The following is a 57671-nucleotide window of genomic DNA, read 5'->3' as shown; positions in this document are numbered from 1 at the left end:
GAGGACCGCGCCGATTCGCCCGGACTTGCGGTGCCCCGGCTTGTGCTGGTCTGGCGACGTTACCGGCTCGCTTCCTGCCACTGTCGGTCCTTCCCTCGCGATCGGATCTCCGGTTAGTCTGGCACGCCCCGTGCCAGGCTCGGCGCTGGGTCCGGTCGGATGGGGCGGACCGCACGATCCGCGCCGACGGCCGGGCGCCGGCCCGAACGGCCCTCGCGTACGGCCGGGTGGGTCCAAGGTCCCGGCGGTGTCGGGCGTAACGGCACTACCGGCGTCGCGGGTCGCTCGCCAGACTGCCTCCGGTAGCGTTTCGGACGTACACCTTTTGTTTGTCTTCGAGGGGGAACTGCGGTGCGAGTGACCGGTACGGGACACGCCAGCATGCGGATCGACACGGCCGCGGGCAGCATCCTGTGCGACCCGTGGGTCAACCCGGCCTATTTCGCGTCGTGGTTCCCGTTTCCGGACAACTCCCAGCTCGACTGGGAGACCCTCGGCGACGTCGACTACCTCTACGTCTCCCACCTGCACCGGGACCACTTCGACGCGGCGCACCTGAAGAACTTCGTGTCGAAGTCGGCCACCGTGCTGCTGCCCGCGTTCCCCACCTCCGAGATGGAGGACGAGCTGCGGGAGTTGGGCTTCACGAAGTTCCTGAAGGCGCCGAACGAGCAGGTCGTCGAGCTGGACGGCGGCCTGAAGGTCATGATCCAGGCGCTGACCAGCCCGACCGACGGCCCGATCGGCGACTCGTCGCTGTGGGTGGAGTACGACGGGGTCCGGCTGCTCAACCAGAATGACGCCCGCCCCACCGATCTGAGCGTCTTCGCCGAGCTGGGCCACGTGCACGCGCACATGCTCCAGTTCTCCGGCGCGATCTGGTACCCGATGGTCTACGAGCTGCCGCAGGCGGCGAAGACAGCGTTCGGCAAGCAGAAGCGGGACCGGCAGTTCGACCGTACCTGGCGCTACATCGACGACCTGAAGGCCGACCACGTCTTCCCGATCGCCGGCCCGCCCTGCTTCCTCGACGACGAGCTGTGGCAGTTCAACGACATCCACGGCGACGAGGGCAACATCTTCCCCGACCAGTCGGTCTTCCTCAGCGAGTACGCGAAGGTCGGCGGCACCAACGGCATCGTGCTGCTCCCGGGCAGCGTCGCCGAGATCACCACCGAGAGCTGCGAGACGGTCCACCCGGTGCCGGTGGAGGACTTCTTCGCGAACAAGGTCGCGCACCTGGAGGAGATGCGGGAACGCAAGCGGCCGGTCATCGAGGCGGAGAAGGCGTCCTGGCGGCACCCCGAGGTGGACGTGCTCGGCGAGATGAAGCGCCGGATCGAGCCGCTGCTGGACGAGTCGATCTACCTGGCCAAGGGGGTCGGCGGGCCGGTCCGCTTCGACCTGGTCGGCACCGACAGCTCAGGCGGGGAGACGATCGAGTCGATCGTGGTGGACTTCCCGGGCAAGGAGGTCCGGCCGTACGCGGACGAGAAGGTCCGCTACCGGTTCCGCACCGAGCGGGCGCTGGTCGAGCACCTGCTGCACATCGGCGAGGTGGACTGGGTCAACTCGCTCTTCCTCTCCTGCCGCTTCTCCGCCGCCCGGATCGGGCAGTACAACGAGTTCGTCTACGCGTTCTTCAAGTGCCTCTCCGAGGAGCGCCTCCAGTACGCCGAGGGCTGGTACGACGAGCACGAGCGGGCCGTCGACGCCGAGGACATCACCCTCGACGGCTGGGTGGTGCAGCGCCGCTGCCCGCACCTCAAGGCGGACCTGAGCCGCTTCGGGATCGTGGACGGCGACCAGCTCACCTGCCAGCTGCACGGGTGGAAGTTCGACCTGTCCAGCGGCCGCTGCCTGACCAGCGTCGGCCACAAGATCCGCGCGCACCGGGCCGACGCGGAGACCCCCGCTCCCGCCGGCGAGGCGATCAGCTGAGTTTTCCTCCGCCCGCCGCCCCCGCCGGGCGACCATCAGGTCGGGAAGGGGGGCGGCGTGGCGGACGGCGCGGGCAGGGACGGCTACCGGTACGCGCGCGACCGGGAGATGACCCGGGACGCCTCCCGGGTGGAGACGTTCAGCGACGGCGTCTTCGCGGTCGTGTTGACGGTGATGGCCGTCGAACTGCTCCAGAACGGGCCGGCCCGGGACCCCGGGCGGCAGCTCCCCGACGCCCTCGTCCAGGCCTGGCCGACCTACCTGGCGTACGTGATCACCTTCGGGATCGCCGGCCAGATCTGGCTCGGCCACCACAACATGTGGCGGTACGTGGTCCGCGTCGACCAGGCGCTGCTCATGTTCAACCTGCTCGTGCTGCTCTTCGTGGCGGCGATCCCGTTCACCGCCGACCTGCTGGCGGACAACCTGCGCGGCAGCGGAACCGAGCAGCGGCTGACGGCCGCCCTGTACCTCGGCACCGTGCTGGGCGAGTCGCTCTTCTTCAACCTGAGCTGGTGGTGGGCCCGCCGGCGCCGGCTGCTCCACCCCGACCTGGACCCGGCGCTGGCCCGGGCGGTCTCGCGGCGGCTGGTGGTGCGCCCGCTGCTCTACACGGTCGCCTTCGCCTTCGTCTTCGTCGATCCGATCCTCAGCCTGCTGCTCTACCTGCTGCTGCTCGTCGGCCTGTCCCTCGTCCGCCGCCCCGGCGACCTGCCCCGCTCCGCCGGGGCCGGCGGCGAGGTCAGCGGCCGAGATCGGTGAGGATGCGGCGGGCGGCGTTGTGGCCGGCGGCGCCGATGACGCTGCCGGCGGGGTGGCAGCCGGCGCTGCCGGCGTAGACGCCGTCGACGCCGGTGGCGTACGGCATCCGGTCGGTGAACGAGACGGTGTTGTCGACGTGGTGGATGTGCCCGCCGGTGATGCCGAAGTGCGCCTCGATGCCGGGCGGGGGCAGCGGCACCGCGTCCGCGATCAGGTCGGCCGTGCCGGGGGCGTACCGCTCGCAGATCCCGACCAGCCGCTCCACGTACCCGGGCAGCGCCTCGTCCCAGGTCGTGCCGGCCAGCTCGTAGGGCACCGACTGGACGAAGAGCGCCGAGGAGTGGTGCCCCCGCCCGTCCGACAGCGACGGGTCGACGGTGGTGTGCAGGTACCACTCGATCGTCGGCTCCTCGGGCAGCCGGCCCGCCTGGACGTCCGCCCACATCGCGCGCAGCGCCGCCATCGGCGACTCGCCGCCGCCGCCGATCAGCGACGTCGAGCCGGGCAGCAGGTGGATGGTCGACCCGAACGGGCTCGGCGCGTCCGCCGGCAGGCAGGAGAAGCGGGGCAGGCCGGTCAGCGCCAGGTTGAGCTTGAGGGTGGTGCCGGGGCGGCGGACCGCCGCCATCCGGTCGGCCAGCGGCGCCGGGAGCGCGCCGTCGGGCAGCAGGTCCATCAGCCGGTACGGGTCACACGCCCCGAGCACCACCCGGGCGCCCACCTCCCGCCCGTCGGCCAGGGCCACGCCGCTGGCCGCGCCGCCGGCCAGGGTGATCGCGCTGACCGGCGTGCCGGTCAGGATCGTCGCGCCGGCGGCCCGGGCGGCGTCGGCGAAGGTGCGGGACACCGTGCCCATGCCGCCCTCGGCGATCATCCACGTGCCGTCGGAGCCGGGCAGGCGGCACATGTTGTGCACGAGGAAGTTGTGGCCGGTGCCGGGGTCGTCGGGGCCGGCGTTCAGCCCGGACAGGCCGTCGGTCACCGCGTACATGCTGAGCAGCAGCTCGGAGCGGAAGTCGAAGCGGGCGAGGTGGTCGGCGACCGAGCCGCGGACCAGGTCGACGAAGACCTGCCGCAGCGCCGGGCGGACGTACCGTTCGGCGGTCTCCTCGACCGGCAGCGGGTCGGCCAGCCAGACCGGCGCGAGGTCGGCGCGCAGCGCGGCCAGCTCGGCCTGGAGGGCGTCGTCGGCGGCCATGTCGGCGGGGGAGAAGAACTCCGCGAGCTGCGCCCGGGTGGCCGCGGTGTCGCTGCCGAACAGCAGGTACGGGGATCCCTTCGGGCCCGGGGTGGGCAGGAAGTAGTGCGGGTCGCGGCGCAGCACCGGGATGCGCACGTCCAGCGTGGCGAGCAGCTCCGGCGGCATCAACCCGAGCAGGTAGGAGCCGGTGGAGTGGCGCAGCCCGGGCACCTTCGGGAACGGGGTCTCCGTCCGGGTGGCCCCGCCGATCACGTCGGCGGCCTCCAGCACCAGCACGTCGAGCCCGGCGCGGGCGAGCAGGATCGCGGACACCAGACCGTTGTGCCCGGACCCGACGATCACCACGTCGGCCCGGGTCGGCAGCTCGTCGCTCATGCCGGGGGAGCCTAGTGCCCGCCGGCCCCGCCGGTCAGCCCTTCGCCGCCGGTCGCCGGTGTCAGTCAGCCGCCGGCGGATCGGCGCGCAGTTGGGCGGTGAACGCGGCCAGCTCCAGCTCGAACAGTGCCTCGGCCTCGGTGACCGCCCAGGCGAGCTGGCCGAAGACCTCCATGGCGACCAGCCCGTAGAGCCGGGTCCAGCCGGAGAGCAGGGCGTACGCGACCTCGATCGGCACCTCGCCGTGGCTGAGCCGTAGCGGCTCCAGCCGCCCGCCCAGGCGCTCCTGGAGCAGCTCGGCGGGCGGGGTGGGGAAGGGTGCGCGGTGCCAGAGCTCGAAGATCGGCTGCACGAAGACCGCGCCGAACCGGGCGCCCGGGTGGTCTGGGTCGGCGCAGTCGTCGACGAAGGCGTCCAGCCCGGGGGCCCGGGCGCCGAACATCAGCCCGAACTCGGTGGGGTGGGCCACCGACCAGGAGCGGAACGCGCGGCCCATGGCCAGCAACTGGTCGACCGGCTCGGCCCCGGCGTCGTCCCGGGCCGCCTCCAGCCGCAGCCGCAGCTCGTCGTAGAGGTCGCCGGCGAGCGCCGCGACCAGCGCCTCCAGGCTGGGGAAGTAGCGGTAGATGGCCGGCGCCGTCATGCCCATGTCCCGGGCGATGGCCCGCAACGAGACCGCCTCCACCCCGCCGGTCACCAACAGGCGCCGTGCCCCGTCCTTGATCTCGGCGACGGTCGCGGTGCGCAGGCGTTCGCGTCGGGACGGTGCGGGCATACAGCTAACCCCCTTGACCAAAGCGAACCCCGTTGTCATAGTTAACGGCGTTCACTTGAATGAGCGATGGTTACAGCTTAGCCGTCGACGGAGGGGGAGGCGAATGTTCGCCTGGTGGGGAAGAGCGGTGGTGCGGCTGCGTTGGGCGGTGCTGGCCGCCGCCCTGGTGGTGGTCGTGCTGGGCTCGACCTGGGGGGCCGGGGTCTTCGGGCAGTTGACCGGGGGTGGATACGACGACCCGGCGAGCGAGTCCAGCCGCGCCGCCGAGCGGATCACCGCCGAGCTGGGACCACAGGGCGCGGACCTGGTCGTGCTCTGGACCAGCGACGGGGCGACCGTCGACCAGCCGGCCTTCCGTGACCCGGTCACGGCCACCGTCACCGGCCTGCGGCAGCGCCCCGAGGTCACCAGTGTCGTCACCTGGTACGACACCCAGGCCCCCGCGCTGCTGTCGACCGACCGGCGCGCCACCTACGCGCTGGTCCAGCTCCGGGCCGCCGACGAGGACGCCAAGACCGCCGCGTACGAGGACCTGCGGCCGGCCCTGGCGACGCCCGGCGTACGGACCGAGGTCGGCGGCACGGTGGCGTTCCTGCACGAGTCGAACCGCCAGACCACCGAGGACATCACCCGGGCGGAGATCCTCTCCATGCCGGTGCTGCTGGTGCTGCTCGTGCTGATCTTCGGCGGGCTGGTGGCCGCGTCCACCCCGCTGCTGATCGGCGGGCTGGCCATCCTCGGCGCGTTCGTCGCCGTCCGGCTGGTCAACCTGGTCACCGACGTGTCGATCTTCGCCATCAACGTCATCACCCTGATCGGCCTGGGCATGGCGGTCGACTACGCCCTCTTCGTGGTCAGCCGGTTCCGCGAGGAGTTGGCCGCCGGCCATGACACGCCCGCCGCGATCCGCCGCACCATGACCACCGCCGGTCGTACGGTGCTGGTCTCCGGCCTCACCGTCGCGCTCGCTATGGCCAGCCTGCTGATCTTCCCGCAGGCGTTCCTGCGCTCGATGGGGCTCGGCGGGATGGCCGCCGTGCTGGTCGCCATGCTGGCGGCGCTGACCGTGCTGCCGGCCCTGCTCGCGGTGCTCGGCCACCGGATCAACGCGCTGCGCGTACCGCTGCCGTGGCGGCGCCGGGCGCGGGTCGGGCGGCCGGCGGCGGGGGAGACGGGCGGCGCCTGGGCCCGGATCGCGCGCAGCGTGATGCGCCGCCCGGTGCGCTACCTGGTCGGCGTGATCCTGCTGCTCCTGCTGCTCGCCGCGCCGTTCCTGCGGATCACCTTCGGCGGCTTCGACGAGCGGGTGCTGCCGGCGGACGCCACGCCCCGGGTCGTCTCCGAGCGGATCGCCGCGGAGTTCCCCGGCGGCACGGTCGCGCCGATCGACGTGCTGGTGTCCGGGGCGTCCCCGGCGCAGGCGCGGCCCTTCGCCGACCGGGTGGCCGCCGTGCCGGGCGTGACCGGGGTGCAGGTGGCGGCCAGCCGGGGCACGTCGACGCTGCTGACGGTGACCTACCCCGGCGAGCCGACCGGCGACGTCGCCCAGGACGTGGTCCGGGCGCTGCGCGACCTGCCCGCCCCGGCCGGCGCGGAGGTGCTCGTCGGCGGCCGGCCCGGCGCCGACCGGGACCTGCTGGACAGCCTCGGCGACCGGCTGCCCTGGATGGCCCTGCTGATGGCCGCCGCGACCCTGGTCCTGCTCTTCCTCGCCTTCGGCTCGGTGGTGCTGCCGGTGAAGGCGGTGCTGATGAACCTGGTGTCGATCGGCGCCTCGTTCGGCGTGGTGGTCTGGATCTTCCAGGACGGGCACTTCGCCGACCAGCTCGGCTTCACCCCGACCGGGTTCATCGAGCCCAGCAACCCGATCCTCATGCTCGCCGTGCTCTTCGGGCTGGCGACCGACTACGAGGTGTTCCTGCTCTCCCGGGTGCGCGAGGAGTGGGACCGCAGCGGGGACAACGCCGCCTCGGTGGCCGCCGGGCTCCAGCACACCGGCCGGATCATCACCGCCGCCGCGCTGCTGCTGATCATCGTGGTGGCCGGCTTCGCCAGCGGCGCGATGGCGTACATCAAGCTCATCGGGATCGGCATGATCGTGGCGATCGTGGTGGACGCGACGCTGGTCCGGGCCCTGCTGGTGCCGGCCACCATGCGGCTGCTGGGCCGCTGGAACTGGTGGGCCCCCGGCCCGCTCGGCCGGGTCTACCGCCGCTACGGCATCCGCGAGGCGGCAGACCCGGAGCCGGCGCCCCGGGAGCCCGCCCTCACCCGCTGACCGGCCGTCGCCGGCATCCACCAGGGGGTCCGCGTCGGACGTGGACCCCCTGGTCGCTCATCCGGCGGTCGGGCGAACAGCTCCTGATCGCTCATTCGGCGGTTGGGTCAAACCTCCCGGTCGCTCATCCGGCGGGTCGGGCGCGGGCCGCCCGCCAGCGGGAGAGGGCGAGCGTGGCGGAGTAGCCCGCGAGCACGATCACGTGGAAGACATAGAGCCAGAGCAGGACGGCCACCCCCGCCCCGATCTCGTCGAAGCCCCCGAACGGCACGCCCAGGTCGATCGGGAGCGAGGCGAAGAGCACGAAGCCGTGCAGGAACCCGGACAGGTTCGCCGCGGTGAACGAGCCGACGCCCAGCGCGGAGAGCCAGTCCGGCGACGCCGGGCCGACCACCCGGAACACCCAGAGCAGCACCGGGGTGAGCACCAGCCAGACCGCCAGGAACGACAGCACCACGCCCAGCGCGCCGGCCAACCCGCCCTGGCGGACCAGCCGGGTCGTCGTCGGCAGCGCGACCAGGATCGACAGCAGCAGGGCCGGGGCCGGGGCGAGCAGGGGAAGCAGCAGCAGCCGCCCGCGCCAGCCCACCAGGGACTCGTCGCCGCGCCCGCCGGCCACCGAGACGAAGGCCCGGCGCAGCCCCTCGCCGTACAGGGACGCCGGCAGCAGCGACGCCAACGCCGGCAGCGTGGTCAACCCCACCCCGGCCTCGACCAGCGCGGCCACCGCGTGGGGCGCGCCGATCGCGTCCGGCAGCGTCGCCACGGCGTGCGACGTGAGCCGGCGGACCCGGTCGGCCCCCGCCACCAGCGAGGTCAGCCAGATCGCCAGCAGCGCCACCGGCACCACGGCGATCGCCCCGTAGAAGGTGATGGCAGCGGCGTGCAGCGACAGGTCCCGGCCGCGCAGCGGGCGGAACGCGGCACGGGTGGTCCGCCTCGCCCGCTGCCAGCCCCCACCCATCGCGCTCTCGTTCCCCGCCGCGCCCCGCGCCACTCAATAGGATTACCCGCCATGACCGTGCTCACCACCGAGCGCCTGTTCGTGCGGGAGTGGACCGCCGACCCGGCCGACCTGGCCCGGATCTTCGACCTCTACTCCCGGGCGGAGGTGACCCGCTGGCTGAACGCCCCCGGCCTGCCGCTGACCGACCCGGCGCAGGCCGCCGACCGGCTCGCGCTGTGGCGGAAGCGGCACGCGGGGCACGGCGGCCGGTACGGCACCTGGGCGATCGAGGTCCGCGACACCGGCGTGGTGGCCGGCACCGTGCTGCTCAAGCCGCTGCCCGGGCGGGACGAGAACGTGCCGACCGAGGACATCGAGGTGGGCTGGCACCTGCACCCCGACTCCCAGGGCCACGGCTACGCGACCGAGGCGGCCCGGGCGGCGGTGGCGCGGGAACTCGCCGCCGGCACCCGGGAGGTCTACGCGGTCGTGGCGCCCGGCAACGAGGCGTCGATGGCGGTGGCCCGCCGGCTCGGCATGACCCACGTCGGCCGCCGCACCGACTGGTACGGCGGCGAGGAGGTGGAGACCTTCGTGCGCCGCGCCGACGACGCCTGACGGCCCGCCGTATCCTCTCTCGGCGTGATGATCACTTTCGAGACGCAGCCGGACCGCCGCCGTCTCGTCGCCGGCCTGCGCCGGGCCTACCGCCGGACGCTGCTGCTGTTCCGGGTCTGCCCGTTCGTGACCCTGCTGCCGGCGCTGGCGGGGCTGGTCTTCGGGGACCTGCTCATGGCGGGCGGCTGGGCGCTGGTCGCGGCCGTGCTGGCGCTCGCCGGACCGCTGACGCTGCGGTCCCTGGTCCGCGCCAACTGGAAGATGTACGGCATCCCGATCACCTGGACCTTCACCGACGAGGGCGCCCGCAGCGTCAACGCCGTCAGCGACGGCACGCTGAGTTGGGCGGCGATCGAGCGGGTCGAGGCCATCCCCGGTCAGTTGCTGTTCTGGATCGGCCGGAGCCAGGTGTTCCCGGTGCCGGTCGACGGGCTGGCCGCGGCGGACCGGGAGCGGCTGCTCGCCTTCCTGCGCGGGCGAGGGCTGCTCACCGGCAACCCGGCGGCGCTGACCGGGCCCGTCGGTCAGAGGTGAGCGAGGCGACCGGCGAGATGCGGCGGGCTGGGAACGAACGGCCGCGTGCCCCAGCCCCGGAACTGTCATGTCGCCTCTTCCCGCCCGGCGTCGGACCGGGTGTGCGATGGCGTGCGGCGGGGGCTGCGGCGGCTAGGGTGGTCTGAGCAGAATGTCCCGCTGAGGGGGTGAGCCCGGATGGCCCAGGCAGCCTTCGCGCCCGAGCCGGCGCCGCAGTCCACCGAGCCGTCGTTCGACGTGTTGCGGTGGCGTGACGAGCCGTGGACCGCCCAGCTCGCCCTCGACCTGTTGCCGGAGACCAACGGCCCCAAGGTTGAGGTCCTGAGCGGAAGCGTGATCGTGACCCCGCACGCCGGAATCGACCACCAGTCGGTCGAACGTGAGCTGCCCTACCGTCTGCACCGTGCCGCCCGCAGGGCGGGCCTGTGGGTCTATCCCGAGATCAACGTGGTCTCGGGCGAGGACCTCTTCATCCCCGACATCGCCGTACTCCGGTCCTCTGGCGGCGGCCGGCCGGCCGTCGACATCGGTCAGGCCGTCCTGCTTGGCGAGATCGTGTCACCTGGCAACCGGCGCAAGGACGTAATCGACCGGCCGCGCGAGTACGCCGCCGTCGGTGTTCCCTTCTTCCTCCGGGTCGACCTGCGCAACCGGGTGCCGACCATCGCCCTGTTCGAGTTGGTCGAGGGGGAGTACCAGCCGGTGAGCGCGGCGGCGGCCGGCAGCACCTTCACCATGACCGAGCCCTTCGTGTTCGCCGTCGATCCGGCCGATCTCCTCGACGAGGAGGCACCCGAGGAAGGCGAAACGCCGCCGGAGGAGCAGGCCGACGCGGAGGGCTGAGGCTCCCAGCGGAGGCACAGGGATGGTGGGGAAGAATGGCCCGGTGACCTCCCCACGCGATCTTGTTCTGCTCGGCTCCACCGGCTCGATCGGCACACAGGCCGTCGACATCGTGCGGCGCAACCCGGACCGGTTCCGGGTGGTCGCGCTCGGCGCCGGCGGCGGCAACGTCGAGCTGCTCGCCGCCCAGGCCCTCGAACTCGGCGTCGAGGCGGTGGGTGTGGCGAAGGCGTCCGCCGCGCAGGACCTCCAGCTCGCCTTCTACGCCGAGGCGAGCCGGCGCGGCTGGGCCACCGGCGACTTCAGGCTGCCCAAGATCGTGGCCGGCCCGGACGCGATGACCGAGCTGGCGCAGTGGCCCTGCGACGTCGTGCTCAACGGCGTCGTCGGCTCGCTCGGGCTCGCGCCGACCCTGGCCGCGCTGCGCGCCGGGCGTACGCTCGCGCTGGCCAACAAGGAGTCCCTCGTCGCCGGCGGTTCCCTCGTCAAGGCCGCGGTGACCCGGCCGGAGCAGATCGTCCCCGTCGACTCGGAGCACTCGGCCCTCGCCCAGTGCCTGCGCGGCGGCGCCCGGGGCGAGGTGCGCCGGCTGGTCGTCACCGCCAGCGGCGGCCCGTTCCGGGGCCGGCGGCGCGACGAGCTGACCGCGGTCACGCCCGAGCAGGCGCTGGCGCACCCGACGTGGAACATGGGGCCGGTCGTCACGATCAACTCCGCCACGATGGTCAACAAGGCGCTGGAGGTGATCGAGGCGCACGAGCTGTTCGACGTGCCGTACGCCGACATCACCGTGATGGTGCACCCGCAGTCGGTGATCCACTCGATGGTCGAGTTCGTGGACGGGTCCACCCTCGCCCAGGCCAGCCCGCCAGACATGCGGCTGCCGATCGCGCTCGGCATCGGCTGGCCGGACCGGGTGGCCGACGCCGCCGCCGCGGTCGACTGGACGACGGCGCACACCTGGGAGTTCGCGCCGCTGGACGACGAGGCGTTCCCGGCGGTCGCGCTGGCCAAGGCCGCCGGCGAGGCCGGGCGCTGCCGGCCGGCGATCTACAACGCGGCCAACGAGGAGTGCGTGGCCGCCTTCGTGGCCGGCCGGCTGCCCTTCCTCGGCATCGTCGACACCCTCCAGCGGGTGTTGGAGGACGCTCCCGACTTCGACGAACCAGGTACCGTCGAGGACGTGCTCGCGGCGGAGTCGTGGGCCCGCGCGCACGCGCAGGAGATCATCATCGCGGGTTCGGTGGAAGGAGCTTGATGGCGTACCTGCTCGGGGTGGTGCTCTTCGCCCTCGCGATCCTCATCTCGGTGAGCCTGCACGAGGCGGGGCACATGCTCACCGCCAAGGCCTTCGGCATGAAGGTCACCCGCTACTTCGTCGGCTTCGGCCCCACGCTCTGGTCGTTCAAGCGGGGCGAGACGGAGTACGGCATCAAGGGCATCCCGCTCGGCGGCTTCTGCAAGATCGTCGGCATGACCCCGCAGGACGACGACGTCGACCCGGCGGACGAGCCGCGCGCGATGTGGCGCTATCCGGTCTGGAAGCGGACGATCGTCATGTCCGCGGGCTCCATCACCCACTTCGCCCTCGCCCTGGTCACCCTCTGGGTGATCGCGGTCACCGCCGGCCTGCCCAACCCGGACTTCCCGAGCACCGAGGCCGAGATCCGCAAGGAGCCGGCGGTCATCCAGCTGTCGGACTGCGTGGTGCCGGAGAACACCCTGCGGGCGTGCACGACCGCCGACCCCGCCAGCCCCGCCGCCCAGGCGCAGCTGCGCGACGGCGACCGGATCACCGCGATCAACGGCGCGCCGATCAACGACTACGGCCAACTGCTGACCACCCTGCGGGCCCTCAAGCCGGGCGACACGGCGCAGATCGCGTACGTCCGGGACGGCCAGCCGGGCACGGCCAGCGCGGTGCTCGCGCAGACGCAGCGCCCCCCGCTGGACGACCCGAAGGGTCAGGTCGCCGCGGTCGCCGCGCTCGGCGTCGGCCTCGTCCCCAGCACCCCGACCCGGGTGACGTACGGGCCGGTCGGCGCGTTCGGCGCGACCGCCGACTTCACCGGCGACATGGCGGTCAACACCTTCGAGGCGATGAAGCGCATCCCGCAGAAGGTCCCGGCCCTGTGGACGGCGATCACCGGCGGCGAGCGGGACATGGACACCCCGATCAGCGTGGTCGGCGCGAGCCGGCTCGGCGGCGAGGCGGTGGAGAACAACGCCTGGCTGCTGTTCTTCATGCTGTTCGTCTCGCTGAACTTCTTCATCGGCGTGTTCAACCTGCTGCCCCTGCTGCCGCTGGACGGCGGGCACATCGCCATCGCCTGGTTCGAGCGGGCCCGTTCCTGGGTCTACGCGCGGTTCGGCCGCCCCGACCCCGGCCGCGTCGACTACCTCAAGCTCATGCCCCTCACGTACGCGATGATCCTGATCGGTGGCGCGTTCACGCTGCTGACCATCACCGCGGACGTCGTCAACCCGATCACGCTCTTCTCAAGGTGAGTGCCTGAAGTGACCGCTGTCAGTCTCGGCATCCCGGCCGTACCGCCTCCGCCGCTCGCCCCGCGCCGGGCCAGCCGCCAGATCATGGTCGGCTCCGTGCCGGTCGGTGGGGGCGCGCCGGTCTCCGTGCAGTCGATGACCACCACCCTCACGTCCGACGTCAACGCCACCCTCCAGCAGATCGCCGAGCTGACCGCGTCCGGCTGCCAGATCGTCCGGGTCGCGGTGCCCAGCCAGGACGACGTGGAGGCGCTGCCGGCGATCGCGAAGAAGTCGCAGATCCCGGTCATCGCCGACATCCACTTCCAGCCGAAGTACGTCTTCGCCGCGATCGACGCGGGCTGCGCGGCGGTCCGGGTGAACCCGGGCAACATCCGGCAGTTCGACGACAAGGTCAAGGAGATCGCCAAGGCGGCCGGCGACGCGGGCGTGCCGATCCGGATCGGCGTGAACGCCGGCTCGCTGGACAAGCGGCTGCTGGCCAAGTACGGCAAGGCCACCGCCGAGGCGCTGGTCGAGTCGGCGCTGTGGGAGTGCTCGCTGTTCGAGGAGCACGGCTTCCGCGACATCAAGATCTCGGTGAAGCACAACGACCCGGTGGTGATGATCCGGGCCTACCGCCAGCTCGCCGAGAAGTGCGACTACCCGCTGCACCTGGGCGTCACCGAGGCCGGCCCGGCGTTCCAGGGCACGATCAAGTCGGCGGTGGCGTTCGGCGCGCTGCTGGCCGAGGGGATCGGCGACACGATCCGCGTCTCGCTGTCGGCCCCGCCGGTGGAGGAGATCAAGGTCGGCGCCGCGATCCTGGAGTCGCTCGGGCTGCGCGAGCGCGGCCTGGAGATCGTCTCCTGCCCGTCCTGCGGCCGGGCCCAGGTCGACGTCTACAAGCTCGCGGAGGAGGTCACCGCCGGCCTGGAGGGGCTGCCGGTGCCGCTGCGGGTCGCCGTGATGGGTTGCGTCGTGAACGGCCCGGGCGAGGCCCGCGAGGCCGACCTGGGCGTGGCCTCCGGCAACGGCAAGGGCCAGATCTTCGTCAAGGGCAAGGTCGTCAAGACCGTGCCCGAGGCGCAGATCGTGGAGACGCTGATCGAGGAGGCGCTGCGCATCGCCGACGAGATGGGTGCCGAGCTGCCGGAGGAGCTGCGCGGCCTGCTGCCGGGCGCCACCGTCTCCGTGCACTGACCCACCGCGCCGTCGCGCACCGGCCCCACCGCCACCCGGCGGTCGGGGCCGGTGCGCTTTCACGGCGTACGCCGGCACCCGGTTACCAAACCGTACGTACGTCTTGCTAGGGTGTGGGCGTGCGGCTGCTTCCTGAACCGGGCCCGGCCCGGACCCTCACCCTCGGCACCCTCGTGCGGACCGTCGGGCGCGGCCTGTGGCTGGTGGCCAGCGCGCTCTTCCTCACCCGCTCGGTCGGCCTCACCGCCACCGAGGTGGGCGTGGGGCTGACCGTCTCGGCCCTGGTCGGCCTGCTGGCCAGCGCGCCGACCGGCTACCTGGCCGACCGGCTCGGGCCCCGGGGCACCCAGGTCGCCGCGCTGGTCGCCGGGGGCGCGCTGACCGCCGCCCTGGTGACCGTCCAGTCGTTCGCCGCGTTCCTGGCCGTCGGTGCGGCCACCGCCCTGGCCGACGCCGCCGACCGGGGCGCCCGGGGCGCGCTCATCGCCGGTTCCGTCCCCGCCGACCAGCGGGTCCGCACCCGCGCCTACCTGCGCGCCACCACCAACGTCGGGATCTCGGTGGGCGCCGTGCTCGCCGGCTTCGCGCTCGCCGCCGACACCCGGTCGGCGTACGTGGCGCTGATCGTCACCGCCGCGACGACGTACCTGCTCGCCGCCGCCGTCTTCACCCGGCTGCCGGCCATCGCCCCCGCGCCCGCCCCCACGCAGGGCCCCCGGCTGGTCGCGCTGCGGGACCGCCCCTTCCTGGCGTTCACCGTGCTCGACGGCCTGATGTCGATGCACTTCGGGCTGCTCAACATCGCCCTGCCGCTGTGGATCGTCGGGCACACCCGGGCGCCGGCCTGGGTGATCTCCGGGCTGATGCTGGTCAACACCCTGGTGGTGGTGCTCTTCCAGGTCCGCGCCGCGCGGGGCACCGAGAGCCTCGCCGGGGCGGCCCGGGCGTCGCGGCGCGCCGGGCTCGCCATCGCCGCCGCCTGCGTCCTCTTCGCCGCCAGCGGCGGGCTGCCGACGGTCGCCGCCGTCGCGCTGCTGGTCGCCGGCGCGCTCGCGCACGTCGTCGGGGAGCTGTGGCACTCCGCCGCCGGCTGGGGGATCTCCTTCGGGCTTGCGCCCGAGCACGCCCACGGGCAGTACCAGGGGGCGTACAGCATGGGTTTCGAGCTGGGCCGGATGATCGCGCCGGTGGTGGTGACCACGTTGGCCGTCGGGTGGGGCGTGCCCGGCTGGTTGTTGCTCGGTGGGCTGTTCCTGCTGCTCGGTGCCCTGGTGCCCGGAGTGGTCGGCTGGGCCGCCCGCAACCGGGGCGCAGCGCCCGCGCCGCGACCGGTCCCGGTGCCGTAGTCCTCTCGCCACTCGACCGGCGCGGCGGGGGGCGGATCTGGCAGGCTGGTATCCGTGCTGACGGTGCCGGTACGGCAACTCGGGGAGTCGGAGCGCCGCGCTGTCGAGCGGCTGCTCGACCTCGACCCGTTCGCGGGCGCGCAGGTCGCGGAGCGGGTCGCCGCGCGCGGCCTGGCCTGGTGGCGCGCCGAGGGTCGGGTGCTGGGCTACGGCACCCGCCGCCACCTGGAGTCCGTCTGCTGGCTGGGCGGCAACCTCACCCCCGTCCTCGCCACCGAGCCGGCCGTCGCCGCCTACGCCGACCTCCTCGCCGGCGAGGAGCGGCTCTGCTCGTCGATCGTGGGCCGGGCCGACGCCGTGCTCGGCCTCTGGGACCGGCTCGCCGACGTCTGGGGGCCGGCCCGGGACGTACGCCCCAACCAGCCGCTGCTGGCCACCGACGCGCTGCCGGCGCTGCGGGCGGACCCGGAGGTGCGGCTGGTGCGCGGCGGGGAGATCGACCGGCTCTTCCCGGCGGCGGTGGCCATGTACACCGAGGAGGTGGGCGTCTCGCCGCTCGCCGACGACGGCGGGCGCGGCTACCGGCGGCGGGTCACCGAACTGGTCCGGGCCGGGCGGGCGTACGCGCGGTTCGTCGACGGTCAGGTGGTGTTCAAGGCCGAGCTGGCGGTGGTGACCCGCCGGACCGCCCAGGTGCAAGGGGTCTGGGTGGCCCCCGAGTGGCGGGGGAGGGGTATCGCGACGGCGGCGATGGCGGCCGTGGTGCGCGACGCGCTGCTGCGGGTCGCCCCGACCGTGAGCCTCTACGTCAACGACTTCAACCTGCCGGCCCGCCGGGTCTACGAGCGCTGCGGCTTCCGCCCGGTCGGCACGCTCGCCACCGTGCTCTTCTGAACCTTCCCGGGCATGGCCCGGATCACCCCCGGCGGGAGTGCCGAACCGGACGACCGGGGCTAGGCTGGGCATGTTTTTGCACTGACCAGTCAGTTCAAGAAGGTGGGCCGGGTCGGATGGTGGTCGTCGAAGCGCGCGGGCTGGGATTGCGTACCCGGCGGGGGTGGGTGTTCCGGGACGTCGACCTGACCGCCGCCGCGGGTGAACTGCACGCGGTGACCGGCCCGCCCGGCAGCGGACGCACCTCGCTGCTGCTCGCCCTGGCGGGCCGCTTCCCGACCAGCGAGGGACGGCTGACCCGGCACGGCCCCGCCGCGCTGGGGCAGGTCGCCGGCGTGCACGAGCCCGACCCCGCGCTGACCGTTGCCGAGCATGTCCGGGAGCGGCTGCTGCTGCTCGGGCCGGTGCCCCGCCGCCGGCGGCAGTTGGTGCCGGTCGCCGCGCTGCGGGCCCGCCGGGCGTACCGGCGGGACGCCTTCGCCGCCGCGATCGCCGGGGCCGGGCTCACCGGGGAGGCGCCCTTCGACCCGGACACCCGGGGGCGCGACCTCACCCCGCTGCAACGGCAGGTGCTCGGCCTGGTCCTGGCCACCCTGGGCGCGCCCCGGCTGATCGTCGCCGACGACGTGGACGCCGGTTGCGACGCCCCGGAACGCGCCCGGCTCTGGGCGACGCTCACCCGCCTGGCCGACCAGGGCTACGCGGTGGTCGCCAGTGCCCGCGCGGTCGAGGCGGACAGCCCCGCGATCGTGCACCGCCTCGGTGACCCCCCGGCCGCGCCGTCACCCCCCGACGAGGCGGCGGCCGGACCGCCCGAGGCCAGCGCCCGGCTGACCGAGGCGGCGGCCGGATCGTCCGAGGCGGCGGCCGGATCGTCCGAGGCGGCGGCCGGATCGTCCGAGGCGGCGGCCGGATCGTCCGAGGCGGCGGCCGGGCCGCCCGCCGCCGCTGGTCCGGGCGACGAGACCGATCCGACCGAGACCGTCGAGGTGGCCCGATGAGCGTCTTCCGACTCGCCCGGTTCGAGCTGCGCCGGCTGACCCGGGGCCGGCTGCCCCGCGCCGCGCTCGCCGTGCTCACCGTCGTCCCGCTGCTCTACGGGGCGCTCTACCTCTACGCCTTCTGGGACCCGTACGCCAAGCTGGACCGCATCCCGGTGGCGCTGGTCAACGCCGACCGCCCCGCCACCGCGAGTGACGGCACGGTCGTGCACGCGGGGCAGGACCTCGCCGACGAGCTGCTCGACCGGCGGGTCTTCGGCTGGCACGTCACCGACGCCGGGGACGCCGCCGCCGGCCTGCGCAGCGGCCGCTACCACCTGGTCTTCGCGATCCCGGAGGACTTCTCCGCCAGCCTGGCGGACAGCCCGGAGCCCGACCGGCCCGCCCGGCGGGGCGAGCTGCGGGTGGTCAACGACGACGCCACCAACTACCTCTCCGGGCTGCTGGCCCGCACGGCGTTCAGCGAGATCCGGGCCGCCGCCGCGCAGAGCGCCGCCGGGAACTACTTCGAGAAGATGCTCGTGGGCTTCACCGACGCCAAGGCCGAGACCGGCCGGGCGGCCGACGGAGCCGCGAAGCTCGCCGACGGGCTCGACTCCTCCACCACCGGCGCGGGCAGGGTAGCCGACGGGCTGGGCACGTCGCAGGACGGCGCGGGCCAGCTCGCGGACGGGCTGGACGCGTCCGCGACCGGGGCGGGCAGCCTCTCGGCGGGGCTCGACAAGACCGCGAAGGGCGCCGACGAACTCGCCGCCGGGCTCGGCGAACTGCGTACCGGGGCGGTGCAGCTCGCCGACGGCACCGCCCGCGCCGCGACGCAGACCCGCGCGGTGGCGGACAGGGTCAACGGCGCGGCCGGCCGGATCGAGCCGGTGCTGAGGGACAACGCGAAGCGGATCGAGGAGTCGGCCACGGCGATCGCCGAGGGGGCGCAGGCGCTCGCCGACGGGCTGGACGCCCTGCCCCGGCGGGCACAGGAGGCGGTCAGCCAGGCCGAGCAGGTCCGCGACCGGCTCGACGCGCTGGTCGCCGCGCACCCCGAACTCGCCGACGATCCCAGCGTGGTGGCCGCCCGTACGGCCGCGAAGGCCACCGTCGAGGCGGCCCGCACCGTGGCCGGCACGCTGGACGACGCCGACCTGACCACCCTGGAGAACCGGATGACCAGGGTCGCCGCCACCGCCCGGGAGATCGCCGCCGGGGCGCCCCACCTGGCCGACGACGTCGTCGCCGCCCAGGCCAAGGTCAACGAGCTGGCCACCGGGCTGGGCACCCTCGCCGAGGGCAGCGCCAAGCTGCGCGACGGCCTCGGCACGGCGGCCACCGGCGCCGGCGAGCTGCGCGGCGGGCTGTTCCGGCTGGCCACCGGCGCCCGGGAACTCGACGGCGGCCTGCACCGGCTCAGCGCCGGTGGCGAGCGGCTCGCCGTCGGCCTCACCCGGCTGGAGAGCGGCGCGGGCGACCTCGCGGCCGGCCTGACCCGGCTGGGCGGCGGCGCCGGCGACCTGGCCGACGGCCTCGCCGAGGGGGAGGAGAAGATCCCCGGGTACGCCGACGCGGAGGCCCGCGCCGCCGTCCTCGGCGACCCGGTCTCGCTGGACCGCACCGCCCGCAACGCCGCCGGCGCGTACGGCGTGGGCTTCGCCCCGTACTTCCTCGGGCTGGCCCTCTGGGTCGGCGCGATGATCACGTACATGCTGCTGCGGCCGGTCAACCGGCGGCACGTGATGTCCGGCGCGCCCGCCTGGCGGGTGGCGCTGGCGGGCTGGCTGCCCGCCGCGGCGATCGGGCTGGCCCAGGCCGGGGTGCTCTTCGCGGTGGTGACCCTCGCGCTCGACCTCGACCCGGCGCGCCCGGCGGCCACCCTCGGCCTGCTCGCGCTGGCCGCGCTCGCCTTCACCGCGATCGTGCAGTGGCTCGGCGCGCTGCTCGGGCCCGCCGGCCGGCTCGCCGCGCTGGCCCTGCTGATGCTCCAGCTCACCTCGTCCGGCGGCACCTATCCGGTGCAGACCTCACCGGGCTTCTTCCAGGCGATCCACCCCTGGCTGCCGATGACCTACGTGGTCACGGCCCTGCGGCACACCGTCAACGGCGGGTCGGCCGGGCCCGTCGGCACGGGGGCGCTGGTGCTGGCCGGCTTCGGCGCGGCGGCGCTCGCGCTCACCGTGGTCACCGCCCGCCGGGCGCGCCGCCTGACCCCGGCCACCCTGCACCCCGAGCTGTCCATGTGAGGATGCTGACGGGCCGGAGGTGCGGACGGGGAGGGCCAGTGACGGACGGACGGTCGCGGCGGCGGGAGGACACCCGCCAGCGCCTCTTCGAGGCGGCCGTGGAGCTCATCGCCGAACAGGGCTTCTCGGCGACCACCGTGGACGACATCGCGGCCCGCGCCGGGGTGGCCAAGGGCACCGTCTACTACAACTTCGAGTCCAAGACGGTGCTCTTCGAGGAGCTGCTCCGGCACGGGATCGGCCTGCTCACCGCCGAGTTCCGGGCCGCCGTGGCCGGGCTGCCGCCGCGCGAGGCGCTGGCGGCGCTGGTGCGCGCCGAGCTGGAGTACATCCGGCGGTACCGGGCCTTCGCGCAGCTCCTGCTCTCCGAGATGTGGCGGACGAACCGGGAGTGGCAGCAGACGCTGCGGCTGCTGCGCGGCGAGGCGATCGAGGTGATCGCCGAGACGGTCCGGGCCGGGGTGGCCGCCGGCGACCTGCCCGCGGACCTGGACGTGCGGACCGCCTCGTCCGCGCTGTTCGGCGTCGGGCTGGTGGTGGCGGTGGACTGGCTGGTGTTCCAGCCGGACCGGCCGATCGAGGACGTCGAGGAGGCGCTGCTCGGCATCGTCCGTCGGGTCGCCCGGACCTGACCCGGCCGCCCCGCGCCCGGGCGGCGTCGGAAGGTCGGCTTCCGGGTGTCACCGGGTGCCGGGCGGGCCGTAAATGCGTTGAACCGGACACCCCCACCGAGCAGGCTGGACGTCTCCCCACTGCCTTCCCGAAGGGACTCCGATGCGTCTGCTCCGGGACCTGTGGGTCACCTCGCCCCGCCGTATGGCGGTCGTGACCTGCCTGATCGTGTTCGGCGCCGGCGGTCAGGCCGCCGCCGCCGCGCTGGCCGGTCCCGTCCTGGTGCACCGCGCCGCCGGGTTCTTCGCGCTGCTGGCGGTGGCGCTGGTCGCCGCCGTGCTCACCGACCTCGTGGTCAGCCTGCTGATGGCCGGGCTGACCGCCGACTGGTCCGCCGACGTGCGCCGCCGGCTGTGCCGGGTGGCGTTCGGGCAGGACCTGCCGACCCTGGAGACCACTCCGGTCGGCGAGCTGCTCGACCGCATCGACGGCGACGTCTACCAGGTCGCCGCCGCGGTGCGCAACCAGGGCGTACGGATCGCGCAGGCGCTGACGACGGGCCTGCTCTCGACGGTCGTCGCCCTCGCGGTCTGGTGGCCGGCCGGCGTCGGGATGCTGCTGCTCACGGTGCTGCTCGCGGTCGGCCTGCGCCGGCCCACCGCGCGGATCGCCCCGGCCCGGATGGCCGAGGAGGAGGCGTGGTCCGACCTCGCCGCCGTGATGGAGGAGGCCGTCCACGGCCAGGACGACGTGCGGACCAGCCTGGCCCGGCCGTACGTGCTGCGCCTCTACGCCCGGCGGGCGGCCGAGGTGCTCGACCGGGGCGTCCGCGTGTGGCGGATGTCGGCCCGGGTCACCACGGTGGCCGCCGGCGCCACCCTGGCCGGGATCGCCGCCGTGGTGCTCGGCGGCGCGTGGGCGCTGGCCACCGGCCGGGTCGACGGCGCCCGGCTCACCGCCGTCTGGCTGCTCGCGATCGGGTTCGGCATGACCGTCGAGCACGTCAGCCGGATGGTCCCCGAGCTCCAGTACGCCCTCGGCGCGTGGGGCCGGGTGCAACTGCTGGCGAACTCCCCGCAGGAGCCGGTGGGCGGGGCCGCCCCGACCGAGGGCGACCTGCTGGTCCGCGGCCTCACCTTCCACTACGACGGCGCCGAGCCGGACGGCGGGCGCGGCCCCGCGCTGCGTGACGTCCACCTGACCTTCGCCCGTGGCCGCTCGTACGCCCTGGTCGGCCGGACCGGCTCCGGCAAGTCCACCCTGGCGAAGGTGCTGACCCGGGCCGTCGACGTGCCACCAGGGACGGTCTTCCTGGCCGGCCGCGACGTGCGTGACCTCGACGTCGAGCAGCTGCGTCGGTGGATCGCCGTGGTGCCCCAGCGCACGGAGATCCTCGCCGGCACCCTCGCCGAGAACGTCGCGCTGTTCGAGCCGGAACTGCGCGACGCCGCCGCCCGGGCGCTGCACGAGCTGGGCCTGGCGGGCTGGATCGCCGAGCTGCCCGACGGCCTGGAGACCCGGCTCGGCGAGGGTGGGCACGTGCTCTCGGCCGGGCAGGAGCAACTGGTCGCCTTCGCCCGGATCCTGGTGCGCGACCCGCACGTGGTGATCCTCGACGAGGCCACCGCCCGTCTCGACCCGGTCACCGAGGCGCGGGTGCAGCAGGCCACCGAGCGGCTGCTGCGCGACCGGATCGGCATCGTCATCGCGCACCGCCTCTCGTCCGTACGCCGCTGCGACGAGGTGGTGGTGATGGCCGACGGGGCGGTGGTCGAGGCGGGCCCGCTGCGGGAGTCGGCCCGCTTCGCCGACCTGCTCGCCAGCAGCCACGCCACCGCGTACGCGCACGCGGGGTCGGGGGCCCGGTCCGGCGGGGTGGACCTGCTGACCGGCCCGCCGGACCCGTGGCCGTCCGCCGGCCCCGACCCGGTGGAGCCGGAGGCCGGGCGGCCGGCCGCGCCCGACGGCGACCCGACGCCGGCGGCGGAGCCCGAGGCGACGGCCCCGGCGTCGCCCCGGGGGCTGCGTGGCCTGCGCGGGCTGCGGGAGGTCCTGCGGCTGTGCGTCAACGACGCCCGGTACGGGTTGGCCTCGCTCGCGATGTTCGTGCTGCTGGTGGTCCTGGGGATGGACGGGCCGGTGCTGCCCTGGCTCTGGGCCGACCTGGTCGACGGCGTCGGGGACCCCTGGCTGCCGGCGGTGGGGATCGTCGCCGCCCTGCTGGTCACCCTGCCGGTGCACTGGTTCACCGGCTACCGGTTCCCGCAGTGGTGGGTCCGGCAGATGCTGCGGATCAGCCTGCGGCTGGTGCACGGGCAGACCGGGCCGCGCCGGGTCAGCGGGCACACCCCGGCGGAGGTGGTGGCCCAGGGCGGCGACACCGAGCGGGTGGTGCAGCTCGCCGACAACGTGAGCGACCAGGGGATCTCGCTCGTGCTGCTGGCGGCGATGACGGCCGTGACCGGCAGCGTCGTGCCGGGGCTGTTCTTCGCCGGGACGATGGTGGTCTCCGGGCTGGCCGCGACGCTGTTCGGGCCGCGGCTGGAGCGCTCCGCCCGGGCCACCGTCGCCGCGCGGGCCGCGTTCGCCACCGCCCTGGTCTCCTCGCTGTCGGCCGCCCGTACGGTGAAACTCGCCGGGGCCACCCGGCCGGTGCTGGCCCACCTGGCCGACCTCGACGTGGTCCGTAGCGACCGGCAACGCCGCGAGATCGCGGTGCAGGTGTGGTCGCGGTCGACCCCGTCGCTGGTCAGCGGCCTGCTGCCGATCGGCGCGTGGGCGCTGTTCCTGGCCGGCGAGCTGTCGGCCGGCGCCACCCTGGTCGCGGTCGCCACCCTGGCGGCGGCCCGCTGGTTCGCCTGGACGACGGCGTCGCTGATCTCGCAGATCCCCTCCGCACGGGTGTGGACGCGGCGGACGGTGGCGATGACCGGGGTGGCGGCGTACTCGGCGGCGGTGCCGGACGTGGACCTCGGCGCGGGCACCGCCCCGGCGCCGGACGTGCCGCCCCGGCGCCCGCTGCGCCGGCTGGAGCTGACGGGCTTCGGGGTCCGGCACACCGACGGGACGGTGGCCGTCCGCGACGTCGACCTGACGGTGGAACGCGGCCAGTTGGTGCTGGTCGTCGGGCCGGTCGGCGCGGGCAAGTCGTCGCTGCTGCGGGCGCTCGCCGGCATCGCGCCGCACACCGGCCTGCTGACCTGGAACGGCGAGCCGGTCACCGAGCCGGAGCTGTTCCTGCGCCCCAACCAGGTGGGCTACGTCGGCCAGCTGCCCCGGGTGCTCTCCGGCACGGTGGCCGACAACATCACGCTCGGCCACCAGGTGGACGCCGCCGCGGCGGTGTCGACCGCCCAGCTCGACCACGACCTGGCGGCGGCCGGGGGCGGGCTCGGGCTGCTGATCGGGCACAAGGGCACCCGGCTCTCCGGCGGGCAGCTGCAGCGCCTCGCGCTGGCCCGGGCGCTCGCGCCGCGTACCGAGCTGCTGGTCGCCGACGACGTGTCCTCGGCGCTGGACGTCACCACGGAGCTGGCGCTCTGGCAGGCCCTGCGCGAGCACGGGGTGACCGTGGTGGGCTCGACCTCGAAGCGGGCCGCCCTGGTGCGGGCCGACCACGTCGTGGTCCTGCTGTCCGGCTCGGTCGCCGCCCAGGGCCCCTGGCGCGACCTGGAACCGCACTGGTCCCACCTGGCCGGCTGACCCGCTCTCCCGGCCCCACCGCGAGGGGGCCGGGGAGGGGGTGGGGTCAGCGGGCGCGGGTGTACTGGGCGGGCCAGGTGGGGGTGGCGCCGAGCTTGGCGGCGGCGCGGTGCGGCCAGTACGGGTCGCGCAGGAGTTCCCGCCCGAGCAGGACCAGGTCGGCGTCGCCGGCGGCGACGATCTCCTCGGCCTGCTCCGGCTCGACGATCAGGCCGACCGCGCCGGTGGCCACGCCCGCCTCGCGGCGTACCCGGGCGGACAGCGGCACCTGGTAGCCCGGGCCGACGGGGATCGTGGCGGTGCTGGACGCGCCGCCCGAGGAGCAGTCGACGAGGTCGACCCCGGCACCGGCCAGCTCGCCGGCGAGCACCACGCTGTCCTCGACCGTCCAGCCATCGGGCTCCCAGTCCGTGGCGGAGATCCGGGTCAGCACGGGCACGTCCTCGCCGACCGCCGCGCGGACCGCCCGGGCCACCTCCAGGGTCAGCCGCATCCGGCCGGCCCGGTCCCCGCCCCAGCCGTCCTGCCGGTGGTTGGTCAGGGGCGAGAGGAACTCGTGCAGCAGGTAGCCGTGCGCGGCGTGGATCTCCACGGCGGCGAACCCGGCGTCGACGGCCCGCCCGGCCGCCGCCGCGAACGCCTCGACCACGCCGGCGATCCCGGCCTCGTCCAGGGCGGTCGGCACCCGGTGGTCGGGCAGGAACGGCGTCGACCCGGGGCCGACCGGCGTCCACCCGCCCTCGGCGTCGGGCACCCCGCCCCGGCGCGGCGCCCACGGCCGGTACGTCGACGCCTTGAACCCGGCGTGCGCGAGCTGTACCGCCGGCACGGTGCCGTGCGCCGCGACGAACGCGGTCACCGGCCGCCAGGCGTCGACGTGCGCCCCGGACCAGAGCCCGGTGTCCTGGGGGCTGATCCGCCCCTCCGGCACCACCGCGGTGGCCTCGGTCAGCACCAGGCCGACGCCGCCGACCGCCCGGCCGCCGAGGTGCACCAGGTGCCAGTCGGTGGGCAGGCCGTCCGGGCCGGCGGTGTACTGGCACATCGGCGCCAGGGCGATCCGGTTGGGCAGGGTCACCGCGCGCAGGGCCAGCGGCGTGAACAGGACACTCATGTCGTCATCCTCTCTACCGGCCGAGGAGGACCTCCCCACGGAGGTCCTCCTCGGCGTCGACGCGCCCGTCGGTGGTGGGCGTCGCCCGGACGTCCCGCCGGGGTCGTGGCGGGGCTGGCCCGCCGGGGTCGTGGCGGGCGTGGTCCGCCGGGGAGGTGCCGCAGCGGCGTCCCGCAGCGGCGGGCGGGAGGAGTCCTCAGGCCGGGACGGGGCTGAGGTCCTCCGGCCGGCGGGACCGGGCGTCGGCGTCGGCGTCCGCCGGGTCGAGCGGCGAGCGCCGGCCGGCCGAGTCGTACGCGGTCCGGTCCAGCGTGCCCTCGCGGGCCGCGACGATGGTCGGCACCAGCGCCTGACCGGCCACGTTGGTGGCGGTGCGGATCATGTCGAGGATCGGGTCGATCGCCAGCAGCAGGCCGGCGCCGGCCAGCGGCAGGCCGAGCGTGCTCAGGGTCAGCGTGAGCATCACGATCGCGCCGGTCAGGCCGGCGGTGGCAGCCGAGCCGACCACCGACACGAAGGCGATCAGCAGGTAGTCGGTGACGCCGAGGTCCACCCCGAAGACCTGGGCGACGAAGATCGCCGCGAGGGCCGGGTAGATCGCCGCGCAGCCGTCCATCTTCGTGGTCGCGCCGAACGGCACCGCGAACGAGGCGTACTCGCGGGGGACGCCGAGCCGCTCGACCGAGCGCTGGGTCACGGGCATCGTGCCCACCGAGGAACGGGAGACGAAGGCCAGCTCGATCGCGGGCCAGGCGCCGGCGAAGAAGCGCAGCGGGTTGAGCCGGCCGGCGGCCAGCAGCACCAGCGGGTAGACCACGAACAGCACGATCGCGCAGCCGACGTAGACGGCGGTGGTGAACTTCGCGAGCGGGGCCACCAGGTTCCAGCCGTACGAGGCGACGGCGTTGCCGATCAGGCCGAGCGTGCCGATCGGGGCGAGCCGGATGACCCACCAGAGCGCCTTCTGGACGATCTCCAGCAGCGCCCGGTTGAGCGCCACGAACGGCTCGGCCTTCTCGCCGACCAGCAGCGCCGCGGCGCCGATGACGAGGGCCAGGAAGACGATCTGGAGCACGTTGCCCTCGACGAACGCGCCGACCGGGTTGGTCGGCACGATGCCGGTGAGGAAGTCGGTCCAGGAGCCGGTCCTCTTCGGGGCGGCGGCGCCGGCGGTGTCCAGGGTGACGCCACGGCCGGGGTTGGTGAGTAGGCCGAGCCCGATGCCGACGGCCACGGCGACCAACGCGGTGGCGCCGAACCAGAGCAGGGTCTTCAGCGCGAGCCGGGCGGCGTTGGCCACCCCCCGCAGACTGACGACGCTGACCACGATGGCGGTGAAGACCAGCGGCGGCACGGCCAGCTTGAGGAGCTGGACGAAGAGGCCGCCGACGGTGTCGAGGGTGCTGGTGAGCCAGCTCAGGTCGTTGGCGCGGGCGAGGAAGCCGAGCGCCACGCCGAGGACGAGGCCGAGCAGGATCTGCACGGAGAAGGGGATCTTGCGCAGGGCGGAAGCCATGAGGATGTGTCCCAGGGTCTGGAGGGTCGAACGGGGCAGCGTCAGGAGAGCGGCTGCGCCGGACAGATGCCGCTGGCCTGCAGTCGGAGGTCGACATACAGGCGCACGGTGAGGTGCCAGACGTTGGTCATCGCCCGCCGAGGTTATCCCCCCGGCCGACTGACCGGAAGGATCGACTCCGGTGACGCTCCTTACAGCGAATGCTTGGAAGGGGCCCTTCCTCTACCGGAGGCGTTAACAAGGTGCCCTTCCTTACCGGCGGAGGGCGATGGTGGTGGCGGTGGCGGTGGCCCAGAGGAGCGCCACCAGGAGCAGCAGTCGCTCCAGCACCCCGACCAGGGCGCCCCGGCCCACCGCGAGCATCGCCAGCCCCACCACCCCGGCCAGCGGCAGCGCCACCGCCGCCGCCCCGGCGGCCAGCTGGCGCAGCGACCGGTCGGCCCCGGGCGGGAAGGCGATCGCCAGCATCGCGAAGACCACCGCCGCGGTCGCGACGATGCTCGCCCCGCCGTGCACCAGGTCGGCCGCCGTGGCCCGCTCGAACGGCGGCAGCGGGCAGCCCGCGCTGCACGTCACCGCGCCCGAGACCAGGGTGCAGAGGCTCCCGGTGGCGAGCAGCGCGGCCGCGACCCGCAGCCCCGCCGGCAGCGCCGCCGCGAGCAGCAGCAGCGCCGCGGCGAGGGCGAAGACCCCGATCCGGTACGCCGGGGCGTACGCGCTGTCGGTGACGCCCGCCTCGCTGACGTACCCGGTCAGGCCCGGGCCGGGACCGGCGACCACGGCGACGGTCACGGCGGTCGCGCCCGCGACGATGCAGCCGGTCGCGGCCGACGCGGCGGCGGCCCGGGACGGGGAGACGGTCGGGCCCGCCCGGCGCGGCTCGGCCACGCCCGGGGCGGCGGTCGGGTCCGCCCGGCGCGGCTCAGCCACGCCCGTGCGGCGTCGTCCAGCCGGAGGTGTCGGGGCCGAGCGGGACGATGCCCGTCGGGTTGATCGCCGCGTGGGTGCCGTAGTAGTGCCGCTTGATGTGGTCGAAGTCGACCGTCTCGCCGAAGCCCGGCGTCTGGAACAGGTCCCGCGCGTACGCCCAGAGCACCGGCATCTCGGTGAGCTTCTGCCGGTTGCACTTGAAGTGCCCGTGGTACGCCACGTCGAAGCGGACCAGGGTGGTGAACAGCCGCACGTCGGCCTCGGTGATCGCGTCGCCCATCAGGTAACGCCGGCCCGCCAGCCGCTCCGACAGCGCGTCGAGCCGGGCGAACAGCGCCGTGAACGCCTCCTCGTACGCGGCCTGCGAGGTGGCGAAGCCGCAGCGGTAGACGCCGTTGTTGACGTCCCGGTGGATCTCCGCCATCAGCGCGTCCATCTCCGGGCGGAGCTCCACCGGGTAGAGGTCCGGCGCGCCCGGCTTGTGCAGGCTGCGCCACTCGGTGGAGAAGTCGAGGGTGAGCTGCGGATAGTCGTTGGTGACCACCCGCCCGGTGTGCGTGTCGACCAGGGCCGGCACGGTGACCCGCCCGGTGTAGTCGGGGTCCGTGGCCAGGTACGCCTCGGAGAGGAAGCCGATGCCGAGCACCGGGTCGAACCCGTCCGGGTCGAGGCTGAACCGCCAGCCGCGCTCGTCGCGGATCGGGTCGACCGTGCCGAGTGAGATCGCGTCCTGGAGGCCGAGCAGGTTACGGACGATCCGGGCCCGGTGCGCCCAGGGGCAGGCCCGGCACCAGATCAGTCGGTAGCGGCCCGGCTCCAGCGGCCAGCGGTCCTGGTCGTCCGGGCCGCCCCCTGCGGGAGAGGTCGAGTGGGGGGTGACCCGACCGGTGAACCGGTTGGGCTGGCGGACGAACGCGCCACCGCCGCTGGTCTCTGCGCTGAACTGGGCCCGGGCCATGCCGTCAACCTATCCGCTGGGCGCGCGGATATCCTGGCGGCCGGGCGACCCCGTGACCCGGAAAGCGCCTGCCCCCGCCCCTTCCCACCCCCCGAAGGATCGCGCTGATGACCGTGGCATACCTGGTGGCCGGTGTCCGCACCCCGATCGGCCGGTACGGCGGCGCCCTCGCCGGCGTCCGCCCCGACGACCTGGCCGCGCACGTGATCCGCGAGCTGGTCGCCCGGCACCCGTCGGTGGACTGGGCGCGGGTGGACGACGTGATCCTGGGCTGCGCCAACCAGGCCGGGGAGGACAACCGCAACGTGGCCCGGATGGCGGCGCTGCTCGGCGGGCTGCCCGAGGAGGTGCCCGGCAGCACGGTCAACCGGCTCTGCGGTTCGGGCCTCGACGCCCTGGCCACCGCCGCCCGGTCGATCGTGGCCGGCGAGGCCGACCTCGTCGTGGCCGGCGGGGTGGAGAGCATGAGCCGCGCCCCGTTCGTGATGCCGAAGGCGACGACCCCGTACTCCCGCAACGCGGAGGTGTACGACACCACCATCGGCTGGCGGCTGGTCAACCCGCTGATGAAGAAGCACTGGGGCATCGACTCCATGCCGGAGACCGCGGAGAACGTCGCCGCCGAGTACGGCGTCGGCCGGGCCGAGCAGGACGAGTTCGCGTACCGGTCGCAGCAGCGGGCCGCGAAGGCGCAGGCCGACGGCCGGTTCGCCGAGGAGATCGTGCCGGTGAGCGTGCCGGCGGGGCGGCGCGAGACGAAGCTCGTCGAGGTCGACGAGCACCCCCGGGAGACCTCGCTGGAGAAGCTGGCCGCGCTGCCCACCCCGTTCCGCGAGGGCGGCACGGTGACCGCCGGCAACTCCTCCGGCGTCAACGACGGCGCGGTGGCGCTGCTGGTCGCCTCCGAGGCGGCCGTGACCCGGTACAACCTGACCCCGCTGGCCCGGTTCGCCGGGGCCGCCGCGGCCGGCGTACCGCCCCGGACCATGGGCGTCGGGCCGGTGCCGGCCACCCGGAAGCTGCTCGACCGGCTCGGCGTCGGCCTCGACGCGGTCGACGTGATCGAGCTGAACGAGGCGTTCGCCGCGCAGTCCGTCGCGGTGCTGCGCGAGCTGGGCCTGCCCACCGACGCCGAGCACGTCAACCCGAACGGCGGGGCGATCGCGCTCGGGCACCCGCTCGGCGCGAGCGGCGCCCGGCTGGCCCTGACCGCGGCGCTGGAGCTGCGGCGCCGGGGCGGGCGACGGGCGCTCGCCACCATGTGCGTCGGCGTGGGGCAGGGCATCTCGCTGCTGCTGGAGTCCGCCGGCTGACCCGTCGCCGGTCGGAGAACGGCCGGCCCGTCCTGGGCCCGCCGCCCCCGCCGGCCGGAGGGGCGCGGGGCGGGCCGGTCGGCGCCCGGGTGTCCGGTCGGTGACGGACACCGGACGGGCCGACGAAGTGGGTCATGGGACCTCGCCGTGCCGGGAGTGGGCGGCCTAGAGTGGTGAGCACCACTCGATCCGCGGGTCGGCCGGTGTGGCTCCGCGTGCCCCCCACGCGCCCCGACGCCGGTTCCCTCCCGCACCGCGGCGACGACATGGGGTGCAGCAGTGCAGATGCCGGACGGACTTCCCGCCGAGATCGACCTCTCCCGGCCGAGCGCGGCCCGGGTCTACGACTACTTCCTCGGCGGGGCGCACAACTTCGAGATCGACCGGCAGCTCGCCGAGCAGATCGCCGGCATGACCCCCAACCTGGCGGCCACCATGCGCGCCGGCCGCGAGTTCCTGCGCCGGGCCGTGCGTACGCTGCTGGACGCCGGGGTCGACCAGTTCCTCGACATCGGCTCCGGCATCCCGACCGTCGGCAACGTGCACGAGGTCGCCCAGACGGCCAACCCCAAGGCCCGGGTGGTCTACGTCGACATCGACCCGGTCGCGGTGGCGCACAGCCGGGAGCTGCTCGCCGGCAACGAGCTGACCGGGGTGATCCACGCCGACCTGCGCGAGCCGGAGCGGATCCTGACCGAGGCCCGTGAGCTGGCGCTGCTCGACTTCAGCCGGCCGCTGGGCATCCTGCTCGCCGGGGTGGTGCACTTCATCCCGGACGCCGACCGACCCGGCGACGTCCTGGCCACCCTGCGGGCCGCCGCCGCCCCGGGCAGCTTCCTGGTCATCTCGCACTCCACCTTCGAGGACCAGCCGCAGGAGATGCTCGACGCGCAGCGCCTCTCGGCGCGTACCGACACCGAGATCACGCTGCGCTCGCGGGCCGAGGTCACCAGCTTCTTCGGCGACTGGACGATCCTGGAGCCGGGCGTGGTGCACATGCCGCTCTGGCGTCCGGACTCGCCGTCCGACGTGGACGACCAGCCGGAGCGGTTCGGTGCCTTCGGCGGCGTCGCCCGGTACGACCAGCCCACCGCCTGAGCCCATGGGCGCCGTACCGGAGCCCGGCGGCGACGACCTCAGCCGGTCGGGCGCCCTGCGGTACGCGACCGAGTGGTCCCGGGCGGTGCGCCGGCTCGGTTTCGTGCCGCTCAGCGCGGCCGAGACCGAGCGGCTGCTGCACCTGCACACCGTCCGGCTGGCGCTGGCCGTGCTCGCCGAACCCTTCTCGGCCCTGCCGGCCGAGGAGGTCGGGCGCGCACTGGTCGAGGAGCACCTGACGGAGCCGCGGGTGCTCGACTGGTCGGTGCGGGCCCTCGGCGAGCGCTTCCTTCCCGAGGTGCTGCCCGCCCGGGCGCACCACGACGAGACGGTGGAGCGGGTCGCGGCCCTGCAGGGCGGGCTGGCCGCCGGGTTCGCCCGCGCCCTGCGCGACCGCACCTTCGCCCAGCAGGAGCGGATCGCCCGCTCGGCGTGGCAGGCGCGGGACGAGGTGGAGCAGGCCCTGCGTGACAGCGAGGCCCGGTTCCGGGCGGTCTTCGTCGGGGCGCCCACGGGCATCGGCATCGCCGGCATCGACGGTCGGATCATCGACGTCAACCAGGCGTTCGCGGACATGCTCGGCTACTCCGTCGAGGAGCTGCGGCAGATCAACGTGGCGTCGCTGTTCCACGTCGACGACGCGGCCGGGATGTGGGAGCTCTACCAGGAGCTGGTCGAGGGCAAGCACGACAGCGCCCGGGTGGAGAAGCGCTACCACCGCAAGGACGGCAGCGTGGTCTGGACCGACCTGTCCGTCTCGCTGATCCGGCACGACGACGGCCGGCCCCGGTTCACCGTCGCGATGATCGAGGACATCACCGAGCGGTACGAGCTCCAGCAGCGGCTGCGCTTCCAGGCGCTGCACGACCCGCTCACCGGCCTGCCCAACCGGACCCTGTTCTTCGAGACGCTGGGCCAGGTCTTCGAGATGGCCGACGCGGACCACCGCGTCGGGGTCTGCTTTCTCGACCTGGACGGCTTCAAGGCGGTCAACGACAGCCTCGGCCACGACCTCGGTGACCGGCTGCTGGTGGTGATCGCCCGGCGGCTCGCCGAGTGCGTCGCCGGGCGCGGCCACCTGGTCGCCCGGATGGGCGGGGACGAGTTCGTCATCCTGGTCGACGACGGCACCGGCATCGACGACGCGGTGGCCGTCGCCGAGGCGGCTCTGGCCGCCGTCTCCGCCCCGGTCCGGATCGGCGAGCACCAGCTCGCCGTCTCGGCGAGCGTCGGCATCGTCGAGTGTCCCGTCGGCGGGACGAGCGCCTCGGAGCTGATGAAGGCCGCCGACACCACGCTCTACTGGGCGAAGGCGGAGGGCCGCGGCCGGTGGGCGGTCTACGACCCGGAGCGCGGCGCCCGGGACATCGCCCGCTCCGCGCTGGCCGCCGGGCTGCCGGCGGCGCTGGACCGGGACGAGTTCGTGCTCCACTACCAGCCGATCGTGTCCCTGCTGGAGGGCTCGATGCTGGCCGTGGAGGCGCTGGTCCGCTGGCAGCACCCGGAGCTGGGGCTCATCGGGCCGGACCGGTTCATCGGGCTGGCGGAGGAGACCGGCCTGATCGTCCGCCTCGGCGAGTGGGTGCTGCGGCAGGCCTGCCGGGACGCGGAGGAGTGGCGGCGCGAGTTCCCCGCGGCCCGGCTGGTGGTCAGCGTCAACCTGGCCGCCCGGCAGGCCGACGACCCGCGGATCGTGGAGACCGTCGCCGACGCGCTGGCCTCCACCGGGCTCCCGGCCGGGCTGCTGCAACTGGAGTTGACCGAGAGCGCCGTGATGGGCACCGCGGGGGAGCCGCTGCGGTCGCTGCACCGGCTGGCCGCGCTGGGCGTACGGCTGGCGATCGACGACTTCGGCACCGGCTACTCGAACCTGGCGTACCTGCGGCGGCTGCCGATCCACTGCCTCAAGTTGGCCGGCCCGTTCGTCGAGGGGATCCGGGGCGACGGCCCGGAGGCGGCCACCGACCACCGGGACGAGCGGATCGTGGACGCGCTGGTGCGGCTGGCGCACGCGTTGGAGCTGTGGGTCACCGCGGAGGCGGTCGAGACCGGGGTACAGGCCGAGCGGCTGCGGGCGCTGCGCTGCGACACCGGGCAGGGGCGGTACTTCGGCCCGCCGGCGCCGGCGGCGGAGATCACGGCCCGGCTGCGCGGCGGCGGGCACGGAGCCGCGGCATGAGCCTCGCCGACACCGAGGCGGCCGTCGCCGTCCTCGCCGCGCTGGCCATCCTCGCCGGGCTGGCCGGCGTGGTGGTGCCCGGCCTGCCGGCGCTGCCGCTGTGCTGGGGCGGGGTGCTGGTCTGGGCGCTCTTCGGCGGCGCCGGGCCGGGGCGCTGGGCGGTGCTCGCCGCCGCCACGGTGGTCGTCGCCGGCGGCACCGTCGTGAAGTACGCCTGGCCGGGGCGGAACCTGAAACGCACCGGGGTGCCCACCTCGTCGCTGCTCGCCGGCGGCGTGCTGGGACTGGTCGGCTTCTTCGTCGTACCGGTGGTCGGGCTGGTGCTCGGCTTCGTCGGCGGGGTGTGGGCGGCGGAGCGGCTGCGGCTGGGCGACTCCCGGCTGGCCTGGCCGGCGACGAAGCAGGCCGTGGCGGCGGCCGGCCTGTCCATGCTGGTCGAGTTCCTCGCCGGCCTGCTCGTGGCGGCGCTCTGGGTCGTCGGTCTGCTGCTGACCTGACGGCGTGGTGGTGGGGCGGCGGCGCGGGGCGGGCGTCGGGTACGGCGCAGCGCCGCACGGGTGAGAGAGACGAAGCAGGCCGTGGCGGCGGCCGGCCTGTCCATGCTGGTCGAGTTCCTCGCCGGCCTGCTCGTGGCGGCGCTCTGGGTCGTCGGTCTGCTGCTGACCTGACGGCGTGGTGGTGGGGCGGCGGCGCGGGGCGGGCGTCGGGTACGGCGCAGCGCCGCACGGGTGAGAGAGAGGTGACGTGCCCCGCGCCGCCGCGGTGCCGGGGCGGTCCGAGCGCCCGGCGGTGGCCCGTCGCGATCGGGCCTGGTCACGGGCTCAAGCATGCGGCGCACGCGCCCGGACGGCAACGCAATTTGCCCGCTCGCCGGGCCGGTCGGCGGGAGCGAGCCCGGCGCACCCACCCCGGGCGGTTGCCGGGATCCGGGGCTGGGCATTGACGGTGGTCAGGTTAGCCAGTAGACCTTGGTGATGGAGGCCCGCCGATGAGGAAAGCTCCGCTCACGTTGGAACAACTGCGGGTCGCCATCGCCGAGGGCGAGATCGACACCGTGGTGCTGGCCCTGGTGGACATGCAGGGCCGGTTGCAGGGCAAGCGGTTCCACGCCCCCCACTTCCTCGACCACGTCGTCGCGCACGGCAGCGAGGGCTGCAACTACCTGCTCGCCGTGGACGTCGACATGAACACCGTCGACGGGTACGCGATGTCGAGCTGGGAACGCGGCTACGGCGACTTCGCCATGGTGCCGGACTTCGACACGCTGCGCCGGGTGCCCTGGCAGCCGGGCAGCGCGCTGCTCCTGGCGGACCTGGCCTGGCTGGACGGGTCAGGGCCGGTGGCCGCCTCGCCCCGGCAGATCCTGCGCCGTCAGCTGGACCGGATGGCGGGGCACGGGCTGACCGCGTACGCCGGCACGGAGCTGGAGTTCGTGTTGTTCCGCGACTCCTACGAGGACGCCTGGCGGCGCGGCTACCGGGAGCTGACCCCCGCCAACCAGTACAACGTGGACTACTCCCTGCTCGGCACCGCCCGCGTGGAGCCGCTGCTGCGCCGCATCCGCCGGGAGATGGCGGGGGCGGGGCTGACCCCCGAGAGCGCGAAGGGGGAGTGCAACCTGGGCCAGCACGAGATCGCCTTCCGCTACGACGAGGCGGTGGCCTGCGCCGACCACCACGTCATCTACAAGAACGGGGCGAAGGAGATCGCCGCCCAGGAGGGCATGTCGATCACCTTCATGGCCAAGCCGAACGAGCGGGAGGGCAACTCCTGCCACATCCACTTCTCCCTGCGTGACGCGGACGGCCGGTCGGCGCTGCTCGGCGACGGGCCGGCGCACCTGTCGGCGACCGGGCGGCGGGTGCTGGCCGGGCTGCTCGCCACCATGCAGGAGTTCAGCCTCCTGTTCGCCCCGAACGTCAACTCCTACAAGCGCTACCAGCCCGGGTCGTTCGCCCCGACCGCGCTGCGGTGGGGCACGGACAACCGCACCTGCGCCCTGCGGCTGGTCGGGCACGGGCAGGGCATGCGGGTGGAAAACCGGGTCCCGGGGGCGGACGTGAACCCGTACCTGGCCATCGCCGCGCTGGTCGCCGGCGCCGTGCACGGCATCGAGCGCGGACTGGAGCTGGGCGAGGAGTGCACCGGCAACGCGTACGACGACCCGGCCGCCGAGCGGGTCCCCGGCACGCTGCGTGACGCCCTCGCCCGGTGGGAGTCCTCGACGGTGGCGGGGGAGGCATTCGGCGACGAGGTGGTGGCGCACTACGCCAACCAGGCGCGGGTCGAACTGGCGGCCTTCGACGCCGCCGTGACCGACTGGGAGCTCTTCCGTGGCTTCGAACGCCTCTGACCTCGACCGCGTGATCGACGGGAAGGGATGGGGCCCGTGACCGAGGTGGTGAACCCGACGACGGGCGAGGTGGTGGCGGTCGTGCCGTCGGCCTCGGCCGACGAGGTCGACGCGGCGATCGGGCGGGCGGACGCGGCGTACCCGCGGTGGCGGGCACTGGCGCCGGGGGACCGGGCGCGGCTGCTGCGCCGGTTCGCCGCGCTGGTGGACGCGCACCTGGAGGAGCTGGCGCAGCTGGAGGTGCGCAACTCGGGGCACACCGTCGGCAACGCGCGGTGGGAGGCGGGCAACGTCCGGGACGTGCTCGACTACTACGCGGGCGCGCCGGAGCGGCTGACCGGGCGGCAGATCCCCGTGCCGGGCGGGCTGGACGTGACATTCCACGAACCACTCGGCGTGGTCGGGGTGATCGTGCCGTGGAACTTCCCGATGCCGATCGCCGCCTGGGGCTTCGCGCCGGCGCTCGCGGCCGGCAACACGGTGGTGCTCAAACCCGCCGAGTTGACCCCGCTGACCGCGCTGCGCCTGGCCGAGCTGGCCCGCGAGGCGGGGCTGCCCGAGGACGTGTTCACGGTGCTGCCGGGAGCCGGGTCCGTGGTGGGGGAGCGGTTCGTCACCCATCCCGCCGTCCGCAAGGTCTGCTTCACCGGCTCCACCGAGGTCGGCACCCGGATCATGGCCGGCTGTGCCGCCCAGGTGAAGCGGGTGACCCTGGAGCTGGGCGGCAAGAGCGCCAACCTGGTCTTCGCCGACGCCGACCTGGAGAAGGCGGCGGCGACCGCCCCGTACGCCGTCTTCGACAACGCCGGCCAGGACTGCTGCGCCCGGTCCCGGATCCTGGTCCAGCGGCCGGCGTACGACCGCTTCCTGGAGCTGCTCGAGCCGGCGGTGCGGGCGTTGCGGGTGGAGGATCCGGCCCGGGAGACCGCCGAGATGGGCCCGCTCATCTCCGCCGGCCAGCGGGACCGGGTCGCGGGGTACGTCGACGGGGCGACCGTCGCCTTCACCGGCTCCCGCCCCGACGGCCCCGGCTTCTGGTACGCCCCGACGGTGCTGCTCGCCGACTCCACGGCGGACCGGCACTGGCGGGAGGAGATCTTCGGCCCGGTCGTCTCGGTGCTCCCGTTCGACGACGAGGCCGACGCGGTGCGACTCGCCAACGACACCGAGTACGGCCTGTCCGGCTCGGTCTGGACCCGGGACGTGGGCCGCGCCGTCCGGGTGGCGCGGGCGGTCGAGGCGGGCAACCTCAGCGTCAACTCGCACTCCTCGGTGCGGTACTGGACCCCCTTCGGCGGGATGAAGCGCTCCGGGCTGGGCCGCGAGCTGGGCCCGGACGCGCTGCACGCCTTCACCGACGTCAAGAACGTGTTCATCGCAACGGAGGAGTGAGGCGCGTGCAGGGTCGTCTTCAGGACCGGGTGGCCGTGGTCACCGGTGCGGGCAGCGGGATCGGGCTGGCCACCGTGCGGCGGTTCGCCGCCGAGGGGGCGCGGGTGGTCTGCGTGGACATCGACCCGGAGGCCGGCAAGCGGGCCGCCGACTCCGTGGGCGGCGAGTTCGTCGCGGCGGACGTCGCCGACGAGGCGGCCGTACGGGACCTCTTCGACGGGGTGGCCGAGCGGCACGGGCGGATCGACATCGCGTTCAACAACGCCGGCATCTCCCCGCCGGAGGACGACTCCATCCTGGAGACCGGGCTGGACGCCTGGGAGCGGGTGCTGCGGGTCAACACCACGAGCGTCTACCTCTGCTGCAAGCACGTCATCCCGCACATGCGCCGGCAGGGCAAGGGCTCGATCGTCAACACCGCCTCGTTCGTGGCGCTGATGGGCGCGGCCACCTCGCAGATCGCGTACACGGCGAGCAAGGGCGGGGTGCTGGCGATGACCCGGGAACTGGGCGTGCAGTTCGCCCGGGAGGGCATCCGGGTCAACGCGCTCTGCCCCGGCCCGGTCGCCACCCCGCTGCTGCTGGAGCTCTTCGCCGCCGACCCGGAGCGCGCGGCCCGCCGGCTGGTGCACGTGCCGATGGGGCGGTTCGGCAGGCCGGAGGAGATCGCCGCCGCGGTGGCCTTCCTCGCCAGCGACGACGCCTCCTTCATGACCGCCGCGCAGTTCGTGGTCGACGGCGGCATCACCGGCGCGTACGTCACCCCGCTGTGAGCCCGCGCCCTCCGGATGGCGGGGGAGGTGCCGTCGAGCAGCCGACGGCCGGCCGAGCGGACGTAATCAGCGACCAGGGCGTGGCATGCGTTACGTTGCCGGCCCGTCAGGGTACTGAGCGGGGCACGGCCGGATGGATCATCGGGCCGAGGCGGGGAAGGCCGGAGCGGGAGGCTGCATGAGCTCGGCCCAGGGGGGCGTGGACGAGGGGCACCCACCCGACCGCGTCCGGGAAGCGGAGTTTCCCCCGCTGCTCGCCGCGGCGTTCGCGGCCGGCGGCGAGATGGGCGAGCGGATGCGCGCGTTCGACTGGTCCACCACCCCGCTGGGCACCCCGGACCGCTGGCCGGCTGCGCTCTGTGCGGCGGTCGGCATGATGCTCGCCTCCAGCGCCCAGATCGTCATGTTCTGGGGCGAGGAGCAGCTCGCCTTCTACAACGACGCCTACCGGCCGACGATCGGCGGCAAGCACCCGGACGCGCTGGGCCGGCCGGCCCGCGAGCACTGGGCGGAGACCTGGGACGTGCTCGGGCCGCTGCTGGAGGGCGTCCGGCGCGGCTGCCGGTCGTACCGGGCCGAGGACCATCCCTTCCCGCTCGACCGGCACGGCTTCCTCGAGGAGACGTACTTCGACGTCTCGTACGACCCGATCCTGGGCGTCGACGGCACCGTCGACGGCATCTTCTGCATCGTCAACGAGACCACCGGCCGGGTGCTCGGCGAGCGCCGGCTGCGGCTGCTGGCGGAGCTGGGCAGCGAGTTGGCCGAGGTGGGCAGCACGGCGGAGCTGGGCCGGGCCGCCGCCGCGGTGTTCGACCGGCACCGGCCGGACGTGCCGTTCGCCCTGGTGCACCTGCCCGACGACACCGGCCGCCTCGCGCTGGCGGGGCGCAGCGGCGTCGACGTTGCGGCGGTCACCACGCCGTCCCCGGCGTCGCTCGCCGAGGTCGCCGCCGGCGGCGCCGCCACCACCGTCGCCGTGACGGACCTGCTCGCCCGGGTCCCGGCCGGCGCGGCCGAGCGGGCGCTGGTGCTGCCGGTCACCGCGGCGAACGAGACCGTCGGGACGCTGGTCGTCGGCCTCGCCCGCCGGCTGCCGCTGACCGCCGAGTACCGCGACTTCTTCGACCTGGTCGCCGCGCAGGTCTCCCGGGCCGTCGGCAAGCAGCAGGCGTACGAGCACCAGCGCGCCCGGGCCGCCGAGCTGGCCGCCCTCGACCGGGCCAAGACCAACTTCTTCGCCAACATCAGCCACGAGTTCCGCACCCCGTTGACCCTGGTGCTCGGCCCGCTGGAGGACCTGCTCGCCGACCCGGCGCTGCCCGCGGCGTACACGGACCGGCTCACCACCATGCACCGCAACGCGCTGCGGCTGCTCAAGCTCGTCAACACGGTGCTCGACTTCTCCCGGCTGGAGTCCGGTCGGCTGGCCGCCCACTACCAGCCGACCGACCTGGCGGACTACACCTCCCGGCTGGCCAGCACGTTCCGCTCGGCGGCCGATCGGGCCGGGCTGCGCCTGGTGGTCGACTGCCCGCCGCTGCCGGCACCGGTCTTCGTGGACCGGGACATGTGGGAGAAGATCGTCCTCAACCTGGTGTCGAACGCGGTGAAGTTCACCTTCGACGGGGAGATCCGGGTGCGGGTCCGCGCCGTCGACGGCGCCGCCCGGCTGGAGGTCGCCGACACGGGCGTCGGCATCGTCCCCGAGGAGCTGCCGCAGGTCTTCGACCGCTTCCACCGGGCGCCGGGGGCGCGCTCGCGCACCCACGAGGGCACCGGGATCGGTCTGGCGCTGGTCCGCGAGCTGGTCGAGATGCACGGCGGCGAGGTGGCCGCCAGCAGCCGCGTGGACGAGGGCAGCACGTTCACCGTGACCGTCCCCTTCGGCACCGGGCACCTGCCGCCCGAACGGGTCGCCGACGCCGGCCCCCCGGCGCCGGTCGAGCTGGTGCGGGCCGACCTGTACGTGGCGGAGACCGCCCGCTGGGCCGACGCCGCGGGAGCCGGGGCGACCCGGGTGGCCGGGTCGGGCGCCGCCGGGCGGATCCTGGTCGCCGACGACAACGCCGACCTGCGCGAACACGTCACCCGGCTGCTCGCCCCGTCATGGGAGGTGGTCGCGGTGACCGACGGCCTGGAGGCGCTGCGGCTGGCCGTCGACGGCGCCTTCGACCTGGTGCTGACCGACGTGATGATGCCTCGGCTGGACGGCTTCGGGCTGGTCGCCGCGCTGCGTGCGGACGCGCGTACCCGGCACGTGCCGATCGTGCTGCTGTCGGCCCGCGCCGGCTCCGCCGAGGCGGTCGCCGGGCTCTCGGCCGGCGCCGACGACTACCTCACCAAGCCCTTCTCCGGCCAGGAGTTGATCGCCCGGGTCCGGGCCAACGTCGAGCTGGGCCAGCTCCGCGGCCAGATCATCCGCGGGCTACGGGCGCTGGCCGACGCCGCGGTGGCGGTCAACACCGCCCGATCCACGGCCGACGTGCTCCAGGTCGCCGCGCGGCACGCGCTCAGCCTCGCCGAGGCCGCCCGGGTGGTGGTCTCGGCGACCGGGATGCGCTTCGAGGCCGACGGCGGCGGGTCGGCCCCCGTCGAGCCGTCCTTCGTGCTGCCGCTGACCGGCACCGTCGGCGAGCAGCTCGGCGAGCTGCGGGTCTGGCGGCCGGACGGCGACGGCGCCCGCACCGACGAGGCCGCGCTCACCCAGCTCGCCCGGCTGGTCGGCGTGCGGCTGGAGAACGCCCAGCTCTACGAGGCCGAGCACCGCATCGCCACCACGCTCCAGCACAGCCTGCTGCCCCGGTCGCTGCCGCAGCTGCCGGGCGCCGTCGTCGCCAGCCGCTACCTGCCGGGCAGCGCCGACGTGGAGGTCGGCGGAGACTGGTACGACGTCGTCGCCCTGTGCGACGACGAGCTGGTGCTGGTCATCGGCGACGTGGTGGGCAAGGGCGTCCGCGCGGCGGCGGCGATGGGCCAGCTCCGCAACGCGCTGCGGGCGTACGTGCTGGAGGGGTTCGACCCGGGCGAGTCGCTGACCCGGCTCAACCGGCTGGTCGGGACGACGGAGGGCCGCTCCTTCGCCACCGTGGTCTGCCTCTGGTTCAGCCCGCGCACCGGCCGGCTGCGGTACGCCAGCGCCGGCCACCCCTCGCCGCTGCTGATCCGGGGGGACGACGTGGCGTTCCTGCACGACCGGGCGCTCGGCCCGCCCGTCGGGGCGATCCCCGACACGTCCTACCGGACGGTCGAGGGGGAGCTGACCCCGGGCAGCCGGCTGCTGCTCTACACCGACGGGCTGATCGAGGACCGGCAGCTCGACATCGACGACGCGCTGGCCCGGCTCAGGCAGGACGCGGCGACGCCCGGCGAGCACGTGACGGACATGATCGACGCCGTGGTCCGGCGGATCGCCGGGCGGCCCCTGCGCGACGACGTCGCGGTGCTGGCCCTGGAGGCGGCGGAACTCAACCGGTTCGCGCTGCGGCTGCCGACCGACCCCACCCGGCTCAGCGTGCTGCGCAAGCGGCTGGAGGACTTCCTCGTCGCCCACTCCGTCAACGAGACGGACCTGTTCGACCTGACCGTCGCCGTCTCCGAGGCGGCCGCCAACGCCATCGAGCACCCCGTCGACCCCGCGGAGCCGGCGATCGCCGTCGAGGTGGTCATCGAGGATCGCACCGTGGTGGCCACCGTGCGCGACAGCGGGCGGTGGCGGGAGTCGACCGGGTCGGGCTTCCGCGGGCGGGGGTTGTCCCTCATCAAGGCGCTGGGGGAGATGTCGGTCACGCGTACCCCCGAGGGGACGGAAGTGACGCTGCGCCGGCGGCTGGCGGACTGAGCACCCGCCCGGCGGCGGCCGGAGCGGCGCGGGATCAGGCCGGGCGGAGCCAGGTCTGCTCGCCCAGACCGGCGATGTCCAGCACGCGGCGGACCTGCCGGGACGGCAGGACGGCGAGGGCGTCGGGGAACTGCTGGGCGAGCCGGACCACGGCGTGGATCGCCGCCGAGTCGAAGAAGGTGACCGCCCGCAGGTCGAGCGTCACCCGCTCGGCCGGCTCCCGCAGCACGGTCTGGACCATCGTGTCGGCGGTGGCCATGTCGACCTCGCCGGTCACCACGACGCGGACGTGACCACCGTCGGCCTCCGCGCTGGCGGAGAATACGGGAGGCGCGCCGTCCCCTTGATCCACGCAGCCACAATGGCACAGCCTCTCGGGCGCGGCAACAACCGGGCCGGGCGGGCGGGGGCGGGGGCCGCCCGGCCCTGCGGCGATAGGCTTGGGCCCATGACCGTCCGTGCGCCGCTGACCCCAGGCACGCTCTCTCCGTTGCGGCCCGTGCCCGCCCACATCGTCCGCCCGGAGTACGTGGGCAAGAAGCGTCCCCAGGAGTGGCGCGGCTCGCACGTGCAGACCCCGGAGACCGTCGAGAAGATGCGGATCGCGGGTCGGCTCGCCGCTCAGGCCACCCAGCTCGCGGGTGAGCACTGCAAGCCCGGCGTGACCACCGACGAGATCGACCGGGTCGTGCACGAGTTCCTCTGCGACCACGGCGCCTACCCGTCGACGTTGGGCTACAAGGGCTTCCCCAAGTCCTGCTGCACCAGCCTCAACGAGGTGATCTGCCACGGCATCCCCGACTCCACCGTGCTCGCCGACGGCGACATCATCAACGTCGACGTCACGGCGTACATCAACGGGGTGCACGGCGACACCGACGCCACCTTCTGCGTCGGCGAGGTCAGCGAGGAGGCCCGGCTGCTGGTCGAGCGGACCCACGAGGCGATGATGCGCGGCATCCGCGCGGTCGCCCCGGGCCGCCAGATCAACGTGGTCGGCCGGGTCATCGAGTCGTACGCGAAGCGCTTCGGCTACGGCGTGGTCCGCGACTTCACCGGCCACGGCATCGGCGAGTCCTTCCACAGCGGGCTCTACGTGCCGCACTACGACAGCCCCCGCCCGACCGACGTGATGGAGCCGGGGATGACGTTCACGATCGAGCCGATGATCACCCTCGGCACCCACCAGTACGACATGTGGGACGACGGCTGGACGGTGGTCACCAAGGACCGCAAGTGGACCGCGCAGTTCGAGCACACCATCGTGGTGACCGAGGACGGCCACGAGATCCTCACACTGCCGTGACCGACACCCCTGCGGCGCTGCGCGAGGCGCACCACGCGGACGTGTCCGGCGGCTGGCTGCGGCCCGCCGTCTTCGGCGCGATGGACGGCCTCGTCACCAACATCGCCCTGATCGCGGGCGTCGGCGGCGGCGGGGTGTCGCCCCGCAGCATCGTGCTCACCGGCACCGCCGGCCTGGTGGCCGGCGCCATCTCGATGGGGCTGGGGGAGTACACGAGCGTCCGCTCGGCCAACGAGCAGGTCGCGGCCGAGGTGGCCAAGGAACGCCGCGAGCTGGAGCGGCACCCCGAGGCGGAGGCGCGCGAGCTGGCCGAGGCGTGGGTCGCCCGGGGCCTGCCGCACGACCTCGCCATGCAGGTCGCCGAGGCCGTGCGGCGCAACCCGGAGGAGGCGCTGCGGGTGCACGTCCGGGAGGAGTTGGGCGTCGACCCCGACGACCAGCCCAGCCCGTGGGCGGCCGCGATCTCGTCGTTCCTGTTCTTCTCGGTCGGGGCCCTGGTGCCGCTGCTGACCTACCTGTTCGGCTCGACCAGCCTCTGGCTGGCGCTGGCCGTCGGTGGGCTCGGGCTCTTCGCGGCCGGGGCGGTGGTCGCCCGGTTCACCGCCCGGCCCTGGTGGTCCGGCGGCCTGCGCCAGCTCCTGCTGGGTGCCGCGGCGGCCGGCGCCACCTACCTCGTCGGCGCCCTCATCGGCGTCCAGGGCGCCCTCGGCTGACGCCGCCGCGCCCTCGGGCCGGCGGAGCCGGTCGTAGGCGCTCCGGTTCGTCGGCCAGGGCGTCCCGCCGCCGCGCGGCGGGTCAGCCGTCGAGGAGGTCGTCGACCGTCCCGTCGACGGGGCGGCCCCGGGCCGTCAGCTCCGCCGCCTGGCGGGCCAGCACGGCACCCACCTCGGTCATGTCCGCGCCGGCCAGGCCGGTGCGCCGCACCGCGTCCCCGGGGTCGCGGAAGTAGGTGCGGCTGAGCAGCCCGTTCACGGTGGCCGCCGCCAGCCGCGCCTCGCCGAGCATCAGCAGGGCCTGGTCGGTCTCGTACCACCCGGCCAGCCGGGCCGCCCGGGCGTGCGCCGCGCTGCCCCTGTACCACGCCTGCCGGGCCGCCGTGCTGAACTCGGCCGGCCGGGCACGGGCCAGCCGGCCCAGGTGCTCGTCACGGAGCGTGCGCAGCCAGCCGGTCGGGTCGTGCAGCGCCCGGGTGCTGACGTACCGGTCGGCGGTCAGCGGCCAGAGCGGGGAGATCAGCCGGGCCTGGTGGAGGTAGTCGTCCGCGCCGGCCACGGTCAGGTCGACCAGCACGCCGTCGACCCGCCGGGTCGCCGGGGGCGGGCCGCCGCCGGGCCGGTAGGTCACCACCAGCAGCCCGACCTCGCCGTCCCCGCCGCCGTCGTCGTCGCCGTGCGCGAGCGGGCCGTGCACGGCGACGGCGAGCACGTCGGCCGGGAAGCGCCGGCGGGCGGCGTCGGCGACCCGCTCGGCCACCGCCCAGCGTGGATCGCCCGGGTGCGGGTCGCCGCCGGAGGCCACGCCGTCCACGTCCACGCCGACCACCTCACGCCCTCGCCGACCGGGCCGCCCGGCACGAGCCGGCCCGCGGTGTCGCGGCGGCGCAGGTCACCGCACCAGCCTAGTCGCGCCCGCCCGATCCGCCCGGCCCGCCGCGCCCGGTGGGGACTCTCGACGCGGCGGGTGAGGGCTTGCAGGACGGGCCCGGGCACCAGTGTGCGCGGCGCCGGCCGGTCAGTCGAGGCGTCGCTCGACCGGCAGCCGGGACCGGGTGAACAGTCCCGCGCCGAGCATCGCGACCAGCGGCACCACCACCAGGACGCCGAGGGTCGCCCACGGGACCACCACCGGGTACGGGTCCTGAACCGGCCACGAGCCGGCGTACCGGCGGTTCAGGGCGGTCAGGATGATCACCGCCGAGCCGAGGCCGGCGACGATGCCGAGCACCGAGCCCAGCACGGCGATCACCCCCGACTGGCACAGCGACAGGAGCCGGCGCAGGCCGGGGCCGGCGCCCACCGCGGCCAGCGTGGACAGGTCGGCGCGCCCCTCGGCCGCCGCCAGCCCGGTGGCGATGCCGGCGGCGCCCACGGTGATCACCCCGGCCGCGGCGGCCAGCAGGAGCAGCACCGGCCGCCCGTCGTCCGACCGGTCGCCCTGCTCGATCTCCACGTGGGCGCCGAGCGGGCGCAGCGCGGTGGCGAACCGGTCCTGCCGGCCCTGGTCGGGTGCCCCGTCGGCCGCGACGGCCCAGCCGAGCGCACGGGTGGCCAGCCCGAGCCGGTCGGCCGCCCGCCGCGAGAGCAGCAGCCGCTCCGTCGGCACCCCGGTGCGCAGCGCGTACGCGGCGACGGCGGTGGGCGCGGAGGTCACCGGCCCGGCCGGTCCCGACCCGTTCACCGCCACCTCGATCCGCCCGTCCACCACGTAGCGCGGATCGGTCACCACCGCGCCGCCGGCGCGCAGCACGGCGGCCGCGGCGGCGACGTCGGCGGGGTCGGCACCGGTCAGCAGCGGCAGGGCGTTCCCATCGTCCACCAGCACCTGGAAGTACGCGCCGTGGAGGTTGTCGCCCCGGCAGCGGGCGTCCGCCCGGGCCTGCCGCCGCTCGGCCTCGCTCAGGCCGTCGCCGGCCGGCCAGGGACACGCCCGGTGCGGCGGCAGCACCGGAGCGACCGAGCAGGGCTCGGCCTCCGTCGTGCACCGCACCCCGGCCAGCGGCGCCACCGTGGCGGCGCCGAGCTGGTCGCGGGCCGCCTCGGTGACCCGGGCCAGGGCGGGTGCGGTGTCCAGGTCCGGCCGGTGCACCAGCACCGTGCCGGCGGGCATACTCGGCTCGTACGTCGCGGCACTCCGCGCGTGGTCGCTGGCCAGGTACACCCCGACCGCGACGCTGCCGGCGACCGCCGCCATCACCGCCGAGATCGCCGGGGCGGCCGAGGAACGGTTGCGGCTGGCGTCGCGCAGCGCGATCCGGGGCGCCAGCGGGAGCGACCGCCCGAGCCGGGCGAGCAGGCCGACCAGCGTCGGGGTGGCGAAGACCAGCCCCAGCTCGCCGAGGACCAGACCGGCGAGGATCACCGGCGGCGACGTCCGGGCGGCCCCGAACGCGGCCAGCGCCGCCCCGCCGGCCGCCATGCACACGCCGGCCGTGAGCCAGCGCCGCCGGTGCGCGGGCGGGGTGCGGCGGCCGGCCAGCCCGGCCACCACGTCCTGCCGGGCCGCCGCCCAGGCCGGGGCCAGCGCGGCCAGCACGCCGGACAGCACCGCGACGGCCGCGACCGCCACCAGGGCCTCCGGCCAGCAGCGGTACCCGCCGAAGCGCGCGCCGTAGAGGTGCTGCTCGACCAGCGGCCGGGCGGCGAACGCGGCGGCGACGCCGAGCGTGAGCCCGGTGGCCGCCCCGAGGGCGCCCAGCACCACGCCGTCGGCCAGCACGATCCGGCGCAGGTGGGCGTCGTCGCCGCCCGCCACCGCGACCAACGCGAGGTCCCGGCGCCGCCGCCGTACGCCGACCGCGAAGGCCGGGCCGACGAGCAGCACCACCTCCAGCAGCCCCAGCCCGCCGACGAGTACCGAGACGCTCATCCCCTCGACGTCGACCGAGGAGAACGGTTCGGGCCCGACGAAGTCCACCCCCGAGGGCGGGGCGGGGGTGCGGGCGTGGACCACGACGCCGTGGTCGTTGAGCCGGCGGAACAGTGTCTCGTCCGCCGTCCCGGGCAGGTCCACCAGCCAGGTCATGTCCGGCTCGGCGTCCGTCGGACCGGCGGTCGCCGGGTGCAGCGTGACGATCGGTCCCAGGTCGTCCGGGTACTCGACCACCCCGACCACCCGCCACGAGCGGGAGCCGTCCCCGGACGTGACGGTGCCACCGGGACGGACGTCGAGTCGGCTCAGCGCGGCGGGGCTCAGCGCGATCTCGTCCGGCCCGGCCGGCGCCCGGCCGGAACGGAACCGGGCCAGCCCCCGGCCGAGCGGGTCCGCGAGGTCCACGGCGCGGCCGGTGACGTCCCGGTCGACCCGGTCGCCGACCCGGGCGTCGAAGTTCACCCAGCGGCGCAGCGGGACGACCCGGCTCCCGGCCGGCAGCAGGGCGGTGACCTGTTCGGCGGTGACCCGTTCGGCCGGCGGGGTCGCGTCGTGGTCGGACACCCAGCCATCGCCCCAGGAGTCCTGGGTGACCGGCCCGCGCGCCACCCAGAGCAGTTCCGCGTCGGCGACACCGAGCTGTCGCTCGGTCCGCTCGGCCCGGGTCAGCTCGGACATGTCCCAGCTCACCGCGGTGAAGGTCAGCACCAGCACCGGCAGCGTGATCATCGCGAGCACCAGCGCCGTACGTCCCCGCGCCCGTCGGGCCTCCCGGCGGGCGATCCGCAGCGCCACCCACCAGGAGCCGACGGCGCCCGCGAGCCGGCCGCCCCGGCCCGCCGTCACCGACCGCTGCCGGTCAACAGCTGCTCCACGCTGCCGAGCGGGGCCGTCGAGTCGACCAGCACCCCGTCGCGGAGGAAGACCACCCGGTCGGCCCAGGCGGCGTGCCGCGCCTCGTGGGTGACCAGGACCGCGGCGGCCCCGGCGTCGACCCGCCGGCGCAGCAGGTGCAGCACCGCCTCGCCGGTCTGCGAGTCCAGCGCCCCGGTGGGCTCGTCGGCGAGCACCAGCCGGCGCTCGCCGACCAGCGCGCGGGCGATCGCCACCCGCTGCTGCTGGCCGCCGGAGAGCTGGTCGGGGAACCGGTCGCCGAGTTCCGGCAGGCCCACCTCGGCCAGCGCGTCCAGCGCCAGCCGGCGCGCCCGCCGGACGCCGGTCCCGTCGAGTTCCAGGGGGAGCGCGACGTTCTCCACGGCGGTGAGGCTGCCGAGCAGGTTCAGGTCCTGGAAGATGTAGCCGATCCGGCGGCGACGCACCTGGGCGAGGCGGCGCCGGTCCAGGGCGCCGAGGTGCTCGCCCTCGACGAGCACCTCGCCGGCGGTCGGGCCGTCCAGCCCGCCGGCGAGGGCCAACAGGGTGGACTTCCCGGAGCCGGAGGGCCCCATCACCGCGACGAGCTCGCCCGGGTGGACGGCGAGGCTCACGCCGCGCAGCGCGTGCACCGCCGCCGGCCCGGTGCCGTGGGTGCGGTGCACGTCGCGCACATCGAGCACGGCCGGGGCCGGGCTGTCGCCCGCCGGCCCGCTGCCCACGCTCACCGTCGCGCCTCCTCGTCCGCCCGGTCCACCGCCTCGGCGGGCGTCGTCGGCGCGCGGCCGGGCTCCGTCGGACGGTAGCGCACCAGGCTCGTCTCGCAGTGGTCCAGCCAGCGCACCTCGGCCTCGGCCTGGAAGACCATGGCGTCCAGCACCAGCCGCCACGGCAGGTCCTCCGGGCGGTCGCTGGCGTACTTCAACCGGGTCAACTCCTGCAGCGTCCGCATGGTCGCGCTGCGCTGGGTCTGCACCACCGAGCGCACGTCGACGCCGGGCGTGGTCAGCGCGAGGGCCAGCTTGATCGCCAACTCGTCGCGGGGCCGGTCGGTGCGGCTGATCGGGGTGGCGAACCACAGCGCCAGGTCCGTCCGCCCGGCGTCGGTGATCTCGTACGGGCGCTGCCCGGCCTCGCTCTCGGGGAGCGAGCGGACCAGCCCGTCCCGCTCCAGGCGGGACAGGGTGGTGTAGACCTGCCCGATGTTCAGCGGCCAGGTCGAGCCGGTCGACTCCTCGAACGCGGCGCGGAGCTGGTAGCCGTACATCTGGCCGCGTTCGAGCAGGGCGAGCAGCCCGTGACGGATGGACATGGCTCCGGAGTATGCATACCTGGTATGCGACCCGCAACCGGAGCGTCACCGCCGGCAGCGGCGGTCAGGCGGGCCGGCCGGGGAACGGCACGGTCAGCGGGGTGATTCCGGCCGTCCGGCGCCAGCGGGTTGCCCGCAGGGCGTACTCGACCAGGGCGGCCAGCGCCCGGTCGCGGTCGGCGCCGGTGGTGGCGGGCACCGCCGCCCGCCAGAACGCCGCGGTGCGCTCCTCCACCTCGACGGCGAGCCGCAGCGCGCTCGCCCGGTCGGTCACCGGGAACGGCAGGGCGTAGCCCGCCCGGTCGGGCGGGACGCTGCCGCCGCCCGCGCTCAGCTGCATCACCAGGTCGTCGCGGCGGCGCCGGTGCGCGGCCTCCGCCTCGCGGGCGGCGGTCCGGGCCGCGCCGGTGAGGCGTACCCCGATGGGGCCGTAGGCCCAGATCGCCGCGTACTCGGCGGTGAGCGCCGCGCCCAGGGCTCCGGCCGGCCCGGTCGGTGTCGGTGTCGGTGCGGTCACTTCAGCGCCTCCACGTGCGTGGCCCGGGCGGCGGCGATCGAGGCGAGCAGGGCGGCCCGCTCCGCCGGCGCCGCCGCGCAGGCACTGGTCGCCGTCTCCCGGCCGGTGCGCTCGCGCTCCCGCAGCGCGGCCCGGGCGGCGGCCGGGTCGGCCGCCGGGGCGGGGGTGGCCGCGGCGGGCGCCGAGGGCAGCGGCACGCCGATCACCCGGGCCAGCTCGGCCGCGTGCGCGCCGTGCGCCTCGGCGATCGGGGTGAGCAGGCCGGCCAGCGCGGGGTGCGCCGCGGCGGCGTCGCGGTGCCCGGCGGCGAGCCGGAGCGCCTCGTCGAGCAGCGGCGTGAGCGGGTCGGGCCCGGGACTGGGATCGTCGTCGCGGTCGAGAAGATCACAGCCGGTCAGCGGCGCCGTCGCGCCGCCGAGTGCCAGGAGCGCCCCGGCGCGCAGCACCGTTCGCCGGGAATGCCCGGTTGCTCCGCCGCGTTGTGTCGTTCTGCCCGTCGCCACCGGACAAGTCAACACCATCACCGGCCGTACGTGGGCCACCGGCGTCGGTGCGCCGCCCGGTCCGGTGCCCGGCAGGCGCGTTACGCTCTGCGCAGCCACCGGCGCGTCAGCTCCGGTGGCATACCGGCATGGCGACCGATCGGGGCGCCGTCGATCACGAGAAGGGTGCGGAGATGACGCAGCGTGGCCGTGCCACGAGGTCGACGGGTCCGGCGGGCAGACCCCGGCGCGCCGACGCCCCCCGGGGCGGGGAACGCGCCGGCGGCCCGCGCGGCGACCTCGCCGCCCGGCGGGCCCGGCTGCGTGAGGTCATCGAGCCGGTGGTCGCCGGCGCCGGCTACGACCTGGAGGAGCTCACCGTCTCCCGGGCCGGCCGCCGGCACGTGGTGCGGGTGATCGTGGACGCCGACGGCGGGATCAACCTGGATGCCGTCGCCGAGGTCTCCCGGGCCGTCTCCGCGGCCCTCGACGCGGCCGAGGAGTCCGGGGGTGACATCGTCGCCGGGGAATACCAGCTGGAGGTCAGCTCCCCGGGCGTGGACCGGCCGCTGACCCTGCCCCGGCACTGGCGGCGCAACGTCGGGCGGCTGGTCAAGGTGACCGCCCGCGGCGCGGGCGCTCCGCCCGGGCAGCGCGCCGGGCAGCCCGCCGGCGACCGGCAGGTCACCGGCCGGGTGGTCGAGGCCGACGACGAACGCGTGGTGCTGGAGACCGACACCGGCCGCACCACGTGGACCTACGCCGAGCTCGGCCCCGGCCGGGTGCAGGTCGAGTTCCACCGCCTCGACGAGATCGAGGAGACGGACGAACCCGACGACATGGACGACACCGACGACTTCGACGACGAAGATGATGTGGAGGACGAGGAGAGGTGAACATCGACCTCGCGGCGCTGCGCGCACTCGAGCGCGAGCGGGAGATCCCGTTCGACACGATCCTCGCGGCGATCGAGACCGCGCTGCTGACGGCCTACCGGCACACCGAGGGGGCGGAACCGCACGCCCGGGTGGAGATCGACCGCAAGTCCGGCGCGGCCCTGGTCTACGCGCAGGAGCTGGACGACGACGGCACGGTGGTGCGGGAGTGGGACGACACCCCGCACGACTTCGGCCGGATCGCCGCCATGACCGCGAAGCAGGTGATCCTCCAGCGGCTGCGGGAGGCCACCGACGAGGTGCACTTCGGCGAGTACGTCGGCCGCGACGGCGACCTGGTCACCGGCGTGGTGCAGGCGCACGAGGCGCGGGCGGAGAAGGGCATCGTCACCGTCGACCTGGGCAAGCTGGAGGGCGTCCTGCCGCAGTCGGAGCAGGTGCCCGGCGAGCGGTACGTCCACGGCGAGCGGATCCGCTGCGTGGTGGTGCACGTGGCCAAGGGGATGCGCGGCCCGCAGATCACCCTGTCCCGTTCGCACCCGGCGCTGGTCAAGAAGCTCTTCGCGCTCGAGGTGCCGGAGATCGCCGACGGCACGGTCGAGATCGGCGCGATCGCACGTGAGGCGGGTCACCGTACGAAGATCGCGGTCCGCTCCACCGCCCAGGGCGTGAACGCCAAGGGGGCCTGCATCGGCCCGATGGGCCAGCGGGTCCGCGCGGTGATGAGCGAGCTGCACGGCGAGAAGATCGACATCATCGACTGGTCGGACGACCCGGCGACCTTCGTCGGCAACGCGTTGTCGCCGGCCAAGGCGCTGCGGGTCGAGGTGGTCGACCTGGCCACCCGGACGGCCCGGGTGACGGTGCCGGACTTCCAGCTCTCCCTCGCCATCGGCAGGGAGGGGCAGAATGCCCGGCTTGCTGCCCGGCTGACCGGTTGGCGGATCGACATCCGGTCCGACGCGGAGCAGGCCGGGGCGAGCGGCCGGAGCGGGGCTGATCACGTCCCGGAGCCGGGCAGCGCGATCTCGGGCGCCTAGGGGTAGACTTTCTCCAGTGGTACGACGCGCGCTGCCGGAGCGCACCTGTGTGGGTTGCCGGCGACGTGCGCCGGCCAGCGAATTGCTGCGGATCGTCGCGGTCGGCGACGAGGCTGGTCACAGCCTCCGGCCCGATCCGGCCCGCAGGCTGCCGGGTCGGGGAGCGAACATGCACCCGGATCCGGCCTGCTTCGCGCAAGCGGTGCGGCGGCGCGCCTTCGGGCGGGCGCTGCGCGTCACCGGGGTCCTCGACCACGGTGAGCTCGCGGAGCACGTCGATGCGCCAACCACTACGTCCGGTCAGCCCGACCGGGCGAGGGTCGCTAGCAAGGTAGGACGACCGACATGAGCACACGATGAAGTCCCTGAAATGACCAGGCTTCAAGTGCACGAGTGAGGTCGCTGCGGGTGCTGCCCGCACGACCTCGGAGTGAGGAGTGCAGTGGCAGGTAAGGCCCGCGTACACGAGCTTGCGAAAGAGCTCGGGGTCGAAAGCAAGACCGTTCTCGCCAAGCTCAAGGAGATGGGCGAGTTCGTGAAGTCCGCGTCCAGCACCGTCGAGGCGCCCGTCGCCCGACGTCTGCGTGGCGCATTCGTCGCGTCCGCCGGTGGGTCCTCGGCGCCGACCGCCCCTCCGGCGGCAGCCCCGAGCCCGGCACCGACCCCGACGCCGTCCCCGACCCCGGGTGCCCCCCGGGTCTCGGCCAAGCCGATGCCGCCGCGGCGGCCGGCCGCGCCGACCCCTGGACCGAAGCCCAAGGGCCCGGTCCCCGGCCCGCCGCAGCCGGCGACCCCGGTCGCCAAGCCGGCGAGCGCGCACGACATCGAGGTGGCGGCCGCCGAGGCGCGCGCCGCCGCGCTGAAGGCTGAGCAGGAGGCCGCGGTCAAGGCCGCGCAGGCCGCCCGCCAGCAGCAGCGGGAGAACGTCCGACGGGAGCCCCCGACCGAGGGCGGTCCCCGTCCGGGTCCGCGTCCCGGCCCGAACGCCGTGCCGCCCCGTCCGGGTTCCCCGGCCGCGGGTCGTCCCGGCGCCCCGCAGCCGGGCCCGGGTGCCCGGCCGGGTGGTCGCCCGCCGGCGCGCGGCGCCGGCAACAACCCGTTCGGCATCCAGGGCGGTCAGCAGCAGCAGCGGCCGCCGGCCGCCGGTGCCGGCGGTCCCCGGCCCAGCCCGGCGGGCATGCCGCCGCGGCCGAGCCCGGCCTCCATGCCGCCGCGGCCCAGCCCGGCCTCCATGCCGAGCCAGCGGCCCACCACGGGTCGCCCCGGCGGTCCCGGTGGCGGGCGTGGCGGCCCCGGCGGCGGCGCGGGTCGTCCCGGTGGCGGTGGCTTCCGTCCCGGTGGCGGCGGCGGTGGCGGTGGCTTCCGCGGCGGTCCCGGTGGTGGCGGCGGTGGCGGTGGCTACCGCGGCGGCCCCGGTGGTGGCGGCGGCGGTGCTCCCGGCGGCGGTTTCCGTCCGGGTGCCCCGGCTGGTGGCGGTGGTCGTCCCGGTGGCGGCGGTCGTGGCCGTGGCGGTGGCGCCGCGGGTGCCTTCGGGCGTCCGGGTGGCCGGCCGACCCGTGGTCGCAAGTCCAAGAAGCAGCGCAGACAGGAGTTCGACAACCTGTCGGCCCCGACCATGAGCTCGGGTGCCCCCCGGGGTCAGGGTCAGGTCATCAGGCTCTCCCGTGGCGCCTCGCTGTCGGACTTCGCCGACAAGATCAACGCCAACCCGGGTTCGCTGGTCCAGGAGATGTTCAACCTGGGCGAGATGGTCACCGCGACCCAGTCGTGCTCCGACGACACCCTGCAGCTGCTGGGTGAGCACCTCGGCTTCAACGTGCAGATCGTCAGCCCGGAGGACGAGGACCGCGAGCTGCTCGCGCAGTTCAACATCGACCTCGACGCCGAGGTCGCGGAGGACCGCCTGGTCAGCCGTGCGCCGGTCGTGACCGTCATGGGTCACGTCGACCACGGTAAGACCAAGCTGCTCGACGCGATCCGCAAGGCGAACGTCGTGGCCGGCGAGGCGGGTGGCATCACCCAGCACATCGGCGCGTACCAGGTCCACGTCCCGCACGAGGGCGAGGACCGGGCGGTGACCTTCATCGACACCCCGGGTCACGAGGCGTTCACCGCCATGCGTGCCCGTGGTGCCCAGGTGACCGACATCGTGGTGCTGGTGGTGGCGGCCGACGACGGCGTGATGCCGCAGACGATCGAGGCGTTGAACCACGCCAAGGCGGCCGACGTGCCGATCGTGGTGGCGGTCAACAAGGTCGACAAGCCGGAGGCCAACCCGGACAAGGTCCGCCAGCAGCTGACCGAGTACGGGCTGGTCGCCGAGGAGTACGGCGGCGACACGATGTTCGTCAACGTGGCGGCGAAGCCCGGCATCGGCATCGACGACCTGCTCGAGGCGGTCCTGCTGACCGCCGACGCGTCGCTGGAGCTGACCGCTCCGATCGACGGGCCGGCGCAGGGTGTGGCCATCGAGGCGCACCTGGACAAGGGCCGCGGCGCGGTGGCGACGGTGCTGGTGCAGAAGGGCACCCTGCGGGCGGGCGACTCGATCGTCGCCGGTGGGGCGCACGGCCGGGTCCGGGCGATGCTCGACGAGAACGGCAACCAGGTCGCCGAGGCGGGTCCGGCCCGTCCGGTCCTGGTGCTCGGTCTGACCGCGGTGCCGGGTGCGGGTGACACCTTCCTGGCGGCCGAGGACGACCGCACGGTGCGCCAGATCGCCGAGCAGCGGCAGGCGCGGCGGCGGGCGGCGGCATTCGCCAACTCCCGTGGCCGGGCCACCCTCGAGACGCTCATGGAGCAGCTCAAGGAGGGCGAGAAGACCTCGCTCAACCTGGTGCTCAAGGGCGACGTCTCCGGTTCCGTGGAGGCCCTCGAGGACGCGCTGTTCAACCTCGACATCCCGGAGGAGGTCCAGCTCAGGATCATCCACCGGGGCGTGGGTGCGATCACCGAGAGCGACGTCATGCTCGCGAGCGCCTCGTCCGAGGCGGTCACGATCATCGGCTTCAACGTGCGGGCCTCCAACAAGGTCCGCGAGATGGCCGACCGCGAGGGCGTGGAGATCCGGTACTACACCGTCATCTACCAGGCCATCGAGGAGATCGACGCCGCCCTCAAGGGGCTGCTCAAGCCGGAGTACGAGGAGGTCGAGCTGGGCACCGCGGAGATCCGCGACGTCTTCCGCTCGTCCAAGGTCGGCAACATCTCCGGTTGCATCGTCCGGTCGGGCATCATCCGGCGCAACGCCAAGGCGCGCCTGCTGCGCGACGGCTCGGTGGTGGCGGACAACCTCACCATCAGCTCGCTCAAGCGGTTCAAGGACGACGCCACGGAGGTGCGCGAGGGCTTCGAGTGTGGTCTGACCCTGGGTGGTTACAACAACGTCCAGGTCGGCGACATCATCGAGACCTTCGAGATGCGGGAGAAGGCTCGCGCCTGATCCGGTGAACCACTGATCGAGGGGTTTACGCCGAAAGGCGTAAACCCCTTGATCATGTGGGGGTACGTCCGGGTATCGTCCGGGGCGATGTTCACCGGAACCGCGGTCTTCGACCTGCTGCTGCCGGGCGACTCCCGGTCGCTCAAGGCCAAGAGATCATACGTACGCCCGATCGTGGCGGCCCTGCGCCGCTTCGAGGTCTCGGCCGCCGAGGTCGGGGCGCTCGACCTGCACGGTCGGGCCGAGATAGCCGTGGCCGTGGTGGCCGCCGAGGCGTCGCACGTCCGCGAGGTGCTGGACTCCTGCGAGCGCCTGGTGGCCGGCCGGCCGGAGGCCGAGTTGCTCTCGGTGCGCCGGCGGCTCTACGGCGAGGAGGACTGACGCCGGCGCGGGTGCCCGCGTCCGGCGGGCGGTGCCGACGCCCGGCGGCGCGGGTGCGCGCGGCGGGCGGTGACGACCCCGGTGGTGCGGGTGTGCCGGGCGTCGGGCCGGGCCGGCGCACCGCCGGCGACGCGCGGCGGCGGTCGCCGCGCGGGTAGTGTTCGAGATGTTGGCCGGTCGGCTCCGGGGCGCTCCGCGTCGCCGGTGACGGCCGGGAACGGGACGCCGTGGAGGTGGCGAAATGTCGGATCCGGCCAAGGTACGCCGGCACGCGGAGCGGGTGCGTGAACTGGTCGCGTCGGTGGTGCGCAGCCAGATCAAGGACCCCCGGCTCGGCATGATCACCATTACCGACGCCCGGATCACCGCCGACCTGCGCGACGCGACCGTCTTCTACACGGTGCTCGGCGACGCGGCGGCCCAGTCCGGCACCGCCGCGGCGCTGGAGAGTGCCAAGGGCATGCTGCGCAGCACCGTCGGCAAGGCGCTCGGCCTGCGGCACTCGCCGACCCTGACCTTCGTCCTCGACGACGTGCAGGACCAGGTCAAGCACATCGACGACCTGCTCGCTCAGGCCCGCACCGCCGACGCCGAGGTGCAGCGGCTCGCCGCCAGGGCCGCGTACGCGGGCGAGGCCCAGCCGTACCGGCTGGACTCCGACGACGAGGCCCACGACGAGGACGAGGACGAGGACGAGGCTCCGCCCCGGGGCGGGGACCAGCGGTGACCGAACCGTCCGGCGGTCCGGCCGGTGGCACCCTCGCCGAGGCGACGCCATCGGCCGACTCCGGCCCCGCCGAGGCGGACTGGGCGGCGGCCGTCGCGGCGGTGCGGGGGCTGCCGCCGGACGGGCGGGTGCTGCTGATCTGCCACGTCAACCCGGACGGCGACGCGCTGGGCAGCATGCTCGGCTTCGGGCTCGGGCTGCGTCGGCTGGGCGTACGGCGGATGCAGGCGACCTTCCCCGGCCCGCCGGAGGTGCCCGAGCCGTTCCGCGGCCTGCCCGGGCTCGACCTGCTCGTGCCGGCGACCGAGGCGTACCCGGACCCGGATCTGGTCGTCTGCTTCGACGCGGCCAGCGAGTCCCGGCTCGGCGAGCTGGTCGACCGGCTGGGCGCGGCCGGCGGCGCGCTGGTGCTCGACCACCACGCGTCGAACACCCGCTTCGGCCGGGTCAACCTGGTGGACCCGCACGCGGCGGCCACCTCGGTGGTCGCCGAGGGGCTGCTCGCCCGGCTCGGCGTCGCGCTGGACGCGGAGATCGCGGAGTGCCTCTACGTCGCCCTGAGCACCGACACCGGCTCGTTCCGGTTCGAGGCGACCACGCCGGCGGTGCACCAGCTCGCGGCCCGCCTGATCGCCACCGGCATCCGCCCCGGTGACATCTCCCGCCGGATCTTCGACACCCGGCCGTTCGGCGCCGTCCGCCTCTTCGGCGAGGTGCTCGGCCGGGCGCGCCTGGAGCCGGCCGCGGCCGTCGGGCACGGCCTCGTCTGGACGTACGCCACGCAGGACGACCTGGCCCGGCACGACCAACCGGCGTACGTGCTGGAGGCGCTGATCGACTCGGTCCGGTGCACCGCAGAGGCCGACGTGAGCTGTGTGGTCAAGCAGACCGCGACCGGCGACTGGGCCGTGTCGATGCGCAGCAAGGGCGCGGTGGACGTCAGCCGGGTGGCGGTCGCGCTGGGCGGCGGCGGGCACCGTTTCGCCGCCGGATTCACCGGGCGGGGGACGGTCGACGAGGTCGTCGACCGGATCCGCGCGGAGCTCGACGGCGCGCTGACCGGGCCCGACCGGCGCTGACCCGGCGGGCCCGCACGGGAAGATCAGGGTCAGCTCCGGGGAGTGTCCGTCTTCCCGCGCTCGGCGAGTCCGGGGAGAATCGCGGGATGGAGCAGCCCCACGACCTCACCGTCGAGGCGCCCCGCGCCTGGGACCGTCCCGCCGTCACCGTGCCGGTGCTCGTCTGCCTCTCGCTGGTCGGCGGCCGGTTCCCGTCGTTCTCGACGGAGGCCAACCTCTGGACCCTCGGCACCGGTGGCGTGTTGATCTGGCTGGGCCTGAGCAACCGGGTGCCCCGGCGGCCGGCCCCGCGCCGGCTCGGCGCCCCGGCGGCCTGGTGGGCCCTTCCGGTGGTGGTCTTCGGGGTCTTCGAGGGGGCCACGTTCGTGCTGGCGGTCGGGGACGACTTCCCCACCTTCTCCCGGCTGGCGGATCCGATGCTGGAGGACCGGCTGGTCCGGTCGGCCGCCTGGCTGGCCTGGCTGTCCGCGTTCTGGGGGTTGGTGCGGCGATGATGCGGGCGATGGCGATCGGCGGCTTCCTGGCCGCGCTGGTGCTCTTCGCCGCCGTCGAGTGGGCGGCCCGGCGCGAGGGCTCCCGGATCCCGACGCTCGGCGAGGTCTGCGCGTACGTGATGCGCTACGAGGTGGGGCCGGTGCCGGTCGGCCGGATCGGGCTCTTCGGCTTCTGGTGGTGGCTCGGCTGGCACTTCCTGGCCCGCTGACCGCCGGCCTCCTCCCCCGTTACCTTTTTGATCGTCCCCAGCCGGGGACTGCTCGGTCGCCCGGCTCGGTATGACTTACTGCCCCTGTCGTGCGGATGATCCGGGGGGT

General features: G+C 74.7%; 49 protein-coding genes (1 of these 49 running past the window's edge). 34 read left to right on the top strand and 15 right to left on the bottom strand.

What is annotated here, in order from left to right:
* A protein-coding gene (locus tag ACGF5G_RS24825; RefSeq protein WP_393266697.1) for a DUF2631 domain-containing protein crosses the window boundary here: on the bottom strand, nt 1-81 show its 5' end (the start). Its footprint begins 141 nt before the window's first position; the window shows 81 of its 222 coding nt (coding positions 1-81); its start codon is at nt 79-81; the stop codon falls past the left edge of the window.
* 270 nt (nt 82-351) lie between these two features.
* On the opposite strand from ACGF5G_RS24825, the gene ACGF5G_RS24820 reads away from it, so the two are divergent.
* Nucleotides 352-1941, top strand: a complete 1590-nt coding sequence (locus ACGF5G_RS24820; protein WP_393266694.1) for a Rieske 2Fe-2S domain-containing protein — start codon at nt 352-354, stop codon at nt 1939-1941.
* A 108-nt stretch (nt 1942-2049) separates the two neighbouring features.
* The gene (locus tag ACGF5G_RS24815; RefSeq protein ID WP_393267010.1) at nt 2050-2703 is read left to right on the top strand and encodes a TMEM175 family protein; all 654 of its coding nucleotides are present in this window, start codon (nt 2050-2052) and stop codon (nt 2701-2703) included.
* On the opposite strand, the gene ACGF5G_RS24810 is transcribed toward ACGF5G_RS24815, so the two are convergent.
* Together ACGF5G_RS24810 and ACGF5G_RS24805 are read right to left on the bottom strand one after the other, a co-directional pair.
* Nucleotides 2684-4279 (bottom strand): phytoene desaturase family protein, encoded by a 1596-nt coding sequence (locus ACGF5G_RS24810; RefSeq protein WP_393266691.1) that lies wholly within the window; start codon nt 4277-4279, stop codon nt 2684-2686. The two genes, ACGF5G_RS24815 and ACGF5G_RS24810, sit on opposite strands and share 20 nt — an antisense overlap.
* A gap of 61 nt (nt 4280-4340) precedes the next feature.
* Nucleotides 4341-5054 carry a TetR/AcrR family transcriptional regulator gene (locus tag ACGF5G_RS24805; RefSeq protein WP_393266688.1) on the bottom strand — a complete coding sequence of 238 codons (714 nt, stop codon included), beginning with the start codon at nt 5052-5054 and terminating at the stop codon, nt 4341-4343.
* A gap of 103 nt (nt 5055-5157) precedes the next feature.
* Here ACGF5G_RS24805 and ACGF5G_RS24800 point away from each other — a divergent pair, with 103 nt between their 5' ends.
* On the top strand, nt 5158-7332 hold the full coding sequence (locus ACGF5G_RS24800) for an MMPL family transporter (protein ID WP_393266686.1): 2175 nt from the start codon (nt 5158-5160) through the stop codon (nt 7330-7332).
* Nucleotides 7333-7456: 124 nt separating this feature from the next.
* Here the strand turns inward: ACGF5G_RS24800 and ACGF5G_RS24795 are convergent, their stop codons facing one another.
* Nucleotides 7457-8296, bottom strand: coding sequence for a YhjD/YihY/BrkB family envelope integrity protein (locus tag ACGF5G_RS24795; protein ID WP_393266684.1), 840 nt, complete (start codon nt 8294-8296; stop codon nt 7457-7459).
* Between the two features lie 51 nt (nt 8297-8347).
* On the opposite strand from ACGF5G_RS24795, the gene ACGF5G_RS24790 reads away from it, so the two are divergent.
* The 12 genes from ACGF5G_RS24790 (at nt 8348) to ACGF5G_RS24735 (ending at nt 23749) form a co-directional block, all read left to right on the top strand.
* Nucleotides 8348-8896 (top strand): GNAT family N-acetyltransferase, encoded by a 549-nt coding sequence (locus ACGF5G_RS24790; protein ID WP_393266681.1) that lies wholly within the window; start codon nt 8348-8350, stop codon nt 8894-8896.
* 27 nt (nt 8897-8923) lie between these two features.
* Entirely contained in the window at nt 8924-9430 is a 507-nt protein-coding gene (locus tag ACGF5G_RS24785) for a YcxB family protein (RefSeq protein WP_393267008.1), read from the top strand.
* A gap of 177 nt (nt 9431-9607) precedes the next feature.
* Complete coding sequence (locus tag ACGF5G_RS24780; protein WP_357693929.1) at nt 9608-10273, top strand: Uma2 family endonuclease; 666 nt, start codon at nt 9608-9610, stop codon at nt 10271-10273.
* 43 nt (nt 10274-10316) lie between these two features.
* Nucleotides 10317-11531: a 1-deoxy-D-xylulose-5-phosphate reductoisomerase gene (gene dxr / locus ACGF5G_RS24775; RefSeq protein ID WP_357453295.1), complete on the top strand. Its 1215-nt coding sequence runs from the start codon at nt 10317-10319 to the stop codon at nt 11529-11531.
* Nucleotides 11531-12781, top strand: a complete 1251-nt coding sequence (locus ACGF5G_RS24770; RefSeq protein WP_393266678.1) for a M50 family metallopeptidase — start codon at nt 11531-11533, stop codon at nt 12779-12781. The genes dxr and ACGF5G_RS24770 overlap by 1 nt, the downstream gene beginning before the upstream one ends.
* A 9-nt stretch (nt 12782-12790) precedes the next feature.
* Entirely contained in the window at nt 12791-13963 is a 1173-nt protein-coding gene (gene ispG, locus ACGF5G_RS24765; RefSeq protein ID WP_357693921.1) for a flavodoxin-dependent (E)-4-hydroxy-3-methylbut-2-enyl-diphosphate synthase, read from the top strand.
* Nucleotides 13964-14082: 119 nt separating this feature from the next.
* Nucleotides 14083-15309, top strand: a complete 1227-nt coding sequence (locus ACGF5G_RS24760) for an MFS transporter (protein ID WP_393266676.1) — start codon at nt 14083-14085, stop codon at nt 15307-15309.
* Between the two features lie 54 nt (nt 15310-15363).
* The gene (locus ACGF5G_RS24755; protein WP_393266673.1) at nt 15364-16203 is read left to right on the top strand and encodes a GNAT family N-acetyltransferase; all 840 of its coding nucleotides are present in this window, start codon (nt 15364-15366) and stop codon (nt 16201-16203) included.
* Nucleotides 16204-16319: 116 nt separating this feature from the next.
* A complete protein-coding gene (locus ACGF5G_RS24750; protein WP_393266670.1) occupies nt 16320-17204 on the top strand; it encodes an ATP-binding cassette domain-containing protein in 885 nt (294 codons plus the stop codon).
* A complete protein-coding gene (locus ACGF5G_RS24745) occupies nt 17201-19435 on the top strand; it encodes a YhgE/Pip family protein (RefSeq protein WP_393266667.1) in 2235 nt (744 codons plus the stop codon). Before ACGF5G_RS24750 ends, ACGF5G_RS24745 begins: the two co-directional genes overlap by 4 nt.
* Nucleotides 19436-19473: 38 nt before the next feature.
* Complete coding sequence (locus ACGF5G_RS24740; protein ID WP_393266665.1) at nt 19474-20067, top strand: TetR/AcrR family transcriptional regulator; 594 nt, start codon at nt 19474-19476, stop codon at nt 20065-20067.
* A gap of 142 nt (nt 20068-20209) precedes the next feature.
* On the top strand, nt 20210-23749 hold the full coding sequence (locus tag ACGF5G_RS24735; protein WP_393266662.1) for an ATP-binding cassette domain-containing protein: 3540 nt from the start codon (nt 20210-20212) through the stop codon (nt 23747-23749).
* Nucleotides 23750-23795: 46 nt separating this feature from the next.
* Here the strand turns inward: ACGF5G_RS24735 and ACGF5G_RS24730 are convergent, their stop codons facing one another.
* The 4 genes from ACGF5G_RS24730 to ACGF5G_RS24715 form a co-directional block, all read right to left on the bottom strand.
* Nucleotides 23796-24863: an NADH:flavin oxidoreductase/NADH oxidase gene (locus ACGF5G_RS24730; protein ID WP_393266660.1), complete on the bottom strand. Its 1068-nt coding sequence runs from the start codon at nt 24861-24863 to the stop codon at nt 23796-23798.
* Between the two features lie 196 nt (nt 24864-25059).
* The gene (locus tag ACGF5G_RS24725; RefSeq protein WP_393267005.1) at nt 25060-26367 is read right to left on the bottom strand and encodes a dicarboxylate/amino acid:cation symporter; all 1308 of its coding nucleotides are present in this window, start codon (nt 26365-26367) and stop codon (nt 25060-25062) included.
* 264 nt (nt 26368-26631) lie between these two features.
* Nucleotides 26632-27309 (bottom strand): DUF998 domain-containing protein, encoded by a 678-nt coding sequence (locus ACGF5G_RS24720; RefSeq protein WP_393266657.1) that lies wholly within the window; start codon nt 27307-27309, stop codon nt 26632-26634.
* Nucleotides 27302-28267, bottom strand: coding sequence for a glutathione S-transferase family protein (locus ACGF5G_RS24715; RefSeq protein ID WP_393266654.1), 966 nt, complete (start codon nt 28265-28267; stop codon nt 27302-27304). The genes ACGF5G_RS24720 and ACGF5G_RS24715 overlap by 8 nt, the downstream gene beginning before the upstream one ends.
* 107 nt (nt 28268-28374) lie before the next feature.
* On the opposite strand from ACGF5G_RS24715, the gene pcaF reads away from it, so the two are divergent.
* The 8 genes from pcaF to ACGF5G_RS24675 all read left to right on the top strand — a co-directional run bounded on the left by pcaF (nt 28375) and on the right by ACGF5G_RS24675 (nt 41216).
* Nucleotides 28375-29580, top strand: coding sequence for a 3-oxoadipyl-CoA thiolase (pcaF, locus tag ACGF5G_RS24710; protein ID WP_393266652.1), 1206 nt, complete (start codon nt 28375-28377; stop codon nt 29578-29580).
* 279 nt (nt 29581-29859) lie between these two features.
* Complete coding sequence (locus ACGF5G_RS24705; protein WP_393266650.1) at nt 29860-30678, top strand: SAM-dependent methyltransferase; 819 nt, start codon at nt 29860-29862, stop codon at nt 30676-30678.
* Between the two features lie 4 nt (nt 30679-30682).
* The gene (locus ACGF5G_RS24700) at nt 30683-32857 is read left to right on the top strand and encodes a putative bifunctional diguanylate cyclase/phosphodiesterase (protein WP_393266648.1); all 2175 of its coding nucleotides are present in this window, start codon (nt 30683-30685) and stop codon (nt 32855-32857) included.
* Complete coding sequence (locus ACGF5G_RS24695) at nt 32854-33354, top strand: DUF456 domain-containing protein (RefSeq protein WP_393266645.1); 501 nt, start codon at nt 32854-32856, stop codon at nt 33352-33354. Before ACGF5G_RS24700 ends, ACGF5G_RS24695 begins: the two co-directional genes overlap by 4 nt.
* A 491-nt stretch (nt 33355-33845) precedes the next feature.
* On the top strand, nt 33846-35210 hold the full coding sequence (locus tag ACGF5G_RS24690) for a glutamine synthetase family protein (protein ID WP_393266642.1): 1365 nt from the start codon (nt 33846-33848) through the stop codon (nt 35208-35210).
* A gap of 27 nt (nt 35211-35237) precedes the next feature.
* Nucleotides 35238-36602, top strand: a complete 1365-nt coding sequence (locus ACGF5G_RS24685) for an aldehyde dehydrogenase family protein (RefSeq protein ID WP_393266639.1) — start codon at nt 35238-35240, stop codon at nt 36600-36602.
* A 5-nt stretch (nt 36603-36607) separates the two neighbouring features.
* Complete coding sequence (locus ACGF5G_RS24680; RefSeq protein WP_393266637.1) at nt 36608-37375, top strand: 3-oxoacyl-ACP reductase; 768 nt, start codon at nt 36608-36610, stop codon at nt 37373-37375.
* 178 nt (nt 37376-37553) lie between these two features.
* Nucleotides 37554-41216 carry a SpoIIE family protein phosphatase gene (locus tag ACGF5G_RS24675; RefSeq protein WP_393266635.1) on the top strand — a complete coding sequence of 1221 codons (3663 nt, stop codon included), beginning with the start codon at nt 37554-37556 and terminating at the stop codon, nt 41214-41216.
* Between the two features lie 34 nt (nt 41217-41250).
* Here ACGF5G_RS24675 and ACGF5G_RS24670 read toward each other — a convergent pair whose 3' ends face one another.
* On the bottom strand, nt 41251-41568 hold the full coding sequence (locus ACGF5G_RS24670; RefSeq protein WP_363702578.1) for an STAS domain-containing protein: 318 nt from the start codon (nt 41566-41568) through the stop codon (nt 41251-41253).
* 96 nt (nt 41569-41664) lie between these two features.
* Here ACGF5G_RS24670 and map point away from each other — a divergent pair, with 96 nt between their 5' ends.
* A complete protein-coding gene (gene map, locus ACGF5G_RS24665; protein WP_357453238.1) occupies nt 41665-42522 on the top strand; it encodes a type I methionyl aminopeptidase in 858 nt (285 codons plus the stop codon).
* Nucleotides 42519-43235, top strand: coding sequence for a VIT1/CCC1 transporter family protein (locus ACGF5G_RS24660; protein WP_350704974.1), 717 nt, complete (start codon nt 42519-42521; stop codon nt 43233-43235). Before map ends, ACGF5G_RS24660 begins: the two co-directional genes overlap by 4 nt.
* A gap of 82 nt (nt 43236-43317) precedes the next feature.
* Here ACGF5G_RS24660 and ACGF5G_RS24655 read toward each other — a convergent pair whose 3' ends face one another.
* The 6 genes from ACGF5G_RS24655 to ACGF5G_RS24630 all read right to left on the bottom strand — a co-directional run bounded on the left by ACGF5G_RS24655 (nt 43318) and on the right by ACGF5G_RS24630 (nt 49258).
* The gene (locus ACGF5G_RS24655) at nt 43318-44055 is read right to left on the bottom strand and encodes a nucleotidyltransferase domain-containing protein (protein ID WP_393266631.1); all 738 of its coding nucleotides are present in this window, start codon (nt 44053-44055) and stop codon (nt 43318-43320) included.
* Nucleotides 44056-44253: 198 nt separating this feature from the next.
* Nucleotides 44254-46956 (bottom strand): FtsX-like permease family protein, encoded by a 2703-nt coding sequence (locus ACGF5G_RS24650; protein ID WP_393266628.1) that lies wholly within the window; start codon nt 46954-46956, stop codon nt 44254-44256.
* Nucleotides 46953-47711 (bottom strand): ABC transporter ATP-binding protein, encoded by a 759-nt coding sequence (locus tag ACGF5G_RS24645; RefSeq protein ID WP_393266627.1) that lies wholly within the window; start codon nt 47709-47711, stop codon nt 46953-46955. Before ACGF5G_RS24645 ends, ACGF5G_RS24650 begins: the two co-directional genes overlap by 4 nt.
* On the bottom strand, nt 47708-48295 hold the full coding sequence (locus ACGF5G_RS24640) for a PadR family transcriptional regulator (protein ID WP_393266624.1): 588 nt from the start codon (nt 48293-48295) through the stop codon (nt 47708-47710). The genes ACGF5G_RS24645 and ACGF5G_RS24640 overlap by 4 nt, the downstream gene beginning before the upstream one ends.
* Before the next feature lie 64 nt (nt 48296-48359).
* On the bottom strand, nt 48360-48812 hold the full coding sequence (locus tag ACGF5G_RS24635; RefSeq protein ID WP_393266623.1) for a ferritin-like domain-containing protein: 453 nt from the start codon (nt 48810-48812) through the stop codon (nt 48360-48362).
* Nucleotides 48809-49258, bottom strand: coding sequence for a hypothetical protein (locus tag ACGF5G_RS24630; RefSeq protein ID WP_357693945.1), 450 nt, complete (start codon nt 49256-49258; stop codon nt 48809-48811). The genes ACGF5G_RS24635 and ACGF5G_RS24630 overlap by 4 nt, the downstream gene beginning before the upstream one ends.
* A 230-nt stretch (nt 49259-49488) precedes the next feature.
* Here ACGF5G_RS24630 and rimP point away from each other — a divergent pair, with 230 nt between their 5' ends.
* From rimP to ACGF5G_RS24585, 9 genes are all read left to right on the top strand, one after another.
* Nucleotides 49489-50190, top strand: a complete 702-nt coding sequence (gene rimP / locus ACGF5G_RS24625; RefSeq protein ID WP_393266621.1) for a ribosome maturation factor RimP — start codon at nt 49489-49491, stop codon at nt 50188-50190.
* Nucleotides 50187-51230, top strand: a complete 1044-nt coding sequence (gene nusA / locus ACGF5G_RS24620) for a transcription termination factor NusA (RefSeq protein ID WP_357453215.1) — start codon at nt 50187-50189, stop codon at nt 51228-51230. The genes rimP and nusA overlap by 4 nt, the downstream gene beginning before the upstream one ends.
* Nucleotides 51231-51246: 16 nt before the next feature.
* Nucleotides 51247-51579, top strand: a complete 333-nt coding sequence (locus ACGF5G_RS24615) for a YlxR family protein (RefSeq protein WP_350704988.1) — start codon at nt 51247-51249, stop codon at nt 51577-51579.
* Between the two features lie 93 nt (nt 51580-51672).
* Nucleotides 51673-54672 carry a translation initiation factor IF-2 gene (gene infB, locus ACGF5G_RS24610; protein WP_393266618.1) on the top strand — a complete coding sequence of 1000 codons (3000 nt, stop codon included), beginning with the start codon at nt 51673-51675 and terminating at the stop codon, nt 54670-54672.
* Nucleotides 54673-54759: 87 nt separating this feature from the next.
* Nucleotides 54760-55053, top strand: a complete 294-nt coding sequence (locus ACGF5G_RS24605; protein ID WP_091096658.1) for a DUF503 domain-containing protein — start codon at nt 54760-54762, stop codon at nt 55051-55053.
* Nucleotides 55054-55294: 241 nt separating this feature from the next.
* A complete protein-coding gene (gene rbfA / locus ACGF5G_RS24600) occupies nt 55295-55780 on the top strand; it encodes a 30S ribosome-binding factor RbfA (RefSeq protein WP_393266615.1) in 486 nt (161 codons plus the stop codon).
* Between the two features lie 101 nt (nt 55781-55881).
* Nucleotides 55882-56859 carry a bifunctional oligoribonuclease/PAP phosphatase NrnA gene (locus ACGF5G_RS24595; RefSeq protein WP_393267002.1) on the top strand — a complete coding sequence of 326 codons (978 nt, stop codon included), beginning with the start codon at nt 55882-55884 and terminating at the stop codon, nt 56857-56859.
* A gap of 86 nt (nt 56860-56945) precedes the next feature.
* Nucleotides 56946-57353: a hypothetical protein gene (locus tag ACGF5G_RS24590; protein ID WP_350680576.1), complete on the top strand. Its 408-nt coding sequence runs from the start codon at nt 56946-56948 to the stop codon at nt 57351-57353.
* Nucleotides 57353-57562 (top strand): DUF6186 family protein, encoded by a 210-nt coding sequence (locus ACGF5G_RS24585; RefSeq protein WP_393266999.1) that lies wholly within the window; start codon nt 57353-57355, stop codon nt 57560-57562. The genes ACGF5G_RS24590 and ACGF5G_RS24585 overlap by 1 nt, the downstream gene beginning before the upstream one ends.
* Nucleotides 57563-57671: the final 109 nt, after the last annotated feature.

The sequence above is a fragment of the Micromonospora sp. NPDC047730 genome, assembly GCF_043204765.1.
In the GTDB taxonomy this organism is placed as follows: domain Bacteria; phylum Actinomycetota; class Actinomycetes; order Mycobacteriales; family Micromonosporaceae; genus Micromonospora.
Note: the sequence above shows the minus strand (reverse complement) of the source record. Positions and strands in the feature narration are given on the sequence as shown.

What these genes read in the sequence shown, in the direction of transcription:
- ACGF5G_RS24810 (WP_393266691.1), bottom strand. Translation starts at nt 4,279, where the DNA reads ATGAGCGACGAGCTGCCGACCCGGGCCGACGTGGTGATCGTCGGGTCC.
- ACGF5G_RS24735 (WP_393266662.1), top strand. Translation starts at nt 20,210, where the DNA reads ATGCGTCTGCTCCGGGACCTGTGGGTCACCTCGCCCCGCCGTATGGCG.
- ACGF5G_RS24790 (WP_393266681.1), top strand. Translation starts at nt 8,348, where the DNA reads ATGACCGTGCTCACCACCGAGCGCCTGTTCGTGCGGGAGTGGACCGCC.
- ACGF5G_RS24695 (WP_393266645.1), top strand. Translation starts at nt 32,854, where the DNA reads ATGAGCCTCGCCGACACCGAGGCGGCCGTCGCCGTCCTCGCCGCGCTG.
- ACGF5G_RS24585 (WP_393266999.1), top strand. Translation starts at nt 57,353, where the DNA reads ATGCGGGCGATGGCGATCGGCGGCTTCCTGGCCGCGCTGGTGCTCTTC.
- ACGF5G_RS24700 (WP_393266648.1), top strand. Translation starts at nt 30,683, where the DNA reads ATGGGCGCCGTACCGGAGCCCGGCGGCGACGACCTCAGCCGGTCGGGC.
- pcaF (WP_393266652.1), top strand. Translation starts at nt 28,375, where the DNA reads ATGACCGTGGCATACCTGGTGGCCGGTGTCCGCACCCCGATCGGCCGG.
- ACGF5G_RS24640 (WP_393266624.1), bottom strand. Translation starts at nt 48,295, where the DNA reads ATGTCCATCCGTCACGGGCTGCTCGCCCTGCTCGAACGCGGCCAGATG.
- ACGF5G_RS24805 (WP_393266688.1), bottom strand. Translation starts at nt 5,054, where the DNA reads ATGCCCGCACCGTCCCGACGCGAACGCCTGCGCACCGCGACCGTCGCC.
- ACGF5G_RS24795 (WP_393266684.1), bottom strand. Translation starts at nt 8,296, where the DNA reads ATGGGTGGGGGCTGGCAGCGGGCGAGGCGGACCACCCGTGCCGCGTTC.
- ACGF5G_RS24685 (WP_393266639.1), top strand. Translation starts at nt 35,238, where the DNA reads ATGGGGCCCGTGACCGAGGTGGTGAACCCGACGACGGGCGAGGTGGTG.
- ACGF5G_RS24690 (WP_393266642.1), top strand. Translation starts at nt 33,846, where the DNA reads ATGAGGAAAGCTCCGCTCACGTTGGAACAACTGCGGGTCGCCATCGCC.
- map (WP_357453238.1), top strand. Translation starts at nt 41,665, where the DNA reads ATGACCGTCCGTGCGCCGCTGACCCCAGGCACGCTCTCTCCGTTGCGG.
- ACGF5G_RS24785 (WP_393267008.1), top strand. Translation starts at nt 8,924, where the DNA reads ATGATCACTTTCGAGACGCAGCCGGACCGCCGCCGTCTCGTCGCCGGC.
- rbfA (WP_393266615.1), top strand. Translation starts at nt 55,295, where the DNA reads ATGTCGGATCCGGCCAAGGTACGCCGGCACGCGGAGCGGGTGCGTGAA.
- ACGF5G_RS24815 (WP_393267010.1), top strand. Translation starts at nt 2,050, where the DNA reads ATGACCCGGGACGCCTCCCGGGTGGAGACGTTCAGCGACGGCGTCTTC.
- ACGF5G_RS24780 (WP_357693929.1), top strand. Translation starts at nt 9,608, where the DNA reads ATGGCCCAGGCAGCCTTCGCGCCCGAGCCGGCGCCGCAGTCCACCGAG.
- ACGF5G_RS24750 (WP_393266670.1), top strand. Translation starts at nt 16,320, where the DNA reads ATGGTGGTCGTCGAAGCGCGCGGGCTGGGATTGCGTACCCGGCGGGGG.
- ACGF5G_RS24605 (WP_091096658.1), top strand. Translation starts at nt 54,760, where the DNA reads ATGTTCACCGGAACCGCGGTCTTCGACCTGCTGCTGCCGGGCGACTCC.
- ACGF5G_RS24745 (WP_393266667.1), top strand. Translation starts at nt 17,201, where the DNA reads ATGAGCGTCTTCCGACTCGCCCGGTTCGAGCTGCGCCGGCTGACCCGG.
- ACGF5G_RS24730 (WP_393266660.1), bottom strand. Translation starts at nt 24,863, where the DNA reads ATGAGTGTCCTGTTCACGCCGCTGGCCCTGCGCGCGGTGACCCTGCCC.
- ACGF5G_RS24800 (WP_393266686.1), top strand. Translation starts at nt 5,158, where the DNA reads ATGTTCGCCTGGTGGGGAAGAGCGGTGGTGCGGCTGCGTTGGGCGGTG.
- ACGF5G_RS24590 (WP_350680576.1), top strand. Translation starts at nt 56,946, where the DNA reads ATGGAGCAGCCCCACGACCTCACCGTCGAGGCGCCCCGCGCCTGGGAC.
- ACGF5G_RS24715 (WP_393266654.1), bottom strand. Translation starts at nt 28,267, where the DNA reads ATGGCCCGGGCCCAGTTCAGCGCAGAGACCAGCGGCGGTGGCGCGTTC.
- ACGF5G_RS24675 (WP_393266635.1), top strand. Translation starts at nt 37,554, where the DNA reads ATGAGCTCGGCCCAGGGGGGCGTGGACGAGGGGCACCCACCCGACCGC.
- rimP (WP_393266621.1), top strand. Translation starts at nt 49,489, where the DNA reads ATGACGCAGCGTGGCCGTGCCACGAGGTCGACGGGTCCGGCGGGCAGA.
- ACGF5G_RS24770 (WP_393266678.1), top strand. Translation starts at nt 11,531, where the DNA reads ATGGCGTACCTGCTCGGGGTGGTGCTCTTCGCCCTCGCGATCCTCATC.